Annotated in this window: 61 protein-coding genes, 1 pseudogene and 1 riboswitch (2 of these 63 cut by a window edge); of the genes and pseudogenes, 21 read left to right on the forward strand and 41 right to left on the reverse strand. The window is 62.8% G+C overall.

Annotated features, from left to right (window positions below; genetic code table 11):
* Window positions 1-221, reverse strand: a pseudogene (locus J3A71_RS22845) (sel1 repeat family protein) (its annotated part extends 118 nt beyond the left edge of the window); the annotation flags it as partial.
* Window positions 222-1,169: 948 nt separating this feature from the next.
* Between J3A71_RS22845 and J3A71_RS22850 the strand changes: the two are divergent.
* The 3 genes from J3A71_RS22850 to J3A71_RS22860 all read left to right on the forward strand — a co-directional run bounded on the left by J3A71_RS22850 (window position 1,170) and on the right by J3A71_RS22860 (window position 3,539).
* Complete coding sequence (locus tag J3A71_RS22850; protein ID WP_009686213.1) at window positions 1,170-1,394, forward strand: hypothetical protein; 225 nt, start codon at window positions 1,170-1,172, stop codon at window positions 1,392-1,394.
* A 249-nt stretch (window positions 1,395-1,643) separates the two neighbouring features.
* Complete coding sequence (locus J3A71_RS22855) at window positions 1,644-2,126, forward strand: hypothetical protein (RefSeq protein WP_016485293.1); 483 nt, start codon at window positions 1,644-1,646, stop codon at window positions 2,124-2,126.
* Window positions 2,127-2,273: 147 nt separating this feature from the next.
* Complete coding sequence (locus J3A71_RS22860; protein ID WP_023048965.1) at window positions 2,274-3,539, forward strand: outer membrane protein transport protein; 1,266 nt, start codon at window positions 2,274-2,276, stop codon at window positions 3,537-3,539.
* A gap of 42 nt (window positions 3,540-3,581) precedes the next feature.
* On the opposite strand, the gene J3A71_RS22865 is transcribed toward J3A71_RS22860, so the two are convergent.
* Window positions 3,582-4,511, reverse strand: coding sequence for a LysR family transcriptional regulator (locus J3A71_RS22865; protein WP_016485291.1), 930 nt, complete (start codon window positions 4,509-4,511; stop codon window positions 3,582-3,584).
* Window positions 4,512-4,626: 115 nt separating this feature from the next.
* On the opposite strand from J3A71_RS22865, the gene J3A71_RS22870 reads away from it, so the two are divergent.
* On the forward strand, window positions 4,627-4,887 hold the full coding sequence (locus J3A71_RS22870; protein WP_016485290.1) for a DUF2798 domain-containing protein: 261 nt from the start codon (window positions 4,627-4,629) through the stop codon (window positions 4,885-4,887).
* Here J3A71_RS22870 and J3A71_RS22875 read toward each other — a convergent pair.
* The 17 genes from J3A71_RS22875 to J3A71_RS31535 form a co-directional block, all read right to left on the reverse strand.
* Window positions 4,868-5,056 (reverse strand): hypothetical protein, encoded by a 189-nt coding sequence (locus J3A71_RS22875; RefSeq protein ID WP_172901727.1) that lies wholly within the window; start codon window positions 5,054-5,056, stop codon window positions 4,868-4,870. The genes J3A71_RS22870 and J3A71_RS22875 overlap by 20 nt on opposite strands.
* A gap of 612 nt (window positions 5,057-5,668) precedes the next feature.
* On the reverse strand, window positions 5,669-6,220 hold the full coding sequence (locus J3A71_RS22880) for a glutathione peroxidase (RefSeq protein ID WP_096425713.1): 552 nt from the start codon (window positions 6,218-6,220) through the stop codon (window positions 5,669-5,671).
* A gap of 46 nt (window positions 6,221-6,266) precedes the next feature.
* Window positions 6,267-6,389: a hypothetical protein gene (locus tag J3A71_RS31715; RefSeq protein WP_016485287.1), complete on the reverse strand. Its 123-nt coding sequence runs from the start codon at window positions 6,387-6,389 to the stop codon at window positions 6,267-6,269.
* Entirely contained in the window at window positions 6,386-7,579 is a 1,194-nt protein-coding gene (locus J3A71_RS22885; RefSeq protein WP_172901759.1) for an MFS transporter, read from the reverse strand. Before J3A71_RS22885 ends, J3A71_RS31715 begins: the two co-directional genes overlap by 4 nt.
* Window positions 7,580-7,652: 73 nt before the next feature.
* Complete coding sequence (locus J3A71_RS22890; protein WP_209953315.1) at window positions 7,653-8,057, reverse strand: MarR family winged helix-turn-helix transcriptional regulator; 405 nt, start codon at window positions 8,055-8,057, stop codon at window positions 7,653-7,655.
* Between the two features lie 61 nt (window positions 8,058-8,118).
* Window positions 8,119-9,234, reverse strand: coding sequence for a cellulase family glycosylhydrolase (locus J3A71_RS22895; protein WP_096426939.1), 1,116 nt, complete (start codon window positions 9,232-9,234; stop codon window positions 8,119-8,121).
* 277 nt (window positions 9,235-9,511) lie between these two features.
* On the reverse strand, window positions 9,512-10,234 hold the full coding sequence (locus J3A71_RS22900; RefSeq protein WP_060519921.1) for an adenosylcobinamide-GDP ribazoletransferase: 723 nt from the start codon (window positions 10,232-10,234) through the stop codon (window positions 9,512-9,514).
* Window position 10,235: 1 nt separating this feature from the next.
* Window positions 10,236-10,802, reverse strand: a complete 567-nt coding sequence (gene cobC / locus J3A71_RS22905; RefSeq protein ID WP_070087016.1) for an alpha-ribazole phosphatase family protein — start codon at window positions 10,800-10,802, stop codon at window positions 10,236-10,238.
* Window positions 10,799-11,854 (reverse strand): nicotinate-nucleotide--dimethylbenzimidazole phosphoribosyltransferase, encoded by a 1,056-nt coding sequence (gene cobT, locus J3A71_RS22910; protein WP_096425711.1) that lies wholly within the window; start codon window positions 11,852-11,854, stop codon window positions 10,799-10,801. The genes cobC and cobT overlap by 4 nt, the downstream gene beginning before the upstream one ends.
* A complete protein-coding gene (gene cobU / locus J3A71_RS22915) occupies window positions 11,851-12,372 on the reverse strand; it encodes a bifunctional adenosylcobinamide kinase/adenosylcobinamide-phosphate guanylyltransferase (protein ID WP_016485280.1) in 522 nt (173 codons plus the stop codon). The genes cobT and cobU overlap by 4 nt, the downstream gene beginning before the upstream one ends.
* A gap of 1 nt (window position 12,373) precedes the next feature.
* Window positions 12,374-13,828: a cobyric acid synthase gene (locus J3A71_RS22920; RefSeq protein ID WP_016485279.1), complete on the reverse strand. Its 1,455-nt coding sequence runs from the start codon at window positions 13,826-13,828 to the stop codon at window positions 12,374-12,376.
* Complete coding sequence (gene cobD / locus J3A71_RS22925) at window positions 13,825-14,817, reverse strand: threonine-phosphate decarboxylase CobD (protein WP_145913272.1); 993 nt, start codon at window positions 14,815-14,817, stop codon at window positions 13,825-13,827. The genes J3A71_RS22920 and cobD overlap by 4 nt, the downstream gene beginning before the upstream one ends.
* Window positions 14,810-15,718, reverse strand: coding sequence for an adenosylcobinamide-phosphate synthase CbiB (cbiB, locus tag J3A71_RS22930; protein ID WP_209953317.1), 909 nt, complete (start codon window positions 15,716-15,718; stop codon window positions 14,810-14,812). The genes cobD and cbiB overlap by 8 nt, the downstream gene beginning before the upstream one ends.
* Window positions 15,715-16,365, reverse strand: coding sequence for a 5,6-dimethylbenzimidazole synthase (bluB, locus tag J3A71_RS22935; protein ID WP_060519930.1), 651 nt, complete (start codon window positions 16,363-16,365; stop codon window positions 15,715-15,717). The genes cbiB and bluB overlap by 4 nt, the downstream gene beginning before the upstream one ends.
* A complete protein-coding gene (locus J3A71_RS22940; RefSeq protein ID WP_016485275.1) occupies window positions 16,362-17,657 on the reverse strand; it encodes a cobyrinate a,c-diamide synthase in 1,296 nt (431 codons plus the stop codon). Before J3A71_RS22940 ends, bluB begins: the two co-directional genes overlap by 4 nt.
* Window positions 17,654-18,265 (reverse strand): cob(I)yrinic acid a,c-diamide adenosyltransferase, encoded by a 612-nt coding sequence (gene cobO / locus J3A71_RS22945; protein ID WP_060519934.1) that lies wholly within the window; start codon window positions 18,263-18,265, stop codon window positions 17,654-17,656. The genes J3A71_RS22940 and cobO overlap by 4 nt, the downstream gene beginning before the upstream one ends.
* Window positions 18,266-18,383: 118 nt before the next feature.
* A riboswitch (cobalamin riboswitch) is annotated at window positions 18,384-18,605 on the reverse strand.
* 22 nt (window positions 18,606-18,627) lie between these two features.
* A complete protein-coding gene (locus J3A71_RS31535) occupies window positions 18,628-18,828 on the reverse strand; it encodes a hypothetical protein (RefSeq protein ID WP_245353444.1) in 201 nt (66 codons plus the stop codon).
* A gap of 691 nt (window positions 18,829-19,519) precedes the next feature.
* Between J3A71_RS31535 and J3A71_RS22955 the strand changes: the two genes are divergently transcribed.
* On the forward strand, window positions 19,520-20,827 hold the full coding sequence (locus J3A71_RS22955; RefSeq protein WP_191087341.1) for a sorbosone dehydrogenase family protein: 1,308 nt from the start codon (window positions 19,520-19,522) through the stop codon (window positions 20,825-20,827).
* A gap of 57 nt (window positions 20,828-20,884) precedes the next feature.
* On the opposite strand, the gene J3A71_RS22960 is transcribed toward J3A71_RS22955, so the two are convergent.
* The 5 genes from J3A71_RS22960 to J3A71_RS22980 all read right to left on the reverse strand — a co-directional run bounded on the left by J3A71_RS22960 (window position 20,885) and on the right by J3A71_RS22980 (window position 25,451).
* The gene (locus tag J3A71_RS22960; protein ID WP_209953319.1) at window positions 20,885-21,418 is read right to left on the reverse strand and encodes a C40 family peptidase; all 534 of its coding nucleotides are present in this window, start codon (window positions 21,416-21,418) and stop codon (window positions 20,885-20,887) included.
* A 139-nt stretch (window positions 21,419-21,557) separates the two neighbouring features.
* Window positions 21,558-22,211 (reverse strand): NlpC/P60 family protein, encoded by a 654-nt coding sequence (locus J3A71_RS22965; RefSeq protein ID WP_016485271.1) that lies wholly within the window; start codon window positions 22,209-22,211, stop codon window positions 21,558-21,560.
* A gap of 126 nt (window positions 22,212-22,337) precedes the next feature.
* The gene (gene hda, locus J3A71_RS22970; RefSeq protein ID WP_016485270.1) at window positions 22,338-23,045 is read right to left on the reverse strand and encodes a DnaA regulatory inactivator Hda; all 708 of its coding nucleotides are present in this window, start codon (window positions 23,043-23,045) and stop codon (window positions 22,338-22,340) included.
* Between the two features lie 252 nt (window positions 23,046-23,297).
* Window positions 23,298-24,371 carry an AI-2E family transporter gene (locus J3A71_RS22975; protein WP_016485269.1) on the reverse strand — a complete coding sequence of 358 codons (1,074 nt, stop codon included), beginning with the start codon at window positions 24,369-24,371 and terminating at the stop codon, window positions 23,298-23,300.
* A 12-nt stretch (window positions 24,372-24,383) separates the two neighbouring features.
* Window positions 24,384-25,451, reverse strand: coding sequence for a DUF2066 domain-containing protein (locus tag J3A71_RS22980; protein WP_209953320.1), 1,068 nt, complete (start codon window positions 25,449-25,451; stop codon window positions 24,384-24,386).
* Window positions 25,452-25,887: 436 nt separating this feature from the next.
* Between J3A71_RS22980 and purM the strand changes: the two genes are divergently transcribed.
* The 4 genes from purM (at window position 25,888) to J3A71_RS23000 (ending at window position 28,683) form a co-directional block, all read left to right on the forward strand.
* Complete coding sequence (purM, locus tag J3A71_RS22985; protein ID WP_016485267.1) at window positions 25,888-26,946, forward strand: phosphoribosylformylglycinamidine cyclo-ligase; 1,059 nt, start codon at window positions 25,888-25,890, stop codon at window positions 26,944-26,946.
* A complete protein-coding gene (gene purN, locus J3A71_RS22990) occupies window positions 26,946-27,599 on the forward strand; it encodes a phosphoribosylglycinamide formyltransferase (protein WP_209953321.1) in 654 nt (217 codons plus the stop codon). The genes purM and purN overlap by 1 nt, the downstream gene beginning before the upstream one ends.
* Before the next feature lie 8 nt (window positions 27,600-27,607).
* Window positions 27,608-28,318 carry a DUF3108 domain-containing protein gene (locus tag J3A71_RS22995; protein ID WP_016485265.1) on the forward strand — a complete coding sequence of 237 codons (711 nt, stop codon included), beginning with the start codon at window positions 27,608-27,610 and terminating at the stop codon, window positions 28,316-28,318.
* A 182-nt stretch (window positions 28,319-28,500) separates the two neighbouring features.
* Entirely contained in the window at window positions 28,501-28,683 is a 183-nt protein-coding gene (locus J3A71_RS23000) for a hypothetical protein (RefSeq protein WP_016485264.1), read from the forward strand.
* A gap of 45 nt (window positions 28,684-28,728) precedes the next feature.
* On the opposite strand, the gene J3A71_RS23005 is transcribed toward J3A71_RS23000, so the two are convergent.
* The 7 genes from J3A71_RS23005 to J3A71_RS23035 form a co-directional block, all read right to left on the reverse strand.
* Window positions 28,729-29,268 carry a DUF2058 domain-containing protein gene (locus J3A71_RS23005; RefSeq protein WP_016485263.1) on the reverse strand — a complete coding sequence of 180 codons (540 nt, stop codon included), beginning with the start codon at window positions 29,266-29,268 and terminating at the stop codon, window positions 28,729-28,731.
* Window positions 29,269-29,294: 26 nt separating this feature from the next.
* Window positions 29,295-30,128: a nucleoside triphosphate pyrophosphohydrolase gene (gene mazG / locus J3A71_RS23010; RefSeq protein WP_016485262.1), complete on the reverse strand. Its 834-nt coding sequence runs from the start codon at window positions 30,126-30,128 to the stop codon at window positions 29,295-29,297.
* Between the two features lie 62 nt (window positions 30,129-30,190).
* The gene (gene relA / locus J3A71_RS23015) at window positions 30,191-32,431 is read right to left on the reverse strand and encodes a GTP diphosphokinase (RefSeq protein WP_016485261.1); all 2,241 of its coding nucleotides are present in this window, start codon (window positions 32,429-32,431) and stop codon (window positions 30,191-30,193) included.
* 96 nt (window positions 32,432-32,527) lie between these two features.
* Complete coding sequence (rlmD, locus tag J3A71_RS23020; protein WP_016485260.1) at window positions 32,528-33,886, reverse strand: 23S rRNA (uracil(1939)-C(5))-methyltransferase RlmD; 1,359 nt, start codon at window positions 33,884-33,886, stop codon at window positions 32,528-32,530.
* Window positions 33,887-34,786: a cysteine synthase CysM gene (gene cysM / locus J3A71_RS23025; protein ID WP_024717686.1), complete on the reverse strand. Its 900-nt coding sequence runs from the start codon at window positions 34,784-34,786 to the stop codon at window positions 33,887-33,889.
* A 159-nt stretch (window positions 34,787-34,945) separates the two neighbouring features.
* A complete protein-coding gene (locus J3A71_RS23030; protein WP_102689726.1) occupies window positions 34,946-36,337 on the reverse strand; it encodes a sensor histidine kinase in 1,392 nt (463 codons plus the stop codon).
* A 6-nt stretch (window positions 36,338-36,343) separates the two neighbouring features.
* Entirely contained in the window at window positions 36,344-37,063 is a 720-nt protein-coding gene (locus J3A71_RS23035) for a response regulator transcription factor (RefSeq protein ID WP_016485257.1), read from the reverse strand.
* A 193-nt stretch (window positions 37,064-37,256) separates the two neighbouring features.
* Between J3A71_RS23035 and J3A71_RS23040 the strand changes: the two genes are divergently transcribed.
* From J3A71_RS23040 to J3A71_RS23055, 4 genes are read left to right on the forward strand one after another with little or no spacing between them, the layout of a single operon-like run.
* Complete coding sequence (locus J3A71_RS23040; protein ID WP_016485256.1) at window positions 37,257-40,040, forward strand: response regulator; 2,784 nt, start codon at window positions 37,257-37,259, stop codon at window positions 40,038-40,040.
* A 13-nt stretch (window positions 40,041-40,053) separates the two neighbouring features.
* Window positions 40,054-41,043 carry a 2-hydroxyacid dehydrogenase gene (locus tag J3A71_RS23045; protein WP_016485255.1) on the forward strand — a complete coding sequence of 330 codons (990 nt, stop codon included), beginning with the start codon at window positions 40,054-40,056 and terminating at the stop codon, window positions 41,041-41,043.
* A gap of 31 nt (window positions 41,044-41,074) precedes the next feature.
* On the forward strand, window positions 41,075-41,512 hold the full coding sequence (locus tag J3A71_RS23050) for a hypothetical protein (RefSeq protein WP_096425701.1): 438 nt from the start codon (window positions 41,075-41,077) through the stop codon (window positions 41,510-41,512).
* Complete coding sequence (locus tag J3A71_RS23055) at window positions 41,509-41,913, forward strand: META domain-containing protein (protein ID WP_209953322.1); 405 nt, start codon at window positions 41,509-41,511, stop codon at window positions 41,911-41,913. Before J3A71_RS23050 ends, J3A71_RS23055 begins: the two co-directional genes overlap by 4 nt.
* Window positions 41,914-41,947: 34 nt before the next feature.
* Here the strand turns inward: J3A71_RS23055 and J3A71_RS23060 are convergent, their stop codons facing one another.
* Window positions 41,948-42,412, reverse strand: coding sequence for a TlpA disulfide reductase family protein (locus J3A71_RS23060; protein WP_023047672.1), 465 nt, complete (start codon window positions 42,410-42,412; stop codon window positions 41,948-41,950).
* An 85-nt stretch (window positions 42,413-42,497) separates the two neighbouring features.
* Between J3A71_RS23060 and arsC the strand changes: the two genes are divergently transcribed.
* Genes arsC through J3A71_RS23075 form a run of 3 tightly spaced genes read left to right on the forward strand, consistent with a single transcriptional unit; the run spans window position 42,498 to window position 43,859 of the window.
* Window positions 42,498-42,851: an arsenate reductase (glutaredoxin) gene (gene arsC, locus J3A71_RS23065; RefSeq protein ID WP_060519594.1), complete on the forward strand. Its 354-nt coding sequence runs from the start codon at window positions 42,498-42,500 to the stop codon at window positions 42,849-42,851.
* Window positions 42,848-43,453, forward strand: coding sequence for an NAD(P)H:quinone oxidoreductase (wrbA, locus tag J3A71_RS23070; RefSeq protein WP_060519595.1), 606 nt, complete (start codon window positions 42,848-42,850; stop codon window positions 43,451-43,453). The genes arsC and wrbA overlap by 4 nt, the downstream gene beginning before the upstream one ends.
* The gene (locus J3A71_RS23075) at window positions 43,446-43,859 is read left to right on the forward strand and encodes a DUF2069 domain-containing protein (RefSeq protein ID WP_060519597.1); all 414 of its coding nucleotides are present in this window, start codon (window positions 43,446-43,448) and stop codon (window positions 43,857-43,859) included. Before wrbA ends, J3A71_RS23075 begins: the two co-directional genes overlap by 8 nt.
* A gap of 102 nt (window positions 43,860-43,961) precedes the next feature.
* Here the strand turns inward: J3A71_RS23075 and J3A71_RS23080 are convergent, their stop codons facing one another.
* Window positions 43,962-44,633, reverse strand: coding sequence for a DNA-3-methyladenine glycosylase I (locus J3A71_RS23080; RefSeq protein ID WP_016485248.1), 672 nt, complete (start codon window positions 44,631-44,633; stop codon window positions 43,962-43,964).
* Window positions 44,634-44,637: 4 nt separating this feature from the next.
* Window positions 44,638-45,462, reverse strand: coding sequence for a tRNA 2-thiocytidine(32) synthetase TtcA (gene ttcA / locus J3A71_RS23085; RefSeq protein WP_016485247.1), 825 nt, complete (start codon window positions 45,460-45,462; stop codon window positions 44,638-44,640).
* A 262-nt stretch (window positions 45,463-45,724) separates the two neighbouring features.
* On the opposite strand from ttcA, the gene J3A71_RS23090 reads away from it, so the two are divergent.
* Entirely contained in the window at window positions 45,725-46,324 is a 600-nt protein-coding gene (locus J3A71_RS23090) for a Yip1 family protein (protein ID WP_012270925.1), read from the forward strand.
* A gap of 131 nt (window positions 46,325-46,455) precedes the next feature.
* Entirely contained in the window at window positions 46,456-46,950 is a 495-nt protein-coding gene (locus J3A71_RS23095; protein ID WP_016485246.1) for a SprT family zinc-dependent metalloprotease, read from the forward strand.
* A 187-nt stretch (window positions 46,951-47,137) separates the two neighbouring features.
* Here the strand turns inward: J3A71_RS23095 and fpr are convergent, their stop codons facing one another.
* Entirely contained in the window at window positions 47,138-47,917 is a 780-nt protein-coding gene (gene fpr, locus J3A71_RS23100; protein ID WP_012270923.1) for a ferredoxin-NADP reductase, read from the reverse strand.
* Window positions 47,918-48,035: 118 nt separating this feature from the next.
* Between fpr and finR the strand changes: the two genes are divergently transcribed.
* Window positions 48,036-48,962: a LysR family transcriptional regulator FinR gene (gene finR / locus J3A71_RS23105; RefSeq protein WP_016485245.1), complete on the forward strand. Its 927-nt coding sequence runs from the start codon at window positions 48,036-48,038 to the stop codon at window positions 48,960-48,962.
* Here finR and J3A71_RS23110 read toward each other — a convergent pair.
* The 3 genes from J3A71_RS23110 to J3A71_RS23120 form a co-directional block, all read right to left on the reverse strand.
* Window positions 48,959-49,324, reverse strand: a complete 366-nt coding sequence (locus tag J3A71_RS23110) for a diacylglycerol kinase (RefSeq protein ID WP_016485244.1) — start codon at window positions 49,322-49,324, stop codon at window positions 48,959-48,961. The two genes, finR and J3A71_RS23110, sit on opposite strands and share 4 nt — an antisense overlap.
* A gap of 73 nt (window positions 49,325-49,397) precedes the next feature.
* A complete protein-coding gene (erdR, locus tag J3A71_RS23115) occupies window positions 49,398-50,048 on the reverse strand; it encodes a response regulator transcription factor ErdR (protein WP_016485243.1) in 651 nt (216 codons plus the stop codon).
* Window positions 50,049-50,226: 178 nt separating this feature from the next.
* On the reverse strand, window positions 50,227-50,937 hold the full coding sequence (locus tag J3A71_RS23120) for a tRNA-uridine aminocarboxypropyltransferase (protein WP_016485242.1): 711 nt from the start codon (window positions 50,935-50,937) through the stop codon (window positions 50,227-50,229).
* Window positions 50,938-51,197: 260 nt separating this feature from the next.
* Between J3A71_RS23120 and J3A71_RS23125 the strand changes: the two genes are divergently transcribed.
* Window positions 51,198-51,617, forward strand: coding sequence for a quorum-sensing-regulated virulence factor family protein (locus J3A71_RS23125; protein ID WP_016485241.1), 420 nt, complete (start codon window positions 51,198-51,200; stop codon window positions 51,615-51,617).
* 15 nt (window positions 51,618-51,632) lie between these two features.
* Here J3A71_RS23125 and J3A71_RS23130 read toward each other — a convergent pair whose 3' ends face one another.
* Window positions 51,633-51,842, reverse strand: coding sequence for a hypothetical protein (locus tag J3A71_RS23130; RefSeq protein ID WP_016485240.1), 210 nt, complete (start codon window positions 51,840-51,842; stop codon window positions 51,633-51,635).
* 160 nt (window positions 51,843-52,002) lie between these two features.
* On the opposite strand from J3A71_RS23130, the gene J3A71_RS23135 reads away from it, so the two are divergent.
* Entirely contained in the window at window positions 52,003-53,121 is a 1,119-nt protein-coding gene (locus J3A71_RS23135; protein ID WP_016485239.1) for an LOG family protein, read from the forward strand.
* Window positions 53,122-53,415: 294 nt separating this feature from the next.
* Here J3A71_RS23135 and recX read toward each other — a convergent pair whose 3' ends face one another.
* Together recX and recA are read right to left on the reverse strand one after the other, a co-directional pair.
* Window positions 53,416-53,886: a recombination regulator RecX gene (recX, locus tag J3A71_RS23140; RefSeq protein ID WP_016485238.1), complete on the reverse strand. Its 471-nt coding sequence runs from the start codon at window positions 53,884-53,886 to the stop codon at window positions 53,416-53,418.
* Between the two features lie 20 nt (window positions 53,887-53,906).
* On the reverse strand, window positions 53,907-54,009 hold the end of the coding sequence (recA, locus tag J3A71_RS23145; RefSeq protein ID WP_016485237.1) for a recombinase RecA. The gene runs 965 nt beyond the window's last position; the window shows 103 of its 1,068 coding nt (coding positions 966-1,068); its start codon lies beyond the right edge, outside the window — the gene reads right to left on this strand; its stop codon occupies window positions 53,907-53,909.

Consider the following 54,009-nt stretch of genomic DNA (forward strand, 5'->3'; position numbering starts at 1 on the left):
TTGCCGCAATCGCGGCACAGCATCTGCCCCAAACGGCTCTGTGCCACCACCACGCCCTGACGCGCCGGCTGTTTCAGCAGCCGCCCGGCCAAGTGTTTGACCTGCCGCTTGTCGCCCAGGCGCGGGCTGTCGAGCAGCCACAAGGCAACTTTCAAGGAAAAGCGTTCGGGAAGAGGCGTCGATGCAGCGGGGCTGGTGAGGTGTTTACCGCGAAACTTCATGAGCAACAGGCTTGGTAACTCGAAAAGCGCGCCACTCTACTCTTTTTTTTCCGCCATGACCTGTCGATTTCTGAAGGATTGAAAAAAAATTTCAATGATCTTTTCTTGACGTTTTCCAGTCGATGACCAACTGGTCTGTCGGGGCATGTCGATTGTCGGACAGTTGATTGCAATGCTGGCACGCCCGTTCTAGAGCAAGCGCCCGGGACAATCCACAGTTCCTGTGGATAACTCGGTGGACAACCCCCTTGCACACCCCGCAAAGCCCCGTAAATTGGGGCTTTGTCTCAAACTGACGATTTTTTCACCAGCTAAAAATAGTGTTTTTTTTCATTGACTTAACCGCCCAGTCAAGGCATTGGCGAGGCTGTTGAGGCGTGTTGCCGGCTTGTTACAACCGCTGACCCGAATGTGAACAAGTGCACCATTAATCGTCATTGTCGTGCACGAAATGGGCACATCAGCCTGGATACGGGCCGTTTGCCCCTCTTCACAGCAATGCGATTACGCGCCATACTGCGCGGCTCACCTGAACAAACGTAGGGCTTGCCAAGCGCCAATCTTTCCAGTAAGGTGCCCCTCGTTAGTACCAAGCTGAAAGTCAATTCGGGCCACATCGTCCTTGCAGACCCACTCCCCCCAAGAGTGCGCTGCTGAAACCAGGACGGCCCATTCGATGATTCACTTCGCCAGCCTCAGGCTGCTCAAGCACGAATCACGTGACAGATTGATCAGGATTCCACCCGACGGCCTAGAACCTTGGCCCCGGAGTGCTGCCTGCCTTCCGAAGTACCTACCAGTCAGCCCAAGCGCCCACATTTGATTGCGCTCCCTCTGGCTGCCCTGTTCCAGTCAGGTTCGTTCGTCCCTTAATAATGGCGTCACTGGAACGTTTCTATCATGCACGGATCATATCCCCCGTGTTTAAAGCAGGAACCTCCAACAATTATGCAAACTCATCATCAGATTCAGGCTGCCATTGGCACCCTCTCCCAGGCCTTCTCGCCGTTGAAGTGCCTTATCGTTGCCCCACGCAAGGGCAGCTTCAGCTTTACCCTGGTAGACGAACACGGCGTCGCCTGCCACACCGAGCGCCTGTACCCTGAACAGTACAGCCGGAACGAACCGCTGCAGGCGGTCATCGCCCGGACTCGTCAATCGCTCACCGCGTGAGCGGCGAATACCGTGGTATTCAAGCGCTGAATCGGCCTGTTGTAAGCCTGCCTGAACGTTCTTGGCGTAATTGCCTCAGGGCATATAGCCCGGGACGTCAGGCAGCAATCGATTTAAAAACAGCTCTTTACACCACGATTATCACACTACACTTCAACTCGAGCGGTGCTTACCGCTTCCGGCGGGCCTGATCTTTCACCAGCTGCCAAGCTCCAGCGCCCGTCCGGCCCTTAATTGCTCGAGGGCATCATGGGTATTGCGGCGAATGAATTGTGTCAGTATGTGATCCGACCCACCCTGGTCTACCTGAACCGTCACTGCGCCAGCGCCGAAGCCTTGTTGCTGGGCATAGCCGCCAGCCAGTCGGCACTCGGGTCAGCTTTGCATGACCGGCGCGGGCACGGCCTTTACCGCATTGGCGAACACCGTCACCGGGCACTCTGGGACGAATATCTGGCCCGCGACCCCGACCTGGCCAGCCTTGTACGCGGCCTGGCCAGCCAGCACGCCTTCCTGGGCGGCCCGCATCTGGAACTCACCGTCAACCTGCGCTATTCCACTGCAATTGCCTGGATGCTGGTCGAAGAGCAGGGCACGCCACTGCCCGCAGCTGACGACCTGTTAGCGCTGGCGCGGATCTGGCGGCAGATTTTCCATCCCCAAGGTCGCTTGCGCGACTTCACCCATGCCTGGCACACCTGCATAGATCAGAAATTGCCACAAGCATCTTAAGAAGCGTCCTACAACATTACCGGAAAAAAGGGAATTTTGGTCGGATTGTCCTACAAAAGCGCTCTATCTTCAGCGATTGCCGCTATAGCGCAGCGCGTGATTTGTTGGTAGCTTTTCGCCCCGGAGATCCCAAGGAGTTTTCTAATAATGAAAAAAGTAATGCTCAAAACCTCCCTCGGCGTAGCGGTTGCAATTGCTTCCAGCCAACTGCTCGCCAGCGGCTTCGCGCTCAACGAACAGAGCATCAGCAGCATGGGGACAGGTTTCGCGGGACGTTCTTCTTCTGCCGATGATGCCAGCACCGTGTTTGGCAACCCGGCCGGCATGTCCCGCCTCAAACGCGAACAGGCTACCGTGGGCGCCGCCGCCGTTATCGCCAAGTCCGATATCTCGGGCCGTGGCAGCAACCTCGGGGGGGAAACCGATGGTGACATGGTGCCTTTCGTTGGCGTACCCATGGGTTACTACGTCAAGCCGATCGATGACCACTGGAGCGTCGGCTTCGGTGTCTACGTACCGTTCGGCCTGGTAACCGACTATGGCAGCGATGATGCCGCGCGCTACTGGGGCAAAAAGAGCCACGTACAGGTTGTCACGTTCCAGCCGACGGTCAGCTATGCCTTCAACGACAAGGTCTCGATCGGTTTTGGCCCGACCATCAACCGCATCGAAGGGGAACTGGGCTCGAGCCTGATCAACCCGTTCACGCCGGGCCGTAATGACGGCGAAGTGAAAATCAAGGGTGACGATACCGCCGTTGGCTACAACATCGGCATCCTGGTGCAGGCCACCGACCGTACCCGCGTCGGCCTCACCTATCACTCGATGGTCGACTACAAGCTCGAGGGCAAGACCCGCGTCAGCACCCCGCTGATCGGGCCGTTCAACGGCAGCAAGTTCGACGCAACGCTGAAGATCAAGACGCCGGAATCGGTCGACCTCTCGGTGACCCATGAACTGGACGATCAGTGGACCCTGTATGCAGGCAGCACCTGGACCCGCTGGAGCCGCCTGAAAGACATCACCGTGCAGAACGATGTCCCGGCGCCACTGGCAGGTTCGGCGTTCCAGACCATCACCGAAGAACAGAACTGGCATGACACCTGGGCCCACGCCATTGGTGCGTCGTACAAGGTCAACAAGGAGTGGGTGCTGCGCACTGGCTTCACCGTCGACCAATCGCCGACCAACAACCACGACCGTTCGCCACGTATCCCGACTGGCGACCGCAAGGTGTTCAGCCTGGGTGCCGGCTGGAGCCCGAACGACGACATGACCATCGACGTGGCCTATTCCTACCTGTGGGAGGAAGACACCAAGGTCAATCAGGTGAGCGCAACCAAAGGCAGCTACCAGGCCAAGTACGAGAACAGCGCCCACGGTATCGGTGCCTCCCTCACCTACCGCTTCTGATCCGTACGTACCCTCTGAAAAACCGCCCTCGTGGCGGTTTTTTCATGCCTGTACCTGCCAACTGTCCCCCAGGCACTCGCGCAGATAATCCGTGAACACACGCACTTTCGCGGTCATGGCAAAACGGTCGGCCAGGCACAGGTAGATATCCATCGGTTCGGTCTGGGCGTAGGCTTGGCCACTGTCGCTGTACTCGAACAACGGTACCAGTGCACCGCTGGCCAGATGCGGTCGCACAATGAACTCAGCCAGGCGGGTGATGCCGCCATCGTGCAGCGCCATCTGAGTCAGTGCGTCGATGTCGTCGCTGATCAGCACGCTGCCGAACTCCGCTTCAAAACGCAGCCCGTCGCGCATAAAGCCCCAGCGTAAAAACCGCCCATCCACCGGGTAGCGGAACACAAGGCAGCGGTGATCGCGCAATGCCTCGGGCGAACCCGGCACCCCAGCGCTTTGCAAATAACCGGGCGAGGCGCAGCAAATGAACGGGATACGGGCTATGTGCCGAGCCAACAGCTGGTCTTCCAGTTGCGGGGCAATGCGCAGGCTCACATCGACGTCTTCACGGGCGTGGTTTACCCGCCGATCAGTCGTTACCAACTCTATCGAAAGCAGTGGATAGCGGCGACTGAATGCGGGGATGAGTGGCGCCAGCACGTGGCGGCCAAAAGCGGACGTCGAGGCAATGCAAAGACGCCCTTGGGGTTCACTGTCTGGCGTAGTGACGGCCTGCTCGGCCAGAGCCAGGTCACGTTCGATATGCCTGACACGCTCGTAATACTGCGTACCCGCCGGCGTTAGTGCCATGCTGCGGGTGGTACGACTGAGCAGGCGCACCTGCAGATGGCCCTCCAGGCGTGCCAGGTTCTGGCTGACCGCTGCCGGGCTAAGGCCCAGGCTACGGGCGCCGCCGGCGATGCTGCCGGCCTCCACCACTTTGATGAAGCTGCGGATGGCGTTGAGCAGGTCCATGCGTGAGCTCTCGGATTCGTAAGAATCTCTTTATAAAGAACTCAGTAAAGCTGGTCTACAGCTGCGGCCGGGCGGGTTGCTAACCTGCGGCTCCACTCACCTTTCAGGAGTTCACATGAGCAACCTGTCCCAGTCGCGCAGCCGACGCAAATTGCACCCGGGTGCTACGCCTTACGTTTTTGCCTTTTTCATGTCGTCGATCATGGCGCTACTGATGTGCTTCGTGATCACTGCGGCGAATGCCGGGGTTACTGCGCAGTACCTGAGCAATGTGCTGAAGGCCTATCAACTGGCGATGCCTGTGGCGTTCGTTTGTGTGCTGATGGTCAGGCCGGTGGTTGTGCGGTTGGTGGCGATTACGGTGCATGCAAAGTGAAGTAACCCAAAGCCGAGCCCCGGCTCTTGCTCTTGCTCTTGCTCTTGCTCTTGCTCTTGCTCTTGCTCTTGATCTTGATCTTGATCTTGATCTTGATCTTGATCTTGATCTTGATCTTCGCGACTTCAGGAGGCCGAACGCAGGCCTTGCGGAGGGAGGTGACGGGCATGGATGCCCGTCAAGCGCTGGGCCCCAGGATGGGGCCTGCAGCGCGGTCCTCCCGGGAGCGAGGCCGCAGTGAGGGAACCCCGGAGCGCAGCGTAGGGGCCGGATGATGGGAGCGCAGCGTTTTTTGGTTACTTTTTGTCGCGCCTGACAAAAAGTGACTCGCCGTAAGGGCGAAAAGGTGAGTTAGTGTCGCCATCGCAAATGGCCTATGCGCGAGCTAAAAACCAGCACTGTTTCGCTGTTCGCTGTTCGCTGTTCGCGTTCGCGTTCAGGTGTGGGCATCAACAATGAGTCAACATTCATTTTCAAAGGTGGCGCCAAATCACCTTTCCGCCCTTACGGCGGGTCACTTTTTGTCAAACGCGACAAAAAGTAACCAAAAAACGCTGGCTCCCATCATCCGGCCCCTGCGCTGCGCTCCGGGGTCCCCTCGCTCCGGGCTTGCTCCCGGGAGGACCGCGCTGCAGGCCCCATCCTGGGGCCCAGCGCTTGACGGGCATCCATGCCCGTCACCTCCCTCCGCAAGCCCTGCGCTCGGCCTCCTGAAGTCGCAATCTGCGTTGCCTGAACTACCGCGCACTTAGAAGCCAAAGCAAGAGCAAGAGCAGCGAGATTACTGCTGTGAGGAAATGGCCTTCTCGATGGCTGCGCGGAATTCGGGATCATCCGGTTTGGTCAGGCTGGAGAAGTTACCGATCACCTTGCCCTTACGATCGACAACGTACTTGTAGAAATTCCACTTCGGCGCACTGCTCTGGCTCGCCAACTCAGCGAACAGCGGTATCGCATCCTTGCCGCGCACCGCCTGCGTCTTGGTCATGGTGAAGGTAACGCCATAGTTGGCATAGCAAACCTTGGCAGTCTTCTCGCTATCGGTATCTTCCTGCTTGAAATCATTGGATGGCACGCCAAGCATTTCCAGACCTTGCTCGTGATATTCCTTGTAAGTCGACTGAAGCCCCTCGAACTGCGGTGCAAAACCACAATAGCTGGCCGTATTAACCACCACCAAAGGCTTCCCGCCAAAGCGCTGGCACAAGTCGATCTGCCCCTTGCCACGCAATTCCGGCAGGCTGCCTTGCAACAACGCCGGGCAATCGGCAGCCCAACTCGATGTGCTGGCAAGCACGGCCAACAACGGCACTGTCAACCAATGAGCACGCATGATTCGTTTCTCCTGCTAGACAACCCTTGAGCTTGCAGGGTAGCGCCTAACAAACACTCATGCCCAGTTGCATCAACGCCATCCCGCCCCTGTGCCAGCCCCACCACGCCAACACCAGCAGCGCCAGCGCGCCAAAGGCCAGCAACCCCCGGCCCAGGTAGCGCTTCATACAGCCTGGGCCTGCAGGCGCGCCACCGGCCGTTCGCGCACGGGCCAGTTCAGGGCAGCGGCCAGCAAACTGAGCAGGATGGAAATCTGCCAGACCAGGTCATAGCTACCGGTGCGGTCATACACCACCCCGCCCAACCAGCCACCCAGGAACGCACCCAGCTGGTGGAAAAGGAAAACGATACCGCCGAGCATGGACAAGTTACGCACCCCGAACACCGTAGCCACGGTGCCATTGGTCAGCGGGACCGTGGACAACCACAACAGGCCCATGGCAATGCCGAACAGATAGGCACTGAAAGCACTCACCGGCGCCCAGAGGAACAGCACGATCACCACTGCACGCAGCAGGTACAGCCCGGTCAGCAGGCGCGGCTTGGACATGCGCCCGCCCAGCCAGCCAGCGGTGAAAGTACCCACGATATTGAACAGGCCGACCAGCGCCAGCACCGTGGTACCGGTGGTCGCGGCCAGGTGTTGGTCAACCAGGTAGGCCGGCAGATGCACGCCAATGAACACCACCTGGAAACCACACACGAAGAAACCCAGCGCCAGCAACCAGAAGCCCGAATGCGAGCACGCTTCGCGCAGCGCCTGGCCCAGGGTCTGTTCGGTGCCATGGCTGGGCAGCGGGCGGTCGCGCAACAGGCCAACAAAGGGCACGATGAACGCCACCATCAGGCCCAGCACCAGCAACGCTGCGGACCACCCCAGCCACTGGATCAGGCCGAGAGTGCCCGGCAGCATGGCGAACTGGCCAAAGGAACCGGCCGCGCTGGCAATGCCCATGGCCATGCTGCGCTTCTCGGCCGGCACCGCACGCCCGACCACGCCGAGGATGACCGAGAACGATGTGCCGGACAGGCCGATGCCGATCAGCAAACCGGCACTGAGCGACAACGACCAGGCAGAGTCTGCCATGCCCATGAGGATCAAACCGACGGCGTACAGAATGCCGCCGATGATCACTACCCGTGCGGCCCCCATACGGTCGGCCAAGGCACCGGCAAACGGTTGCGCCAGCCCCCAGATCAGGTTCTGCAGGGCAATGGCAAAGGCGAATACCCCACGCCCCCAGCCAAAATCGGCGCTCATCGGCCCCAGAAACAGGCCAAAGCCATGCCGTACCCCCAGAGACAGCGCCAGAATCAAAGCCGCCCCCACCAGTACCCACCCGCTGGTTCGCCACACCGAAGTCATTGTCGTTATCTCCAGCACATCGCAAGGTTTTTACGGGTATATACCCGCTTATGGTCGTATCAATTCAGGCCAATTGGTCCAGCAAACGCACCAGTTCATCCCGCTGCCCGGCGCCCAACCGCTCCACCAGTTCGATCTGGGCTTGTTCCCAGGCTGGGTGCGCGGCATGCAGCAGCTGCGCCCCGGCCGCAGTCAGCACCACCACGCGGTTGCGCTGGTCCTCGCCTTCGGCCAGGGCCACCAGCCCTTCCGCCTCCAGTACCCGCAGGTTACGCCCCAGGGTACTGCGCTCCAGGCCCATGGCTTCGGCCAAGGTGGTGATGCTGGGGCGGTCGAGCCGCTGCAGGTGCCTTAGCAGGGAAAACTGCGCGACATTGACCCCGAAGCCGGCAAGGGCCTCGTCATAATGCCGGCTCACCCCGCGGGCGGCGCGACGCAGATGGGTACAGATGCATTCACTGGTCAGCATGGATACGTGTATATACCCGCGTCATGACTGTTGCAAGAGATTTCACAATGGGTGATGAGTGTCAGTCCGGGTTCAAGCGCTTTCGTATAGGCTCGAACTCAACCGTTGCTGTGCGCGGCAATGGGTCTGGCGTACCTTGCTCGATCGCCTGCCAGTAGCGCCACGGCACCTTCGCCGAACCCAGTTCGTAGTCCATGCCGTCCCAGTTGTCTTCACGGAAGCTATAGAAAGCCCAATGCAACTGATTGCGATCCAGCACGGTGAGTACGTCTTCAAGGTATTGCCGGCAACCCGATAGCCTGCGCATGCAGCCAAACTCGCCTACCACCAGGCGCGACCGCGGCAGGCCCATGGCTTCGGCCCATGCCAACGGCTGGCGCAAGTAGCGTTCAACTCGCGCCCCATCCCATTGCTGGGTTTGCCCGGCAAACGGTGCGGCGCCCGGATAGGCGATGGGGTGCTTGCGCGTCATGTTGGGCGCACTGGTAGCGGCATAGGGCTCGTACATGTGCACGCTGTACAACACTCGCGGGTCTTCCAGGGGAGCAGGCCAGTAGTCGAAGGCGTCTGCGGCAGCAAACCAACCTGCATCGACCATGACCGGTGTGTCAGTGTCCTGCTCGCGAATGGCCGCTATCAGTTGCCGGTACAGCAACGGCAGATCGCGCGCGGTGCCCTGCGCTCGCACATACCACTGCTGCATTTGCCCCGGTTCAGCGTGTTCGGCCAAGCCGCCCAGTTTTTCCGGGGCGGGCTCATTGATCAGGTTGTAGGCGCCAATGGCCGGGTGGCCTTTCAGTTCACGTGCCATGTCTCGCCAGAAGGCCATGGCCTGGGACCAGTAGCGCTTGTCTTGCCACAATCGATCATCGAATTGGCCCTGGTTGTTTTGCGACCAGCGCATACCGGGTAGCGAGAGTGGGGCAATGACCACCTTGAGCCCCGCCTGATGAGCACGGTCAAGGGTGGCGCGCAGCGTAGCCAGGTCGGCGGCGGGCAGGCCTGCATAAGCGTCGGCATTGCCGAGCAGGAAATCACGTTGTACCGGTTGCCATTTGTCGTACGACAGCCGCACCCATGTGGCGCCATACCCCTTCAGGGCATCGAAATAGGCTTGATCGGGTGGCAGCCGGTTGAAGCTGTTACCGCCGTGGCGAGGGGCATCCCAGAACGCCATGAGGTCTGCGGCGGTGGCTGGGAGGTTGGGCAGCATCAACAGAATGGCAAAGATCCAGTTTCGCACGGGAGGCCTACCGGGTCGTATGGGGGGAGGCAGAGGATACGCTGGCAGAGAAGCTGCAGGACTTACCGAACCGTTGCCGGAAGTTACTGCACCCACCCCACAGACAAAGGCACCGATGGCACGGGCTTTGCCCGTGTTCGCAGGCAAGCCAGCTTCCACAGCAGGCCAGTGGCCTTCACAACGCGCCCAGGCTTTTAGATTTCGACCGACTTCAAAGGCCTAGCGCCAATCCAAGCACGACAACCAGTTCGAGCAACTCCAGCATCGCGCCAGCTGTATCCCCGGTAGTTCCACCCAGGCGTCGGCAAATGAGGTGCCGCAACCAGGCAAACATGGCCAGCGCCAGCACTGCCACCCAGCCGCCCAAGACCAGGCAGAACAGCGCACTGCCCAGCAGCACCCACCCGGCTATACGTCGGGGCAAGTGCTCGGCCAACGCCTGGCCCAACCCGCCAGGCCGCACATAGGGTGTACAGAGGAACAGGCCCAACATCGCCGCCCGGCCGATCAAGGGAGCCAGCAGCAACTGCGCCCCGATGCCCTGCTCAACCAACACCCACAAGGCGCAAAACTTCAGCAACAGCACCAGCACCAGGGTGACCACGGCAATCGGCCCGCTACGGGGGTCTTTCATGATCTGCAAGGTGCGCTCACGGTCGCCGAAACCACCCAGCCAGGCGTCGGCACTGTCAGCCAGACCATCCAGGTGCAAGGCGCCACTGAGCAATACCCACAACGTCAGCAGCAATGCCGCATGCAGCGGCGCTGGCGTACCCTGCAGCAGAAGGCTGGCCAGCCACAGCAGCAGCCCGAACAACAGCCCGACCAGCGGGTAGAACAGCAGCGAACGCCCCAGCTCACGCGGTTCCGGCATGCCCGGCAGGCTCACGGGCAAGCTGCTGAGAAACTGCAAGGCGATCCAGAACGGCAACATCTCAGTGTTCCTCGGCCAGTTGACCGTCGCCACCCATCACCAGCCGCACCAGCGCCCCGTGCCCGACTTCAACCTGCAACAACTGCTCCTTCGGCAGGCCTCGCGCCCGGGCCAGCAATAACCGCATCACCCCGCCATGGGTGACCAGCAGCACCCGCTTACCCGCATGCTGGCGGCTCAAACGCTCGACAGCGGCCAGCACCCGCTCGGCGAATGCCTGCACCGGTTCGCCGTTGGGCGGGGTGCAGGCGTAGGGGTCTGCCCAAAAGCGCCCCAGGGCATCCGCCTGGTCTTCCATGATCTGCGCTGCACTACGGCCTTCCCAGTCACCAAAATGCAGCTCTTGCAAACCTGCTTCGCGTTGCACGGTCAAATCCAGCCGCCGACCCAGTTCATCGGCAAAACGCGCACAGCGCTGCAGCGGCGAACTGACCAGCACCTGCCACGGGCCCGCTTCGGCCACGGCGCTGCGCATCTGCGCCCAGCCCTTGTCAGTGAGGGCATCGTCCAGGCTACCGCGCAAGCCGCCCTGTTCCGTTTCGCCGTGGCGCAGCAGGTCGAGGATCATGCCGGGCGGTCCGCCACGGCGGCCTCGGCAAAGGTCGCCATCTGCCCGTGCAGCGCACAGGCCAGGCGCAACAACGGCACGGCCAACGCAGCACCACTGCCCTCGCCCAGGCGCAGGCCCAATGCCAATAGCGGTTCGGCCTGCAACGCATCCAGCAAAGCCTTGTGCCCAGGCTCCGCGCCCTGATGGGCAAACAGCAACCACGCCCGGCACTGCGGGTTGAGGCGCACCGCCACCAGGGCGGCAACGCTACAAATGAAACCGTCCACCAGCACGGCGATGCCCGCCTGCGCGCAGCCGATATAAGCCCCGGCCAATGCCGCGATCTCGAAACCGCCGACACAACCCAGTGCCTGCAATGGATCTGCGGCCTGCAGGCCATGCAGGTTCAGCGCCCGCTCGATGACCTCGGCCTTGTGCCGCACGCCAGCGTTGTCCAGGCCGGTGCCCGGGCCGCTGAGTTCAGCAGGCGGGCAGCCTAGCAGGACGCTGGCCAAGGCCGCAGCGGCCGTGGTGTTGCCAATCCCCATCTCGCCGCCAATGAACAGCTGCGCCCCCTGTTCAGCGGCACGCAGGGCGCTGTCGCGGCCTGCCTGCAAGGCTGCGTGCAACTGCCCCTCGGTCATCGCTGGCTGGCGGGCGAAGTTGGCCGTGCCGGCCCCCAGGCGCAGGTGGCGCACACCGGGCAGTTCCAGATGAGGATCGATGGTGCCAAGGTCGACCACCTCAAGGCTGGCCTGCAGCTGGCGCGCCAGTACGCTGATCGCCGCACCACCGCCGACGAAGTTGCGCAGCATCTGACCGGTCACCGCCTGCGGGTAGGCCGAGATACCTTCTTCGACCACGCCGTGGTCACCCGCGAAAATGCTGATGGCGGCCTGATCCAGGGCTGGCCGTTCACGCCCTTGCAGGCCCGCCAGCTGAACGGCCAGGCCTTCCAGTTGCCCGAGTGAGCCAGCAGGTTTGGTCAGCTGTTGCTGACGGGCACGAGCCTGATCCATGGCGGCGTTGTCGAGAGAATGGCAGGCGTCACGCCACCAGGCTTGAGTCATAGTGCAGCTCCTTTGAGCATTAGGGGCAGGCCGGCTACGGTCAGCACCACGCGCTGGCAGCGTTCGGCCACGGCCTGGTGCAGCCAGCCGGCCAGGTCGACATAGCGCCGGGTCAGCTCGCCCATGGGCACGACGCCCAGGCCAGTTTCGTTGCTGACCAGAATGAGGGTGCCAGGCAACTGCTCCAGGCAGGCCAGCAGGGCGTCACGCTCCTCGGCCAGGCGCTGGTCGTCTTCCAGCATCAGCAGGTTGGTCAGCCACAGGGTCAGGCAGTCCACCAGCAGGCAGCGCCCTTCGGCCGCTTCGGTACGCAGTACTGCCGCCAGGGCCAACGGCTCTTCGATCAGCCCCCAATCGGCGGGGCGGCGCTGACGGTGCAGCGACACGCGCTCACTCATTTCACCATCCAGCGGCTGGCTGGTGGCGATGTAGGTTACCGGCAGGCCACTTGCACTGGCCAGCTGTTCGGCCAGGCGACTCTTCCCGGAACGGGCCCCGCCGAGAATAAGGTTGCGCATGTCAGGCTACCCCACACAGTTGGCGCAAATGCGCCGTGTCCAGGTGTTTTTCCACCAGGTCGGCCAGGCGCTCTATGTCGCGTTCACGCAAGGCTTCGTAATCGATGCTTTGCACCTCCTCCAGGCCAGCCCAACGCAGCAGCGCAGCACACGACTGGCTGCCTTCGAACAGGCCGTGCAGGTAGGTGGCGAGGATCTGGCCATCGGCGCTCACAGCACCCTCGCAGCGGCCATCGGCGAGCTGTACCGCTGGCTGTTCGAGGGCCGGCCCGGTGGTGACGCCAGCGTGAATTTCATAGCCGGCCACCGGCACTGCTTCAAGCTTCAGCGTACCGGCAACGTTGCGCAGTTGCTTCTGGGCCTCCAGCACCGTGGCGTAATCGAGCAGGCCAAGCCCAGCGCTTGAGCCGGGAGCCCCTTCCAGACCCAGCGGGTCATGCACTTCGCGGCCCAGCATCTGCAGGCCGCCGCAGATCCCGATCAGCTTGCCACCGTAACGCAGGTGCCGCTCGATAGCTTTACCCCACCCACGCTCGCGCAGCTGTGCCAGGTCACTGCGTACGCTCTTGGAGCCCGGCAGGATGATCAGGTCTGCAGCCGGGATCGGTTGGCCCGGGCCAATGAACTGCAGGTCCACCTGCGGATGCAGGCGCAACGGGTCGAAGTCGGTATGGTTACTGATGCGCGGCAATACCGGCACAATCACCTTGAGCACGCGCTCGCTTTTGGCGCCTTGGCGCACATCGATGCCGTCTTCGGCCTCCAGGTGCAGGTCGGTGACATAAGGCAGCACCCCCAGCACTGGCTTGCCGGTGCGTTGCTCCAGCCAGTCCAGCCCCGGCTGCAATAAAGCGATATCGCCACGGAAGCGGTTGATGACAAAGCCTTTGACCCGCGCCTGCTCACTGGGCGACAGCAATTCCAGCGTGCCCACCAGGTGGGCGAACACCCCGCCGCGGTTGATGTCGGCAACCAGGATCACCGGGCAGTCCACCGCTTCGGCAAACCCCATGTTGGCGATGTCTCCGGCACGCAGGTTGATCTCCGCTGGCGACCCCGCGCCTTCGACCATGACCACCGGCCAGGCGGCACTCAGGCGCTGGTGCGAAGCCAGCACCGCCTGCATGGCGATGGCTTTGTAGTCGTGGTAAGCCACCGCGTTCATGCTGGTGACCGCACGGCCGTGGATGATCACCTGAGCGCCGGTATCGCTGTTGGGTTTGAGCAACACGGGGTTCATGTCGGTATGGGGTGCCAGCCGGCAAGCCTGCGCCTGCACCGCCTGGGCGCGGCCAATTTCACCGCCGTCGGCAGTTACCGCGCTGTTCAGTGCCATGTTCTGTGGCTTGAACGGCACCACGCCAACGCCTTGGCGCAACAGCCAGCGGCACAGGGCAGTTACCAGCGTGCTCTTGCCAGCGTCGGAGGTGGTGCCTTGCACCATGAGGGTGGTCATGCCGATTCCTTTTGAAAGTCCGCCAGGGCCTGGGCGAGGCGCTGTTCGTCCGCCGCACATTCAGGCAGCCCCAGGCGCACGGCCGGTGGGTGTTCGAACAAGCGCACCAGGATGCCGCGGCGGGCAAGAAAGTCATGCAACTGCACGGCGCGCTCGCTGCGCACGTACTGGAACAGGTCACAGCCGCCGCTGGGGGCAAGGCCGGTGCTGGACAGCATTGTTGCCAAGCGCTGGCTGGCGGCAGCGCAACGTTCAATCTGCACGCGCTGGGCAGGCTTGTCGGCCAGGCTTGCCTGGGCCAGCACCCGGGTTGGCCCGTTGACCGTCCACGGGCCAAGCAGCTCGGCCAGGCGCAGCAACAGGCTGCGCTCGGCGGCGACGAAGCCCAGGCGTACCCCGGCCAGCCCAAAGAACTTGCCGAATGATCGCAGCACGATCAGCCCCGGGAGGTCGGCGCAATCGACCACGCCATCCGCCGGGGTGTTGTCCATGAACGCTTCGTCGACCAACAGCCAGCCACCGCGTGCAGCCAGGCGCGCGTGCCAGCCCAGCAGGCGCTCACGCGGTACCCGCTGCCCGGTCGGGTTATTGGGGTTGACCAGCACCAGCACGTCGAGGCTGTCGAGCATCGCCTCGACCTGCGTTTCATCCAGCTCGACCAGATGATGGCCCGCCCGATGCCAGGCATACGGGTGTTCGGCATAGCACGGCGACAGCACCCCTACCCGGCCAGCCGCACGCAGCAGCGGCAAAGCCTGGATCGCCGCCTGGGAACCCGCCACCGGCAGCAGCTCGCGGGCGCCGTAATACCCGCGTGCCGCCGCCTCCAGGCCGTCTTCGGTCTCAGGCAGGCGAGCCCAGGCATCTGTAGGTATCGGCGGGATCGGGAACGGCCAGGGCGCGATGCCGCTGGACAGGTCGAGCCACTGCTCGCGAGGGATACCGTAATGTTGCACCGCACGCAGCAGGCGGCCACCGTGTTCAAGCATTGATGTAAGCCCCCAGGCAGATCAACAACAGCCACAGCCACACGCCGCGCTGCACCAGGCTCCAGCCACGCTCGATGGCATCGGCGTCAGCCATCGGCCCTTCGCCCAGGCGTGGCCGCTCATGCAGTTCGCCGTGGTAAACAGCCGGGCCGCCCAGCGCTACACCGAGTGCTCCGGCACCGGCGGCCATCACCGGTCCGGCGTTGGGGCTGTCCCACAGCGGGCCCTGCTTGCGCCAGCAAGCCAGCGCCAGGCGGGTCTTGCCCAGCAGTGCGTAAGTCAGCGCCACCAGCCTTGCGGGAATATAGTTGAGCACATCATCAATGCGCGCCGCGCACCAGCCGAAGCGCTCGAAGCGTTCGTTGCGATACCCCCACATGGCATCCAGGGTGTTGCTCAGGCGGTACAGCACCACGCCCGGCGCGCCGGCCACCACAAACCAGAACAGCGCGGCGAACACCGCGTCACTGCCGTTTTCCAGTACCGACTCGGTGGCTGCGCGGGCCACGGCGGGCTCGTCCAGCTCCCGGGCTTCGCGGCTGACCAGGTAGCCGACGCGGCGCCGGGCTTCCTCCAGGTCGCCCTGGCGCAAGGCGTTGGCCACCGGCAGCACATGTTCGCCCAAACTGCGCAGGCCCAGGGCGCAGTACAGCGCCAGCACATCCACCAGCCAGCCGATGTACGGCAGCCAGGACAGGATCAGCGCCACCAGGGTCAGCGGCACCACCGCCAGAAACCACGCACTCACGCCGTGGCTGCGCCAGCCGCGGCCACCTGCATTCAGGCGGCGCTCCAGGTTACCGGCCATATTGCCGAAGGCCACCAGCGGGTGGCGCCGCTGCGGTTCGCCCAGCAAGGCATCCAGGGCCACCCCGGCCATGGTCAGCAAGGCCACGCTCATTGGCGCTCTCCCCATTGGTTTTCGTACAACATGTCACTCAAAGGCCGTTCTTCGGCCCAGTTTTCCAGCACCAGCATGGGTGCAGGGTAAAATTCGGTCACGGGTCCCAGGCACAGCACCGCCACCGGTTTGGCCCCTTCCGGCATACCCAGCAGTGCTGCCAGCGCCAGAGGGTCGAACAGCGACACCCAGCCCATGCCCAGCCCTTCGCCACGGGCCGCCAGCCACAGGTTCTGAATGGCGCAGGCCAGCGAGGCCAGGTCCATCTCCGGCAGGGTGCGACGGCCGAAGATGTGCGGCTCGCGGTTGTCCATCAAGGCCGCTACCAGCAGCTCGGCACAGTCATTGATGCCTTCTACCTTCAGCTTCATGAAGTCATCAGCCCGCTCGCCCAATGCCTCGGCAGTGCGCAGACGCTCCGCCTCCACCAAGGCCTGGATGCGGGTACGCAGGTCGCGCTGGGTGATGCGAATGAAACGCCAGGGCTGCATCAAACCGACGCTAGGCGCCTGGTGTGCGGCGGCCAGCAAGCGGCCCAGCAGTGCTGGCGCAACCTGGCCACCGGCAAAATGGCGCATGTCGCGACGCTCACCGATAGCCCGATAGATCGCAGCGCGTTCGGCGGCGCTGTAGGCGTGTTCGCTCATGGTCGCAACAGCGCCGCCGCCGCATCAGGGTTGGAGGGGAAGTAGAAGTGCACGTAAGAGGCCGTCAGCCGACCCAGGCGATACACCGCTTCGTTGCCCCGCCCGCCGTTGGGGCTGAGGCCTCGGGCGATCGGCTCCAGCGGCGTGCTGGTTAGCGAGTGGTGATAGGTATGGCCGCGCAGGGTACCTTCCGGCAGCTCCACCGCCTGCAAGGCCAGGGCCGCCAGGCGCTTTTGCATGGTCGCCTCGCCTGGTAGCAGGCCGAGCAGTTCGGCACGCTCGCCGGCGACGTCAGTCAGGGCATCGAGCAGGTACAGCATGCCGCCACATTCAGCCAGCAACGGCTTGCCCTGAGCATGATGGGCGCGGATTGCCTCGCTCATAGGCGCATTGGCAGCCAGGGCGTGGTGATGCAGTTCGGGATAGCCACCCGGGAGGTACAGGCTGTCCACCACTGGCAGTTCACGGTCGTGCAGCGGCGAGAAGAATTCCAGCTGCGCGCCCAGGCTGCGCAGCAGCTCAAGGTTGGCACCATAGGTGAACGCGAACGCTTCGTCTCGCGCCACACCAATGCGCACACCGTCCAGCGAGGCAGCACGCACCTGCGGCTCGGGGCCGACAAAGGTCACCGGCGGAGGCATGGCGGCGTCGCAGCTGGCGGCAAGCGCCTCGGCGGCGGCATCTAGGCGGGTATCCAGGTCGTTCAGCTCGCTGGCCTGAACCAGCCCAAGATGACGGCTGGGCAATTCAATGCCGCGCTCACGGGACAAGCCGCCATACCAGCGCAGGCCCTCGGTCAGGCTACCTTCGAGCAGCTGCGCGTGGCGCAGGCTGCCCACGCGGTTGGCCAGTACGCCGGCGAACGGCAGGTCGGCCTGGTAACGCGCCAGGCCCAGGGCCAGGGCGCCGAAGGTCTGGGCCATGGCCGTACCGTCGATCACAGCCAGCACCGGCACGCCGAAGTGGCGCGCCAGGTCAGCACTGGACGGGGTGCCGTCGAACAATCCCATGACCCCTTCGATCAGGATCAGGTCGGCCTCGCCGGCGGCTTCCCACAGCAGGCGGCGGCTTTCCTCGGCTCCGATCATCCACAAATCCAGCTGGTACACCGGCGCGCCACTGGCCCGCTCGAGAATCATCGGGTCCAGAAAGTCGGGGCCACACTTGAACACCCTCACCTTGCGCCCGAGGTTGCGGTGCAGGCGGGCCAAAGCAGCAGTGACGGTGGTCTTGCCCTGGCCAGAGGCCGGTGCCGCGATCAACACCGCGGGGCAGTGGCGCGATTGACTCACAGCTCGACGCCCTTCTGTGCACGGATACCGGCCTGGAAGGCGTGCTTGAGCATGCCCATCTCGGTCACGGTATCGGCCAATTCGATCATCTCGGGCTTTGCAGCGCGGCCAGTCACGATCACGTGCTGCATGGGCGGACGGGCCTGGATGTCGGACAGGACCTGGTCCAGGTCGAGGTAGCCATGCTTGAGGGCGATATTCAGCTCATCCAGCACTACGAACTGCACACTTGGATCCTGCAGCAACTGCCGCGACACCGCCCAGGCGGCTTCGGCGGCAGCGATGTCACGCTGGCGGTCCTGGGTTTCCCAGGTAAAGCCCTCACCCATCACGTGATAGCGAACCTGCTCGGGGAAGCGGCGGAAAAACAGCTCTTCGCCGGTGCTGTTACGGCCTTTGATGAACTGCACCACTCCACACTGCATGCCATGGCCCAGGGCGCGGGCGAGCATGCCGAAGGCAGAGCTGCTCTTGCCTTTGCCATTGCCGGTCAGCACCAGCAGCAAGCCGCATTCGTTGGGGGAATTGGCGATGCGTTCGTCGATGACCGCCTTCTTGCGCTGCATGCGCGCCAGGTGACGTTCGTCGCGTTCGGTGGCTTCGCTCATCAGGGTTCTCCGCAGGCTGGCACCACGGCACGCGTGGCGACAGGGAATAGGCAGGCAGACGGAGAGCGCGCAGGGGCCATGGCAGGGCGCCACGGTGCACCGCGCATCACCCTCCGTGATGCCGTTGACAGTTTCAGGCCGGTCTCCGGGCTTGTGAGCGGGCCTTGGCCCAAACCTGCGCGCCTTCCCGGATGCTGGCATCCAGTGGCCCTGCGCGGCCTTCTACTCACCTACCGTTGCGGGGGCAGCGCCGGAATCGCGCCATGCTGGCGCCCACCGGCTTCCCAGTTTCACCCTGCCCAGTCGGGGCTGGCAGGGCACCTGAAACACGCCGCGAAGGTTAGAGGGTTGCACCGGGAGCGTCAATCGAAGTGGTTGCTGCAGCAACGTAAGCTTTTGATCTTGATCTTGATCTTGATCTTGCTCTTGCTCTTGCTCTTGCTCTTGCTCTTGCTCTTGCTCTTGCTCTTGCTCTTGCTCTTGCTCTTGATCTTGATCTTGATCTTGATCTTCGCGACTTCAGGAGGCCGAACGCAGGCCTTGCGGAGGGAGGTGACGGGCATGGATGCCCGTCAAGCGCTGGGCCCCAGGATGGGGCCTACAGCGCGGTCCTCCCGGGAGCGAGGCCGGAGTGAGGGAACCCCGGAGCGCAGCGTAGGGGCCGGATGATGGGAGCGCAGCGTTTTTTGGTTACTTTTTGTCGCGTCTGACAAAAAGTGACTCGCCGTAAGGGCGAAAAGGTGAGTTAGTGTCGCTATCGCAAATGGCCTATGCGCGAGCTAAAAACCAGCACTGTTTCGCTGTTCGGTCTTGCTGTTCGCTGTTCGCTGTTCGCGTTCAGGTGTGAGCATCAACAATGAGTCAACATTCATTTTCAAAGGTGGCGCCAAATCACCTTTCCGCCCTTACGGCGGGTCACTTTTTGTCAAACGCGACAAAAAGTAACCAAAAAACGCTGGCTCCCATCATCCGGCCCCTGCGCTGCGCTCCGGGGTCCCCTCGCTCCGGGCTTGCTCCCGGGAGGACCGCGCTGCAGGCCCCATCCTGGGGCCCAGCGCTTGACGGGCATCCATGCCCGTCACCTCCCTACGCAAGCCCTGCGCTCGGCCTCCTGAAGTCGCAATCTGCGTTGCCTGAGCTACCGCGCGCTTAGAAGCCAAAGCAAGAGCAAGAGCAAGAGCAAGCAAACCAAGGGGAACCTGCCGAACCCAGCCGGCCTCTCAATTCAACAGGCTTCTTTAGAGGACGCCGCACATGAAATGCCTGATGCCTTGGTTAATCGCAGCCAGCCTGGCAGGCTGCGGCGAAACAGCCCTGTTGAGCGTAAACGACGGCAGCGGGCCAAACCCCCGCCTCCCCACCCCCGTCACAACACTGATCCCCACCGTAAATATCGCCCCTGCAGTGGGCTGGCCAAAGGGCAGCAAGCCGACCTCGGCACCAGGCACCCAGGTCAAAGCCTTCGCCAGCGGCCTCGACCACCCGCGCTGGCTCTACTTGCTGCCCAACGGCGATGTACTGGTGGCAGAGACCAACGCGCCACCCAAGCCCGAAGATGGCAAGGGCATTCGCGGCTGGGCCATGGACAAGGCGATGAAACGCGCCGGCGCGACCGTACCCAGCGCCAACCGTATAACCCTGCTGCGCGATGCCGACCATGACGGGGTGGCAGAAACTCGCACCCCTTTCATCGAAGGGCTCAACTCACCCTTCGGCATGACCCTGGTGGGCAAGGACTTGTACGTGGCCGACACCGACAGGCTGCTGCGCTTTCACTATGAACCGGGCGCCATGCAGATAACCGATAAAGGCCACCCGGTGACCGCGCTGCCCGGCGGGCCGCTGAACCATCACTGGACCAAGAACGTGATCGCAAGCCCCGATGGCAAGAAGCTTTATGTGACGGTTGGCTCGAACAGCAACATCGGGGAAAACGGTATGCAGAAGGAGCAAGGCCGCGCCGCTATCTGGGAAGTGGACCCCGCAAGCGGCAAGCACCGGCTGTTCGCCACCGGCCTGCGCAACCCCAACGGCCTGGCCTGGGAGCCACACAGCAACGTCTTGTGGACAGCAGTCAATGAACGTGACGAAATCGGCAGCGACCTGGTGCCTGATTACATCACCTCGGTAAAAGACGGCGGCTTCTATGGCTGGCCATACAGCTACTACGGGCAGCATGTAGATCACCGGGTACATCCACAGGCCCCGCAAAAGGTGGCCCAGGCCCTGGCGCCAGACTATGCGGTCGGCCCGCATACCGCATCCCTGGGGCTGGCATTCACCGAGCCTGGTGTACTGCCGCCGCCTTTCGATCAGGGGGCATTGGTCGGCCAGCACGGGTCGTGGAACCGTAAACCACACAGCGGCTACAAAGTGCTGTTCGTACCCTTCGACCGCTCAGGCAAACCTGCCGGCCGCCCCATCGACCTGCTCACGGGGTTTCTCGACCAAGAGGGCAAGGCGATGGGGCGTCCGGTGGGCGTGATCAACGATGGGCAACGCGGTGTATTGGTGGCCGACGATGTCGGCAATGTGATCTGGCGGGTGAGCAAAGCACCTTGAAACCGGGCGGCCTGTATCAGCCCCGTTGAACGGGGCCGCTGCTACAGGCGTTGATCATCAGGGGTTCTGCGCCAGATGCCCTTGCGGAATCACACGCTTGGCTTGAAGGTAAGCCTTGGCCCAATAGCTGTTGGACAGATAGTCCAGGCGCACCGTGCCACCCGTGGAAGGCGCATGCACAAAACGCCCTTCCCCTACATAAATGCCAGCATGACTGACTTGCGAACCGCCACTGGTGGCAAAGAACACCAGGTCGCCGGATTGCAGTGCCTTGGCATCCACCGTAGGTGCACGCATGACGATCATCTCCCGCGTTGAACGCGGCAAGCTGATACCGGCCGCGTCACGGTAGACGTATTTGATCAAACCACTGCAGTCGAAGCCGGAGTCCGGGGTGTTGCCGCCCCAGCGATAGGGCGTGCCCACCAGGCCAATGGCGCGGATCAATACGTCATCGGCAATCGGCGAAGGGCTTGGCTGGCTGTAAGTAACCTGCGGCGTAACCACAGGGGCCGGCGCAGGCGCACGGCTGGAGCAGGCAGCAAGCAATGCTGCCAGGGAGAAAAATGCAAAGCGCGCCATCTTTATCATGGCCAGAACATCCTGTCTGAGACCGCTGCGCTGCAGCCGAAAAGAGTTGAGAATTTAGATTAGACGCTTTCTGTAAATGCGCACGGCGGCGAGCTTTTTTCAAAGCATCGCCGCCGCAGCAGGATATATCATTTTGCTATCAGTTGCGCGCGATGTTGGTCGGCGCCATGGCCAAGGCACGCTTGGCTTCAATGAAGGTCTTGCTCCAGTAGCGGTCACCGAGGCTGTCGATGCGAACGCCACCGCTGCGGCGGCTGCTGGAGTGGATGAACTGGTTGTCACCCAGGTAGATCCCGGCATGGCTCACACGACCGCGGCCGTTGGTGCTGAAGAACAGCAGGTCACCTGGCTTGAGCTTGTTGCGGGCCACTTTCGGGGCATCGACGTTGATCATTTCACGCGTGGAACGCGGCAGGGTCATGCCCGCTTCTTCGCGGAACAGATAGCCGATGAAACCGCTGCAGTCGAAACCGGACTTTTCCGAGGTACCACCGAAGCGGTAGCGGGTGCCGATCAACGACATGCCGCGCTCGAGAATGCTGTCCGCCAGTACCGGCAACTGGTAAGGCTTGCTGTTGCTGGAGAAAGCCTCCAGGTCATCTTCAGTGGCCAGCTCTTCCGGTTCGCCGAATACCGACGAAGGCGAGGCCTTGGCCTTGATTGCCGATTGTGCGGCGATCGGGGTGTGATCCTGGGGCTGCAGCGCTGAATGAGAAGCTGGGCCTTGGGCCGCGCAGCCAAAAAGCAGGGTCACGAGTGCGAGTGGCACGAGGGGTGCGAAGCGCTTTAGCATGGGCACGACCGTGTCTGTAATCCTTTAGAGGGGGAAACTATGCCCTCTATCATGGCCATTTGCAAATTTTATCGAAAAAGATGTGACTTTTCTGTTTTGCCGCTCTGGCCCAGCGTTTTCAGGGGGTTACCAGCCCAGGGTTTCCTTGAGAAACGGGATGGTCAGCTTGCGTTGTGCCTGCAGCGAGGCCTGGTCGAGGCGTTCGAGCAGGTCGAACAGCGCACTCATGCTGCGCGCACCGCGGGTGAGAATGAAGTGGCCGACTTCGTCGGTAAGGTGCAGGCCGCGGCGCGAAGCACGCAACTGCAGCGCACGCAGCTTGTCTTCATCGGACAAGCCACGCATCTGAAACACCAGCGCCAGGGTCAGCCGCGACTTTAGGTCCGGCAGCTTGATCGGCAGCTCCCGTGGCGATGCCGAGGCGGCCAGCAACAGGCGACGGCCACTGTCGCGCAGGCGGTTGAACAGGTGGAACATGGCCTCTTCCCAGTCTGCCTTGCCGGCGATCACATGCAGGTCGTCGATGCACACGAGCTCGTACTGGGCCAGGTAGTCGAGCACCTCCACACCCCGATCGAGCAGTTGCGCCAATGGCAGGTAGACAGCGGGCTCGCCGCGTTGCTGGAAACGGTGGGTGGCGGCCTGCAACAGGTGGCTACGGCCAACACCCTGCTTGCCCCACAGATAGATAAGGCTCTCGGTCCAGCCGGCGTCGGCTTCGCATAGCCGCTCGACGTAACCCAATGCCGCAGCATTGGCGCCCGGATAGTAGTTGATGAAGGTGGCGTCATCGCGCAGGCGCACACCCAGGGGCAACTGGATCGGTGGTTTCATGCTCGCGGGCGGTCGGCAGGACCGCAGGGGGCCTTTGGTGAACAATCTGCAAAGTCTATACCCGCAACGCGGGGCGCACAATCACGGCAATGGATAGCACAAGCAAAATCAACAAGTTGCGCTATTTTGCCGCTGACATCGATCCCTGTGGGAGCGGGCGCGTGCGCGAACACCGGCAAAGCCGGTGCCATGCACCGTGTCACATGCTTGGCGGGCATGCCCGCTCCCACAGGTTTGGCACAGACCTGTCCCTCACAGCTCCGGGTCAATGTCCCCGGCGTACATGTCCGATTCTTTGTACAGGTCATGGGCATGGCGCAGCAGCACCATGATCACCGCCGCCACCGGCAGGGCCAGCAGCACCCCGGTAAAGCCGAACAGCTCACCACCGGCAAGAATGGCAAAGATCACCGCCACCGGGTGCAGCCCGATACGATCGCCTACCAGCAGCGGGGTCAGCACCATGCCTTCCAGCGCCTGCCCGACCATGAACACCGCAACGATACCCAGCATCGGGTACAGATCACCACCAAACTGGAACAGGCCGGCCACCAGCGCGGCACCAATGCCGATGATGAAGCCCATGTAAGGCACGATGGCCGCAAGGCCCGCAAGCATGCCGATCAGCAGGCCGAGTTCAAGCCCCACCAGCATGAGCCCGGCTGAATAGATGATGCCCAAAGCCACCATCACCATGAGTTGCCCGCGCACGAATGCCCCCAGCACTTCATGGCATTCGCCAGCCAGGCCCACTACTTGCGGTTCACGCTGGCGCGGTAGCAGGCCGCGCAGCTTGCCCATCATCAGGTCCCAATCGCGCAACAGATAAAAACCCACCACAGGGATCAGCACCATGTTCGCCAGCCAGGCCATCAATGCCAGGCTCGAGGCAGTGGCCTGAGACAACAGCATGCCAACGATATCGGTGGTCTGCCCCATGTGCGCGCCGATGGCGGCCTTGATCTTGTCGAACTTCCAGAAACCATCGGCCAGGCCCAGGCGACCCTGCACCCAAGGCAGCGCCACCTGTTCGAGCCAATCGAGCATCTGCGGCGCCAGTTCGTACAGGCGCACCAGCTGCTTGGCAAGCATCGGCACCAGCACCAACAACAGGGCGAGCATCAGCAGGGTGAACAGGCTGAACACCACCACAACGCCCCAGGTGCGCGACAGGCCCAAGCGCTCGAGGCGGTCAACCAGCGGGTCGGCCAGGTAGGCCAGCAGGATGCCTACCAGGAACGGCGTAAGGATATTGTGCAAGCTATAAAGCAGCACAGCGATCAGCAGAGCAACACCCAGCCAGATCCAGCGACGAACATCGGTCACGGTATGCTCCTCTTACCAGCGAAAACGCAGGCCGTCGAACGGCTTGGGCGCAGGTGTGGCCGGCGCGGGTTGCTCACCCGTTGCACTCGCAGACGGGGCTGGTGCGGGGGGCATTGCGGGCGCCTGGTCGGCAGGCAGTTCCTGCAACTTGGCCAGGCCAAGCTGGGCACGCAATTGCTCGCGGTTGCCGGTCACGCCATAGGTCAGGGTGGTGCCTTCGGCCATCTGCAGGCGCGGGCCGTAAGGCTCAAGCACACGGGCAAGCTCGGCATAACGCTGCAGGCTCATCCCCTGCACTTGCACCTGCATCTGGCTGCTGGCGCCCGGACGGGCGACATAACGTGGCGCCAGACGGCTGCTTACCGCCAACATCACCGCATCGGCCAGGGCTGCCGGGTCGGCCCCCTCGGCCGTGCCCTGCTCACGCTGGTCGCCCAGCCACAACTGCCACTTGCCCTGCCACTTTCCGTCGGCTTCCTGGGCATGTACCGCCAGCAAGGCGTCGGCGCCGTAGCGTTCAGAGGCCTCGCGCAGTGGGGCCGGGTCGCTGCCTTCGATCTGCTTGGCATTGGCCACCAGTTGCTCCTGCAGGTCGGCCAGTGGCAGGCGCAGCGGCAGACCACGGTGCTGGGCGGCACGACGCAAAGGCTGGGCGCTGGCCTGACCATCACCGACCAGGCTACTGCCTTCGACGCTGTCATTCAGCCACCAGCCGAGAATCGATGGCCGATTGCTACCCCACAGCGCGAGGCCGGCCTTGCGCAGGGTGCGCTCGGTACTACCCGGGTCGAACTCGACCAGCACAGACTCGGGCGGGCCGGCTTCGCTGCCGACCTGGTTGATGATTTGCTGCGGATCCTTGCGCAGGCCGGCCAACGCCGGGCTCTGCGCTGCCTTTGGGTCGCCGGTCAGGCGCAGCACCAGCGTGTCGAGGGCTTTTGCGGTGGCAGCGGTACGGGCTTCGGCGCCCTGCCCGGTGACCGGCTCGCGCACCTGATAAAGGCCGGAAACATTTTCAGCCAAGGCAGTGGCCGAGATCAGGGCCAGGCAACCGGTTGCCAGAATATTGAACAAACGCATGGAGGATTCCTGTCCAGTTACCGCAATGTCTATACCTTATACACGGGGGCGCAAGGTAACCAGTCGTGAGAGGGTGAAAGATTGGTTGCGGGGTGTTGTCGGGAGCGTGCGCCGGGTCGGACAGGTGTTCGCCACGACAGGTTCAGTGCCTGGGCGAGCGAGCGCCGCCCGCTCGACACATCGCAAGCGAAGTTCGCGCCTGGATCTGTTTCGGGCCAATGTCGCTTGTGCCTGAGCGCTCAACCGCCCTGTTTGTCCGGCAAGATAGCCATTTTCATGCCCTGCCCGTCGGCCTGAGGATGGCCGCTGCCCGGCAACCCTGATAAAATCGCGCGCCTTCACAGACCACTGACGTTTCAGGCAGCCGCCGCTTACCCGCCGGTCTTGGCCGTCATGGTCGTTTTTAAGAATCCCTCCCTCCTAAAGGCCTGGATCAATGAGCAAGCAACCCTCCCTGAGCTACAAGGACGCCGGTGTAGACATCGACGCCGGCGAAGCACTGGTCGAACGCATCAAGGGCGTGGCAAAACGCACCGCACGCCCTGAAGTCATGGGTGGCCTGGGCGGCTTCGGCGCCCTCTGCGAGATCCCGGCCGGCTATAAGCAGCCAGTACTGGTCTCCGGCACCGACGGCGTCGGCACCAAGCTGCGCCTGGCGCTGAACCTGAACAAGCACGACAGCATCGGCCAGGACCTGGTCGCCATGTGCGTCAACGACCTGGTGGTGTGCGGTGCCGAGCCGCTGTTCTTCCTCGACTACTACGCCACCGGCAAACTGAATGTTGACGTGGCTGCCACCGTGGTTACCGGCATTGGCGCCGGTTGCGAACTGGCTGGTTGCTCGCTGGTGGGTGGTGAAACCGCCGAAATGCCTGGTATGTACGAAGGCGAAGACTACGACCTGGCCGGCTTCTGCGTCGGCGTGGTGGAAAAGGCCGAGATCATCGACGGCTCCAAGGTTGCCACTGGCGACGCGCTGATCGCCCTGCCGTCTTCGGGCCCGCACTCCAACGGCTACTCGCTGATCCGCAAGATCCTCGAAGTGTCCGCCACCGACATCGAGAACACCCAGCTGGACGGCAAACCGCTGACCGACCTGCTGATGGCGCCTACCCGCATCTACGTCAAGCCGCTGCTGCAGCTGATCAAGAACACCGGTGCCGTGAAGGCCATGGCCCACATCACCGGTGGCGGCCTGCTGGACAACATCCCGCGCGTACTGCCGAAAAACGCACAGGCCGTGGTTGACGTAGCCAGCTGGCAGCGCCCGGTGGTGTTCGACTTCCTGCAGGAAAAAGGCAACGTCGACGAGCATGAGATGCACCGTGTGCTGAACTGCGGCGTGGGCATGGTCATTTGCGTAGCCCAGGATCAGGTCGAAGCTGCCCTGAACGAACTGCGCGCCGCCGGTGAGCAGCCATGGGTGATCGGCCACATCGCCGAAGCCGCCGAAGGCGCCGCCCAGGTCGAGCTGCAAAACCTCAAGGCACACTGATGCCAAGCAAGACCTGCAATGTAGTGGTGTTGCTGTCGGGCTCCGGCAGCAACCTGCAAGCCCTGATTGACAGCTGCCAAGGCCAGGACAGCCCGGTGCGCATCCGTGCGGTGGTTTCCAACCGCACCGATGCCTACGGCCTGCAACGCGCAGCGGCGGCCGGCATCGACACCGTCGTGCTCGACCACACCCAGTTCGACGGCCGTGAGGCCTTCGATGCCGCGCTGATGGCGCGCATCGACGGCTTCGCTCCCGACCTGGTGGTGCTGGCCGGTTTCATGCGCATCCTCAGTGGCGGCTTTGTGCGCCACTATCAAGGCCGCCTGCTCAACATTCACCCGTCGTTGCTGCCCAAATACAAGGGCCTGCATACCCATCGCCGGGCGCTTGAGGCAGGCGACGCCGAACATGGCTGCAGCGTACACTTCGTGACGGAGGAACTCGATGGCGGCCCACTGGTCGTACAGGCTGTGGTACCGGTTGCGTCTGACGACACCGTCGAAAGCCTGGCCCAGCGGGTACACCATCAGGAACACCTGATCTATCCGCTGGCAGTGCGCTGGTTCGCTGAAGGGCGCTTGCGCCTTGGCGAACAGGGTGCATTACTGGATGGCCAGCCGCTGGCGGCCAGCGGCCACTTGATTCGATCCTAGGAGAATTTATGCGTCGCGCCCTGCTCTTGGCTCTTGCCGTGCTTGCCCTGCCCCTCCAGGCAGCTGACCTCAAGCCTTTCTCGGCCAGCTACACCGCCGACTGGAAGCAGCTGCCCATGAGTGGCACCGCCGAGCGCAGCCTGGTCAAGAATGCCAACGGTACCTGGGACCTTAACTTCAAGGCTTCCATGATGATCGCCAGCCTGACCGAGCAAAGCACCCTGCGCCTGGAAAACGACACCCTGCTGCCGCAGAAGTACCATTTCGAGCGCGGCGGCCTGGGCAAAGCCAAGAAGGTCGACCTGAACTTCGACTGGACCGGCAAGAAGGTCACCGGCAGCGACCGTGGCGATGCCATCAACCTGCCACTGATCCGCGGCGTGCTGGACAAGTCGTCCTACCAGCTGGCGCTGCAGCATGACGTGGCGGCCGGCAAGAAGAGCATGACCTACCAGGTGGTCGACGGTGACGAGATCGACACCTACGACTTCCGTGTACTGGGTACCGAAAAGGTCACCACCAAGACCGGCCAGGTCGATGCCGTGAAGGTCGAGCGCGTGCGCGACCCAAGCCAGAGTAAACGCATCACCGAGCTGTGGTTCGCCAAGAGTTGGGACTACCTGCTGGTGCAACTGCGCCAAGTCGAGACTGATGGCAAGGAGTATGTGATCGTGCTGCAGGATGGCACGGTCGATGGCAAGCCGGTGAAGGGCAACTGACCCCGCACTGCCAGCAGCACCCGAAGCCCCGCTCAGTGCGGGGCTTTTTGTGCCTGCCCTGCACCGCCATCGCTTCATGAAACTTGTTTCATGCCCGTTTTATTTACTTAGCCTGCTAACAAACTCTATAAAGAGGGTGTGCGACACACTGTCGCAGCCAACTGAAGAAGTGGAGTTTACCGATGACAGTCCAAGTAACCGAACGCGACGAATCGAAAATGTCCCACGAAGGCCTGGCCGCTGGCGTGCGGATCTGGGATGTGCACCAACAAGGCCAACTGGTGGGCATGTTCCACAATGAACACGAAGCACACCAGTACCGCGCAGAGCTGGAAGACCTGGAAAGCCAGCGCACCACGCAGTAAGCCCTCTTCAAATAAAAAACCCCGCCAAGGCGGGGTTTTTGGTTTTTACCACATCAGATCGTCCGGGATCTTGTAGGCCGCGTACGGGTCATCCTCGTCCGCTTCCTCGACATGGGTGTTGAGCAGCAGAATGCGGTTGGGGTCGCGCTCCTGGATCTTGACCGCTGCCTCACGAGGAATGACCTCGTAGCCGCCGGCATGGGCCACGACCGCCAGTGCGCCGTTACTCAACTTGGTCCGCATCAGGGCATTGACAGCAATGCGCTTGACCTTCTTGTCGTCGACAAAGTTGTAGTAGTCCTCGGTGTTCAGCTTGGGCAGGCGCGTGGCTTCGATCAATTGCTTGACCTGCGCGGCACGGGCCTTTTGCTCAGCCTTTTCCTGCTGCTGGCGATTCAGCTCCTGGTCGCGCTTGACCTTTTCGGCCATGGCTTCCTTGGCAATGCGCTGTTGGCTGTCGTCGACTTCGACCTGGCCTTTGTGCTCCATGCGCTTCTGTTTCTTTTCAGCTTTGTTGGTCTGCGAGACCTGTTTCTGGTTGACCAGACCGGCTTTGAGCAATTGGTCGCGAAGGGAAAGGCTCATGAATGTTCACTCACTTATGCAACAGCTCAGCCGCAGCTGGGCAGGTTCTTTTCCTGACGCTTGGCTTCACCCCAAAGGGCGTCCAGTTCGTCAAGGTCACAATCTTCAATGGGGCGGCCACTGTCGCGCAACGCCTGTTCGATAAAACGGAAACGTCGCTCGAACTTGCGGTTGGCGCGGCGCAGGGCGTTTTCCGGGTCTTGCTTGAGGTGGCGGGCCAGGTTGACGGCGGCAAACAGCAGGTCGCCCACCTCGTCTTCAAGCGCATCGGCATCACCATCGGCCATGGCCTGAAGCACTTCATCCAGCTCTTCGCGCACCTTGTCCAGCACCGGCAATGCAGCAGGCCAGTCGAAACCGACCGTGGCGGCACGCTTTTGCAGTTTGGCTGCCCGCGACAGGGCCGGCAAGGCTGACGGTACATCGTCGAGCAACGACAGTTGCTCGGGTGTGCTTTTCTCGGCCCGCTCCTGGGCCTTGATCTCTTCCCAGCGTGACTTGACCTGGGCCTCGTTCAGGCTGGGCGTATCCAGCGGCGCATACAGCTCGCCGGTAGGGAATACATGTGGGTGGCGGCGGATCAGCTTGCGGGTGATGCTGTCGACCACGCCATCGAACTCGAAACGGCCCTCTTCCCGGGCCAGTTGGCTGTAGTAGACCACCTGGAACAGCAAGTCGCCCAGCTCACCCTGCAGGTGCTCGAAATCGCCGCGCTCGATGGTGTCGGCGACTTCGTAGGCTTCTTCGATGGTGTGCGCAACGATACTCGCGTAGTTCTGCTGAAGATCCCACGGGCAGCCATATTGCGGGTCGCGCAGGCGGGCCATGAGGTGCAGCAGGTCTTCGAGGGTGTAGGTCATCTAGACAAGTCCTTCGGCAGTGCCTTCTTCGCGGGCTTGCCCGCGAAGAAGGCCACGCAATCTCAAGGGGTTCTATTACGCCGCGTCTCGATGATGTTCGGCAACTGCGAAATCCGCCCCAGCAGGCGCCCCAGCGCATCCAGGCCTGGAATCTCGATGGTCAGCGACATCAACGCAGTGTTGTCTTCCTTGTTCGATCGGGTGTTCACCGCCAGCACGTTGATCTTCTCGTTCAGCAGCACCTGCGACACGTCGCGCAGCAACCCCGGGCGGTCGTAGGCACGGATAACGATGTCGACCGGATAGGTCTGCACCGGGATCGGCCCCCAGCTCACCTGGATCATGCGCTCCGGCTCCTTGCCCGCCAGCTGCAGCACCGAGGCGCAATCCTGGCGGTGGATACTCACGCCACGGCCCTGGGTGATATAACCGACGATGGCGTCGCCCGGCAGCGGCTGGCAGCAGCCGGCCATCTGCGTCAGCAGGTTGCCGACCCCCTGAATCTGGATGTCGCCACGCTTGCCGCTGCGCGGCCCGGTAGGTTTGCGCGGGACCAGTTCGATCTGCTCGATACGCTCGGGCTCCAGCAATTGCTGGGCGGCGTTGACCAGGTGGGCCAGGCGCAGGTCGCCCGCGCCAAGCGAGGCGAACATGTCCTCGGCAGTCTTGACGTTGGTCTTCTCTGCCAGGCGCTCGAAGTCCACCTGCGGCAAACCCAGGCGGCTGAGCTCGCGTTCGAGCAGGGTTTTGCCGGCGGCTACGTTCTGGTCGCGCGCCTGCAGCTTGAACCAGTGCACGATCTTTGCCCGCGCCCGCGAGGTGGTGACGTAGCCCAGGTTGGAGTTCAACCAGTCACGGCTGGGGTTGCCGTGCTTGCTGGTGATGATCTCCACCTGCTCACCGGTCTGCAGGCTGTAGTTCAGCGGCACGATACGGCCGTTGATCTTGGCACCCCGGCAGTTGTGGCCGATCTCGGTGTGCACACGGTAGGCGAAGTCCAGCGGGGTCGCGCCCTTGGGCAAGTCGATGGCGTGGCCGTCAGGGGTGAACACATAGACCCGGTCCGGCTCGATGTCGACCCGCAACTGATCGACCAGGCCACCGATGTCGCCCAGCTCTTCGTGCCATTCCAGCACCTGGCGCAGCCAGGAGATCTTCTCTTCGTAATGGTTGGAGCTGGGCTTGACGTCGGTGCCCTTGTAGCGCCAGTGGGCGCAAACCCCCAGCTCGGCCTCTTCATGCATGCCGTGGGTGCGGATCTGCACCTCCAGCACCTTGCCCTCGGGGCCGATCACTGCGGTGTGCAGCGAGCGGTAGCCGTTTTCCTTGGGGTTGGCGATGTAGTCGTCGAACTCTTTGGGGATGTGCCGCCACAGCGTGTGCACGATACCCAGCGCGGTGTAGCAGTCGCGAATTTCCGGCACCAGCACACGCACTGCACGCACGTCGTAGATCTGGCTGAATTCCAGGCCTTTGCGCTGCATCTTGCGCCAGATCGAATAGATATGCTTCGCCCGGCCGCTGATGTCGGCATTGACGCCCGTGGCCAGCAGCTCGTTCTGCAACTGGTTCATCACGTCGCTGATGAAGCGTTCGCGGTCCAGCCGGCGTTCGTGCAGCAGTTTGGCGATCTGCTTGTACTGGTCGGGTTCGAGGTAGCGGAAAGACAGGTCTTCCAGCTCCCACTTGATGTGGCCGATACCCAGGCGGTGCGCCAGCGGCGCATAGATGTCGAACACCTCACGCGCGACACGCAGGCGTTTCTCGTCGTCGGCGGCCTTGACCGCACGGATTGCACAGGTACGCTCGGCCAGCTTGATCAGTGCCACACGCACATCGTCGACCATGGCCACGAGCATCTTGCGCAGGTTCTCGACCTGCGCCTGCGAACCCAGCACCAACGACTGCCGCGGGCTGAGACTGGCGCTGATGGCCGCCATGCGCAACACGCCGTCGATCAGCTTGGACACCACCGGCCCGAACCGCTGGCTGACCTCGGCCAGGGTCACTTTGCCTTCGCGTACCGAACGGTAGATAACCGCTGCCACCAGGGAGTCCTGGTCAAGCTTGAGGTCTGCCAGAATTTCGGCAATTTCCAGGCCTGCCTGGAAACTGGACGTACCGTCCGCCCAGGAATGCTTGGCCGGGTTGCCCTTCTTCTCGATCTCATGGGCAAACTCGCAGGCTTCTTTGAGCGCTGCGCGATCCAGTGCCGAATCGACGCTTACCACATGGTCCAACCATCCTTCGAGATTGATACTGCCGTCGGTGTTGACCGGCTGGTGCACTCTCACCTGTACCATCTTTGTTTTACCTTTCCATACAGCGCGCCACGCGGGAGCGCTGGAGATCACCGTGCGGCAACCATTCCATGGAAGCCGCACCAAGGGGCCACTCTGCTAGCCCGCTTCGAATAACGCCATGGCCTCGACATGCGCCGTTTGAGGAAACATGTCGAGAATCCCGGCCCTTTTTAACCGGTACCCCTGGCCGACCAGCACCTGCGCGTCTCGCGCCAGCGTGGCCGGGTTGCACGATACGTAGACCAGCCGTTTGGCCTTGAGGCGTGCGATGCCTTGCACCACCTCGAACGCACCGTCGCGCGGTGGATCCAAGAGTACCGCAGAAAAGCCTTCGGCGGCCCATCCGGTGCCTGCCAAAGGCTGCGATAAATCGGCCTGAAAAAACCGTGCGTTATGCACATTGTTGTTCCGGGCATTGGCCGCGGCCCGATCGACCATGGCCTGAACACCTTCTACCGCCACTACCTCGCGCGCCTTGCGGGCCAGCGGCAGGGCAAAGTTGCCCAAGCCGCAGAACAGGTCAAGCACCCGCTCGTCGGCTTGCGGTGCCAGCCAGGCCAGGGCCTGCTCAATCATCGCGGTGTTGACCTGGGCATTCACCTGCACGAAGTCACCAGGGCGCCAGGCCAGTTCCAGCTGCCACGGCGCCAGGGCAAAGCCCAGTTGTGCGGCAGGGTCCACCGGCGCCGGCTCATCTTCACCCTGCAGCCACAGCTGGGCATTGGCCTGTTCGCAGAACGCCTGCAGCTTTGCCAGGTCGTCTGCCGGCAGCGGCGCGACGTGGCGCACCAACACCGCCTCGGCGGTACCGCTGAACAGTTCCACATGGCCCACCGCCTGCGGTTTGCTCAACGAGCGCAGCACCGTCGGCAAGTGACGCAAAATCGATTGCAAGGGCTGTACCAGCACCGCGCAATCGTCGATGGCAATAATGTCCTGGCTGGCTTCGGCACGGAAGCCCACCTCCAGCTGACGCGCCTTGACGTCCCAGCGCACGGCCACACGGGCCCGGCGCCGGTAGCCGAATTCCGGCCCGCTCAGGGGCGCGGCCCATTCCTCGGGTTGCACGCCGGCCACCCGCTGCAGTTGCTCGGCAAGGGTGCGCTGCTTGAGTGCCAGCTGCGCTTCATGGGGCAGGTGCTGCAGGTTGCAGCCACCACAGCGCGCATAATGGCGGCACGGCGCCTCACGGCGCTCGGGGCTGGCCTGCAGCAGCCGCTCCAGGCGGGCCTCGACCACTTTGCCACGGGCGTTGAGCACCCGCGCCTCCACGGCCTCACCGGCAAGGGCACCACTGACGAACCAGGTGCGCCCGTCAAGGAAGGCGATGCCACGGCCGTCACCGGCCAGGCGCTCGATGTCCAGGCGCTGCTTCTTGCCCACGGGGACCTGGGGGGTGCGGTTGCCGCCGGCCGGCTGGAAGCGCAGGCCGCTGTTGCTTTTTTTCTTGGACATTTAGCTCGGATCAAACAGGCCGGTGGACAGGTAACGGTCGCCGCGGTCGCAGATGATGGCAACCATCACGGCATTTTCCACCTCGCGGGAGAGGCGCAGCATGGCTGCAACCGCACCACCAGAGGACACGCCGCAGAAAATGCCCTCTTCACGGGCAAGGCGGCGGGTGGTGTCTTCTGCTTCCTGCTGCGACATGTCGACCACACGGTCGACACGGGTGGCGTCGAAGATTTTCGGCAGGTATTCCTCGGGCCAGCGGCGAATGCCCGGGATAGCCGAGCCTTCCATCGGTTGCAGGCCGATGATCTGCACCGCCGGGTTCTGCTCCTTGAGGTATTGCGAGCAACCCATGATGGTGCCGGTAGTGCCCATGGAACTGACAAAATGGGTGATGCTGCCCTGTGTCTGCTGCCAGATCTCAGGGCCGGTGCTGTTGTAGTGGGCAATCGGATTGTCGCCGTTGGCGAACTGGTCAAGCACCAGGCCGCGGCCTTCGGCTTGCAGTTTCTCGGCCAGGTCGCGGGCGCCTTCCATACCCTCCTCCTTGGTCACCAGGATCAGCTCGGCGCCGTAGGCGGTCATGGCGGCCTTGCGCTCGGCGGTGGAGTTGTCGGGCATGATCAAGATCATCTTGTAGCCCTTGATCGCCGCCGCCATTGCCAGGGCAATACCGGTATTGCCGGACGTGGCTTCGATCAGGGTGTCGCCGGGCTTGATCTGGCCACGCAATTCGGCGCGGGTGATCATCGACAGCGCCGGGCGGTCCTTCACCGAGCCGGCAGGATTGTTACCTTCGAGCTTGAGCAGGAGGGTGTTGCTGGTTTCACCAGCAATGCGCTGCAGGCGAACCAGGGGCGTATTGCCGACGCAATCGGCGATGGTTGGGTACTGCAAGGTCATGGTGTATTTCACAATCCGGACGGCAGGGGCGCCTATCATACCGGCAAACCCTTCGCGGCCATATCACGCAATCTGTGGTGTATATAGCTACAAGCTATAACGCGAACCTGTGCGGGCTTCTTCGCGGCTAAACCCGCTCCCACAGGTACTCCACTGGCCTCAAGCGTAGTGGTGACCCTGTGGGAGCGGGTTTACCCGCGAAGGGGCCGGCGCATGTAACGGCAACCTCATCCACAGCCGCAGCCCACGCTTGCCATTCTGCGCCCACAAAGTGCCGCCTTGGCGCTGAATGGCACTGCGGGCGATGCTCAAGCCCAGGCCGAACCCCCCATCCCCCGGCCGAGAACCGTCCAGCCGCGAGAACGGGGCGAAGATCCGCTCCAGGTCTTCTTCAGCCACACCGCCGCCCTCATCCTCCAGCCACAGCCGCCAATAACTGCCTTCGGGCTGACCACCCAGCCGCACCACCCCCTCGGCCGGCGAGTGACGAATGGCGTTGCGCAAGATGTTTTCCAGTGCCTGGGCCAAGTGGTTGAGGTTGCCCTGCACCCAACAGTCGGCCGGTACTTCGCAGCGCAGGCGCGCGGGAGACCAGCCGCTTTCGTAGCTGGCATTCTCTGCCAGCAGTTCCCAAAGCGCGTGGACTTCGATGGGCTCCAGGTTCATCGGCGCACGTTCGGCGTCCTGCCAGGCCAACTGCAGGGTGTCCTCCACCAACTGCTGCATGCAGTCCACTTCACGGGTCAGGCGTTCGCGCAGGCGCTGCAGGTCGGTTTCGCCGTCGCATGCCACCCGCAAGCGGCTCAGCGGTGTGCGCATTTCGTGGGACAGGTCGCGCAGCAACTGCTGCTGCATGGCCACCGTGCCCTGCAGGCGCTCGGCCATCTGGTCAAAGGCGCGGGCCAGTTCGCCCAGCTCGTCATGGCGTGCGATAGTGCGCGAGTCGAGGCGAGCCGATAACTGATCGGCGCGCCAGGCATTGGCCTGCTCGCGAAGCTGATTCAGCGGCACGATCAACATGCGGTACAGGCCCACGCACAACAGCAAGGTGAACAGGCCAGGGATGACGCCGTTGGTGACGATGCGCCACAGCAACCGGTACTGGTCCGGATTGAACCGCTGTGGCAGTTCGATCACCACCATGCCCTGCTCAGGCGCCCCCGGGAACGGTATACGTACCCACGGCTGGTCGACGCTGCGCCGGCTCATCGGCCAGTCGACACCCCGCAGGCGCGTCAGCCGCTGCATGATCTGCGGGTCGAGGGTGGCGCTGTCGAGCGGCCTCAGGTTGATATCGAGCACGCCAACCCAGCCCCGTTCGCGCTGGTGCATCGTCGCCACCCACTGGTCAAGCCCTGCCCGGCCGCCGCTGCGCCAGGCCTGTTCAGCCTCGCCGGCATAGCCACGCAACACCTGCCGCGCCGGCTCCGAGAGGAAGGCATTCTGGATTTCCATGTGCCGGCCCCAGGTGTAACTGAGGCCGATCATCAGCAGGCAGAAGCCCACCAGCAGGATGGCCAGTTTCCAGAACAGCGAATGGCGGTCAAGCATGGGGGATCACTCCGCCTCGCTGGCGCTGAGGACATAACCCTTGCCCCACACGGTTCGGATCTGCCGTTCGTGATAGCCAATGCCCTTGAGCTTGCGGCGGATCTGGCTGACGTGCATGTCCAGGCTGCGGTCATGCCGCGAATAGCCACGCTGCAACACCTGCTGGTACAGGAATGGCTTGCTCAGGACATCATCGAAGTTGCGGTTCAGGATGTCGAACAGGCGGTATTCACTGGGGGTCAGGCCCGCCAGGCGACCGTCCAGGCGTACGTCACACAAGCCCTCGTCAAACTGCAGCTCGCCGCAGGCGGCATGCTCCAGCGGGGCTTGGTGACGGCGCTCCAGCGCCACCCGGCGCAAGATTGCCTCGATGCGCACCTGCAGCTCGGCCATGCTGAACGGCTTGGGTAGGTAATCGTCGGCCCCGCGCTGGAAGCCGCTGATGCGGTCAGCCTCGGCACCTAGCGCCGACATCAGGATCACCGGCGTCGCGCTGCGCTTGCGCAATTGCGCCAAGGCATCCAGGCCGTTCAACCCGGGCAGCAAAATATCCATGAGCACCACATCGAAAACCTGGCGACCCGCCGTTTCCAGCCCCTCCAGCCCATTTCGGCACCAGGTTACCTGGAAGCCGCCGCGTTGCAGCTCTTCGTGGAGATAGGCACCCAGAACCGGGTCGTCCTCGATGGCGAGGATGTTGGAGTTGTAAATAGCTACAGGATTCATTGGCAACTGCCATGCATTCTCAATTGCGCGATTATTGAGCATCCAATACCCGCCAGGCAACCGCCCTGTGACCAATGCCCCGGCAATGGTGCAAAACAGCGACTAAAGAGGTGCAATAGCGCTGCAGGCGGAGTAACTTCCCGGCTTGGCCGTCATCGCTTGACGGCGTCCAGGCACATGACAGGAGGCGAGTGTGCTCGATCGTTTGGGAATCCGCAGCCGGGTCCTGCTGCTGGCCCTGCTGCCGGCCGCTCTGATGGCCCTGGTGCTCGGCAGTTACTTTACCTGGCTGCAACAGAACGACCTGCGTACCCAGTTGCTGCAACGCGGCAAGATGATCGCCGAGCAGCTGGCGCCGTTGGCTGCACCCGCCATGGCCCGGCTTGCGCCCGCACAGCTGGAGCGCATCGCCGCGCAGACCCTGGAACAGGCCGATGTGCGCGCAGTCGCATTCCTGGCCCCGGACCGCACGCGCCTGGCCCACGCGGGCCCGAGCATGCTCAACCAGCCGCCCAGCGGAGGCACTGGCACGCAACTGCTGCAACGCAGCGGCAATGACGCCACCCGCTACCTGATGCCCGTGTTCGGCCACCACCGCGACCTCGCCACCGATGCCGTGCCGGCCGAAGCCGAGCGCCTGCTAGGCTGGGTCGAGATCGAGCTGTCGCACGACGGCACCCTGCTGCGCGGCTACCGCAACCTGTTCACCAGCCTGCTGCTGATCCTCGCCTGCCTGGTACTCAGCGGCCTGCTGGCGCTGCGCATGAGCCGCACCATCAACGACCCCATCGAGCGCATCAAACACGCGGTCAACCAACTCAAGGACGGCCACCTCGAAGAACGCCTGCCGACCATGGGCAGCCACGAGCTGGACGAGCTGGCCCGTGGCATCAACCGCATGGCCGAAACCCTGCAAAACGCTCACGAAGAACTGCAGCACAGCATCGATCAGGCCACTGAAGACGTGCGCCAGAACCTGGAAACCATCGAAATCCAGAACATCGAACTGGACATGGCGCGCAAAGAGGCCCTTGAGGCCAGCCGCATCAAGTCGGAGTTCCTGGCCAACATGAGCCACGAAATCCGCACGCCGCTCAACGGCATCCTGGGCTTTACCCATCTGCTGCAGAAAAGCGAGCTGACGCCACGCCAGCTGGACTACCTGAACACCATCGAGAAGTCAGCCGACAACCTGCTGGGGATCATCAACGAAATCCTCGATTTCTCCAAGATCGAGGCCGGCAAGCTGGTGCTCGACAGCATTCCTTTCAACCTGCGCGACCTGATCCAGGACACCTTGACCATCCTCGCCCCGGCCGCCCACGCCAAGCAGCTGGAATTGCTCAGCCTGATCTACCGCGACACCCCTTCTTCGCTGATCGGCGACCCCTTGCGGCTCAAGCAGATCCTCACCAACCTCGTCAGCAACGCCATCAAGTTCACCCGCGAAGGCACCATCGTCGTGCGCGCCATGCTCGAAGACGAGCACGAGGACAGCGCGCAGCTGCGCATCAGCGTGCAGGACACGGGTATCGGTTTGTCACCGCAGGAAGTGCGCACGCTGTTCCAGGCCTTCAGCCAGGCGGACAACTCGCTGGCCCGCCAACCCGGTGGCACGGGGCTGGGGCTGGTAATTTCCAAGCGCCTGATCGAGCAGATGGGTGGCGAAATCGGTGTCGACAGTACCCCGGGCGAGGGGTCGCAGTTCTGGATCAGCCTCAACCTGCCAAAAGCCCACGACGACCTCGAGGAGCAGCCGTTGCAGCCGCTGCTGGGCCGCCGCGCAGCCATCGTCGACGGCCACGAGCTGGCGCGCCAGGCCTTGGAACACCAGCTGGAGGACTGCGGCCTCAGCGTCAGCCTGTTCGCCTCCTACGAGCAGTTGCTGCAGGCGGTACAGGCCGCCAGCCAGGCCGGCCTGCCGTTCGAGTTCGCCGTGCTCGGGGCGAACATGGGCAACCTGTCGCCCGAACAACTGGGCCACTATCACCAGCAACTTGAGCGTTACCATTGCCAGTGCGTGGTGCTGTGCCCCACCACCGAGCAGGCGCTTTATCACCCCTACCTGCCCAACGGCCATGGCCAGTTGCTGTCCAAGCCCACCTGCACCCGCAAACTGCGCCGTCTGCTGATGGAACTGGTGCAACCGCGCCGTCCACAGAGCGAGGCGCACAACATCAATGGCCAGCGCCAGCCGAAGGTTCTCTGCGTCGACGACAACGCCGCCAACCTGCTGCTTGTGCAAACCCTGCTCGAGGACCTGGGCGCCCAGGTGCTGGCCGTGGACAACGGCTATGCAGCGGTGGAGGCCGTGCAGGACGAGCCGTTCGATCTGGTGCTGATGGACGTGCAGATGCCCGGCATGGATGGCCGCGCCTGCACCGAGCAGATCCGCCTTTGGGAAAACACCCAAAGTAGTAACCCTTTGCCAATCGTCGCCCTCACCGCCCATGCCATGGCCAACGAAAAGCGCGCACTGCTGCACGCTGGCATGGACGACTACCTGACCAAGCCGATCAGCGAGCGGCAACTGGCGCAAGTGGTGATGAAGTGGACTGGTTTGAGCCTGGGCGTGCCGCAACAGGCGCAGACAGAGCCATTGGCCAGCAGTGATGACCTGAAGGTGCTCGACCCCGAAGAAGGCCTTCGCCTGGCGGCAGGCAAGGCGGACCTGGCGGCCGACATGCTGAGCATGCTGCTGTCCTCGCTGGACGCCGACCGCGATGCCATACGCGCCGCCCGCGAGGCAGACGACCGCAATGCCCTGATAGAACAGGTACACCGCCTTAACGGTGCCTCGCGCTATTGTGGTGTGCCACAGCTGCGCGCAGCCTGTCAGCGCAGCGAAACCCTGCTCAAGCAGGACCACCCACAGGCACAGCAAGCGCTGGATGAGCTGGACGGTGCGATCAGCCGGCTAGCGGCGCAGGCCAGATTGAGTGCATGGCCGTTGCTGTGGCCTACGCAGCATTTGTAGGAGGAGCCTGACCATGCGCGTCCTGTTGTTCAGTAGCCAGCATTACGACCAGGAAAGTTTCACCCGGGCCGCCAGCGGCAGCGCGCTGGAGCTGCATTTCCAGCCCGCCCGCCTGACCCTCGACACCGCTGCCCTGGCTAGCGGCTACGAAGCCGTTTGCGCCTTCATCAATGATGAACTCGACGCCTCGGTGCTCCAGCGCCTGGCCGAAGGCGGCACACGCCTGATCGCCCTGCGTTCGGCCGGCTACAACCATGTCGACCTGGCCGCTGCCCAGCGCCTGGGCCTTGCCGTGGTGCGCGTGCCGGCCTACTCGCCGCACGCTGTGGCCGAACACGCCGTGGCACTGATCCTGGCCCTCAACCGGCGCCTGCACCGGGCCTACAACCGCACCCGCGAAGGCGACTTCACCCTGCACGGGCTGACCGGTTTCGACCTGCACGGCAAAACCGTCGGTGTGGTCGGCACCGGCCAGATCGGTGCCGCCTTCGCCCGTATCATGGCTGGCTTCGGCTGCCAGCTGCTGGCCTACGACCCCTACCCCAACCCAGAGCTGCTGGCCCTCGGCGCGCGCTACCTGACCTTGCCCGAGCTGTTGCGCGAAGCCCGTATCATCAGCCTGCACTGCCCGCTGACCGAGCACACCCGGCATTTGATCAATGCACAAAGCCTGGCGCAACTGCAGCACGGCGCCATGCTGATCAACACGGGGCGTGGCGCACTGGTCGATACCCCGGCACTGATCGACGCGCTGAAAAGCGGCCAGCTTGGCTACCTGGGCCTGGACGTCTACGAAGAAGAAGCCCAGCTGTTCTTCGAGGACCGCTCCGACCTGCCCCTGCAGGACGATGTACTGGCCCGCCTGCTGACCTTCCCCAACGTGATCATCACTGCCCATCAGGCCTTCCTTACCCGCGAAGCGCTGGACGCCATTGCCGCCACCACGCTGGACAACATCAACCGCTGGGCGGCAGGCAATCCACAGAATCTGGTCATGGGTTAGTGCTAGGATACGCGGCATTTCTGGAGGACCCATGGTCGAGCACGATTTCCGCTACACCCTTTTCAACCCGCAACACACCCTGATCGAGTGCCGTGCACTGGTGCCGGGCCGCTATCAGGTCACCGGCAACGGCGGTTCGATGCACAAAGGCGACACCCTGCTGGTGACCCTCAAGGGCAGCAAGGACTTGTCCATGCGACTGACCGTGGACAGCGTGCGCCACCTGATCAACCCGCGCGGCCAGTGGGTTGCCGTGGCCAGCGGGCCCGTGTTCAACGAACTGGAAATCCTCACCTGGCAGGTCGAGTGCGACAGCTGCGACGCCGTGCTGGATTTCGAATTTGCCGTGGACGCCAAGCTGGGCAAGAAAGCCCGCCAGCCCGCCGCCAACGCACGTATCGCCGAACTGGGCTGGGCCAGCCGTGGCGAAAAACACCTGTGCCCGCGTTGCCAGGAGAGCGCCGAGTGAAAAATCTGCTGACCGGCGTGCTGATTACCACCAGCCTGCTCGGCTGCGCCGCACAACCTTCAAAACTGCAACAGGAGCGCAGCTACGTGCTGGAGTGGATTGGCGAACGCCCGCTGATCGACTACAGCCACCTGACCCTGACCCTGGCCAGCGACGGCCGCGCCTATGGCAATGCCGGCTGCAACCACTGGTTTGCGCCGTATACGCTGGAGGGTGAGCGCCTGAGCTTCGGCAAGGTCGGCAAGACCCGCAAGCTGTGCGTACCGGCGTTGATGGAGCAGGAAAAGCGCTTTTTGCAGGCGCTGGAAACGGTAGAGCGCTGGGATGTGTCGCCGGTGGAGCAGATGCGCTTCTGGCCCGCCGAAGGCAAGCCACTGCGGTTCTGGCCTGAGGAAGGCTGAGGATTGCCGGGGCCGCTTTGCGGCCCCAACTGCATCAGGCGCCTTTCAGGGCCTTGATCTTGGCCTGCAGCCCTTCCAGGGTCTGCTCGCCCATCAACTGCTCACGCACCTTGCCCTTGTCATCGATGATGTAGGTCACCGGCAGCGCCTCGCTGCGGGGCAGGTCATAACGCTCGGCCGGGTCCTGGGCCAGTACGGTAAAACCGATGCCCAGGGTTTCAGCGGCCTGTTTCAGGTCCTGCCCTTGCAAGCCATCGAAGTTCACCCCCACCACCTTGATGCCATCGGCCGCCCACTGCTTGGCCGCCGCGTTCAATTCCGGGATTTCGGTACGGCACGGCCCGCACCATTCGGCCCAATAGTTGAGCACCAGCCAGTGCCCTTCGATCTGTTCGGCCTTAACCGTATTACCGTGTTGGTCCACGCCATAATCGGCACCGCAACCACCGAGCAACAGGCTCGCGGTGATGGCCAGTACTGCTGCCAGACGCCTTGCCATGGGTCAATCCTTCTCGAGTTTTAAAGCAAATTGGTCAGTCGCTGCGGTTAGAATAGCCGCCACACCCAGCTGGATGCGACCCGACATGACTGACCTCACGCTTTATCATAACCCGCGCTGCTCGAAATCCCGCGGCGCGCTGGAACTGCTCGAAGCCCGCGGGCTGGCACCGACCATCGTGCGCTATCTGGAAACCCCGCCCGACGTGGCCACCCTCAAGGCACTGCTCGACAAGCTGGGCATCGCCCCACGCCAATTGCTGCGTACTGGCGAGGACGAATACAAAGCGCTGAACCTGGCCGACCCGGCAATGACCGACGCGCAGCTGATCGAGGCCATGGCCCAGCACCCCAAACTGATCGAACGGCCGATTCTGGTTGCCGGCGACAAGGCCGTGGTAGGCCGCCCACCGGAAAAAGTGCTGGAGATCCTGCCGTGAGCGCCCCCTACATCCTGGTGCTGTATTACAGCCGCCATGGGTCGACCAGTGAAATGGCCCGGCATATTGCCCGCGGCATCGAACTGGCCGGCATGGAGGCGCGCCTGCGCACAGTGCCCGCTATTTCTACCGAATGTGAAGCGGTGGCCCCGGACATCCCGGCCAGCGGGGCGCTGTACGCCACCCTGGACGACCTGCGCCACTGCGCCGGCCTGGTACTGGGCAGCCCGACCCGCTTCGGCAACATGGCGGCGCCGCTGAAGTACTTCCTGGATGGCACCAGCAGCCTGTGGCTGGGTGGTGAACTGGTCGGCAAGCCGGCGGGTGTGTTCACCTCTACCGCCAGCCTGCACGGCGGTCAGGAAACTACCCTGCTGTCGATGATGCTGCCATTGATGCACCACGGCATGCTGGTGATGGGCCTGCCGTACAGCGAGTCGGCCTTGCTGGAAACCCGCGGCGGCGGCACGCCTTACGGCGCCAGCCACCATGCAGGTGCAGATGGCAAACGCGAACTTGACCAGCACGAGACCGCCCTGTGTCGTGCCTTGGGCCAACGCCTGGCCACCACAGCCAAAGCCCTGGAGGCCGCGCGTGGCTAAAAAGCCCAAGGTGTTGCCGCCGCTGGAATGGCTGGCACCGCGCCTGCGCCTGACACGGGCCTTGAGCCTGGCGTTCTTCTTCGGCCTCATCGCCCTGCTGGTGGTGAACAACCTGTGGTTTGCCAACCTGCATGGGGCACGGGTCGGGGTGATTCTGGCGATCGAGCTGGTGCCGCTACTGCTGCTGTTGCCGGGCATGCTGACAGGCAGCGCCCGGGCACATGCCTGGGCCTGTTTCGTGGTGAATATCTATTTCATCAAGGGCGTGCTGGCGGCATTTGACCCGACGCGGGCGATTTTTGGCTGGCTTGAAGTGTTGCTGAGCCTGGGGTTGTTCATTGCCGGGCTGCTGTATGTGCGCTGGAAGTTCCAGCATGAGCGGCGCATGGCGGGCGAAGGGAGTTGAATTTTTCGCGGGCTCGCCCGCTCCCACAGGGATCGCGCCACACTTGAGGCCTGCGCTGGACCTGTGGGAGCGGGCATGCCCGCGAAAAGGCCAACACAAATCTCAATGGTTGACGGTATGCGCCAGCATCACCGACAACTGGCACAGCGGCCGCCCACTCTCTGCATGCCACTGGTTGAACGCCTGTTGCACCAAGGCCAGGTCGCGTTGACTGGTCGGCTGCTTGTCGATCACCTTCTGTGCAATCAACGCCGCCGCCATGTCATCGGTGGGGATAAAGGTGTCCTTGCCAACCATACGCAGGAAACGCGGCGCCGACAGCCCACCCAGCTGGTTGCCGTGCTTGGCCAGGTACTTCCACAAGCCGACAATGTCGGTCACCGGCCAGTCGGCGATGAAGGCGCCAAAGCTGCCCTTCTCCTTCGTCACGTCGAGGATCATCTGCGCATTGCGCGGCACGCTCTTGAGCTTGCCCAGGTGGCGAATGATGCGCTCGTCTTGCATCAGCCGCTCCAGGTGCTCGGCGCCCATCAGCACCACCTTCTCCGGGTCGAAACCGAAAAACACCTGCTCGAACACTGGCCACTTGGCATCCACCAGGCTGTGCTTGAGCCCGGCGCGGAACACGCGCAGCGCCAGGGTCGACAGGTAGCGGTCGTCGCTGATGCCGCGCAGCTGCGCCGACGTGCGCGGCTGCGGCAGAAAGGCCTCCAGCGCCTGGGCCGAGCCAAAGCGGTTCAGGCAGTACTCATGCAACCACTGATAGTCGCGCATCGGCTCAGATGTTCAGCACGTCGAGGAAACGCGGCGTGGCGTTCTCGTCGATTTTCAGGCTGGTGAAGTCGAACAGGTTGCGGTCGGCCAGTTGCGACGGCGCCACGTTCTGCAGGGCACGGAAGATGCTTTCGGTACGGCCCGGGTGCTTGCGCTCCCACTCCACCAGCATGTCCTTGACCACCTGGCGCTGCAGGTTTTCCTGCGAGCCGCACAGGTTGCACGGGATGATCGGGAATTGCTTCATGTCCGAGTAGGCCTGGATGTCCTTCTCGCTGCAGTAGGCCAGCGGGCGGATCACCACGTTGCGGCCATCGTCGGCGCGCAGCTTCGGCGGCATGCCCTTGAGCGCGCCATTGAAGAACATGTTGAGGAAGAAGGTTTCGACGATGTCGTCGCGGTGGTGCCCCAGCGCCATCTTGGTTGCGCCGATTTCGTCGGCAAAGGTATACAAGGTGCCACGGCGCAGGCGCGAGCACAGCGAGCACGTGGTCTTGCCCTCGGGCACCAGTTCCTTGACCACCGAATAGGTGTCTTTCTCGACGATGTGGTATTCGACGCCCAGCTCTTTGAGGTAAGCCGGCAGCACGTGCTCTGGAAAGCCCGGCTGTTTCTGGTCCATGTTCACCGCGACGATCTCGAACGTGATCGGTGCCACCTTCTGCAGGTGCAACAGAACGTCGAGCATGGTGTAGCTGTCCTTGCCGCCGGACAGGCAGACCATGACCTTGTCGCCATCCTCGATCATGTTGAAGTCGGTGATGGCTTCGCCGGCGAGACGACGCAGGCGTTTTTGCAGTTTGTTCTGGTTGACCGAGAGGGTGCCCATAGCGCTTGGATCCGCGAGGTGTGACAAAAGCCGGCTATTTTACGCACAAACGCAGCATCGCTGTAGGCATTCCGATAAAGACTTCGATGTAATCAACAGCCCCACTGACAGCGCAATTTGCTCTAAAAAGCACGGTTCGTGCCGGTAACCGCTTCCTATACTGCGACATAAGGCCACATTACCGCTTGCATCGGTGTTCGGGCCTCGGGCCGCTTGCGCTCCATTTGGGGGGCGTTTGGCAACATTGAGAGGAGTGATCGGCATGATTCATCACGTTGTGGGGCTGTTTACCCATCCCGATCAGGAATGGCGGGAAATTCGTGGCGAAGAAGAAACCATCAGCCACATGTACCTGACGCACACCCTGATCCTGGCAGCCATCCCTGCCATTTCGGCCTTCATCGGCACTACCCAGGTGGGCTGGGTCATCGGTGACCGGCCGGCGGTGATGCTGACCATGGAAAGTGCCATCTGGATGAGCATCATGTCGTACCTGGCCATGCTCGCCGGGGTGGCGGTAATGGGCGCATTCATCCACTGGATGGCCCGCACCTACGATGCCAACCCGTCCATGGCGCAGTGCATCGCCTTTGCCACCTACACCGCCACACCGCTGTTCATCGGTGGCCTGGCGGCGCTGTACCCGCACCTGTGGCTGGGGATGCTGATCGGCACTGCCGCCATCTGCTACACGGTGTACCTGCTGTATGTCGGCCTGCCGACGTTCATGAATATTCCGTCCGACGAAGGCTTCCTGTTCTCCAGCTCCGTGCTGGCGGTGGGCCTTGTGGTGCTGGTGGCGATCATGGCTGCCACGGTCATCATCTGGGGACTGGGCGTGGGGCCCGTCTACACCAACTAGAACAGACTCAACCAACACTGGGGCATCAACCAGGGGCCGCCGCAAGGCGGCCCCTGGCTGTGCGCTGACCGGTGGCTCGGCAGCCCGCCAGTGCTTGCGGCATAATGCCCGGTCAGGAGAACCGCCCCACCATGCCCGAGCTGCTCAGACAACGCGTCGAAACCTGTTACCAGCAAGCCGAAACCTTTTTCAAACGCCCCTTCTCGCGCCCGGAAGTCAGCTTCAAGCTGCGCGGGCAAAAAGCCGGCGTCGCCCACCTGCACGAGAACCTGCTGCGCTTCAACCTGCAGCTCTACCGGGAAAACCAGGAAGACTTCCTGCGCCAGACCGTTGCCCACGAAGTGGCGCACCTGGTGGCCCACCAGTTGTTTGGCGACCGCATCCAGGCCCATGGCGAAGAATGGCAGTTGATCATGCGCGGGGTGTATGAACTGCCACCCAACCGTTGCCACAACTATGAAGTGCAACGGCGTGTGGTAACCCGCTACATCTACCGCTGCCCGTGCCCACAGGGTGATTTCCCGTTTACCGCCCAGCGGCACAAGCTGGTGCGCCAGGGGCGGCGGTACCTGTGCAAACGCTGCCGGGAGATTCTGGTGTATAGCGGTGAAACTCGCGTCGAATAGATTGTGCACGGCCTGTGCGGGCCTCTTCGCGGGGCAAGCCCGCGCCAACAGGGTCACCATTCGCACAGCCCCAGTAGCATCCCTGGGGGAGCGGGCTTGCCCCGCGAAAGGGCCGGTGCAGCCCATATACAACTTTCAGGCATAAGAAAGGCGACCCGGGGGTCGCCTTCCTGTACCAGCCTGCGCCTTACTTCTCGACGAAGGCACGCTCGATCAGGTAGTCACCCGGCTCACGCATGCGGGCGGAGACTTTCAGGCCGAAGCTGTCCAGCACTTCACTGGTCTCGTCGAGCATGCTCGGGCTGCCGCAGATCATCGCACGGTCGTCCTGCGGATTGATCGGTGGCAGACCGATGTCGCTGAACAGCTTGCCGCTGCGCATCAGGTCGGTCAGACGGCCCTGGTTCTCGAACGGCTCGCGGGTCACAGTCGGGTAGTAGATCAGCTTTTCGCGAACCGACTCACCGAAGAACTCGTTCTGCGGCAGGTGCTCGGTAATGAACTCGCGGTAGGCCACTTCGTTCACGTAACGCACACCATGCACCAGGATCACTTTTTCGAAGCGCTCATAGGTTTCCGGGTCCTGGATCACGCTCATGAACGGCGCCAGGCCAGTGCCGGTGCTCAGCAGGTACAGGTGCTTGCCCGGGTTCAGGTCGTCCAGCACCAGGGTACCGGTAGGCTTCTTGCTGATGATGATCTCATCGCCTTCCTTCAGGTGCTGCAGCTGCGAAGTCAGCGGGCCATCCGGCACCTTGATGCTGAAGAACTCCAGGTGCTCTTCCCAGTTCGGCGAAGCGATGGAATAGGCACGCATGAGCGGACGGCCGCTTTCCTGTTGAAGGCCGATCATCACGAACTGACCGTTCTCGAAGCGCAGCCCCGGGTCGCGGGTGCACTTGAAGCTGAACAGGGTGTCGTTCCAGTGGTGCACACTGAGGACACGTTCGTGGTTCATGTTGCTCATCGATGGGGCTCCTGAAGAAAAACGCGGCGCGCAAAACGCGCAGTTGCGCGATAGTTTAGGGGCAGCGACAATATCTGTTAACTGAATTATCAAGATATGTGTTATCGGTTATATAGATATGCGATTCACACTTCGTCAACTGCAGGTCTTCGTCGCCGTCGCACAGCATCAAAGCGTCTCTCGGGCCGCTAGCCTGCTGGCGTTGTCGCAGTCGGCCGCCAGCACTTCCATCACCGAGCTGGAGCGGCAATCGAGCTGCCAGTTGTTCGACCGTGCCGGCAAGCGCCTGGCCCTGAACGCCTTGGGACATCAACTGCTGCCACAAGCCGTGGCCCTGCTCGACCAGGCCAAGGAAATCGAAGACCTGCTAAACGGCAAGTCCGGCTTCGGTTCGCTGGCGGTCGGCGCCACACTGACCATCGGCAACTACCTGGCCACCCTGCTGATCGGCAGCTTCATGCAGACCCACCCGGAAAGCCAGGTCAAACTGCATGTCCAGAACACTGTGCACATCGTGCAACAGGTCGCGCACTACGAAATTGATCTGGGTCTGATCGAAGGCGACTGCAACCACCCGGACCTGGAAGTGCAGCCGTGGGTCGAGGACGAGCTGGTGGTGTTCTGCGCACCGCAGCATCCGCTGGCCAAGCTGGGCCGTGCCGATATCGAAAGTTTGTCGCAAGAGGCGTGGATTTTACGTGAGCAAGGCTCCGGGACGCGCCTGACCTTCGACCAAGCCATGCGCCATCACCGCGCCAACCTCAACATCCGCCTGGAGCTGGAACACACCGAAGCGATCAAGCGCGCGGTGGAATCGGGCCTGGGCATTGGCTGTATTTCGCGCCTGGCGCTGCGTGACGCCTTCCGCCGAGGCAGCCTGGTACCGGTAGAAACGCCGGAACTGGACCTGATGCGCCAGTTCTACTTCATCTGGCACAAACAGAAGTACCAGACCTCTGCAATGCGCGAGTTTCTGGAACTGTGCCGCAACTTCACTGCGGGCTATACCCGCAGTGACGAAATCGTGCTGCCGCCGATCGCTTAAAGCAGGATCACGCCCCACACCAGCGCCACCATGGTCATTGCCACCAGTTGCGCGGCGCTGCCCATGTCCTTGGCGTTTTTCGACAGCGGGTGGCGCTCCAGCGAGATACGGTCGATGGCCGCCTCCACCGCGGAGTTGAACAACTCGACAATCAGCCCCAACAAGCACACCGCGATCATGATCGCCCGCTCCGCACGGCTGACCGGCAACCAGAAGGCGATCGGGATCAGCAGCACGTTGAGCAGCACCAGCTGGCGGAATGCGGCCTCACCCTTGAAGGCGGCGCGCAGGCCGTCCAGCGAGTAGCCGGCGGCGTTGAAGATGCGTTTCAGGCCGGTCTGGCCCTTGAATGGCGATGTCATGTGAGTCACTTCACAACAGAAAGGCCAGCAGACTAGACCGGCACGGGTCAAAAAAGCGTGAAGCCACGCGCAGTCAGTTGCTGGCAACCGATTCAAGTTGTTGCAGCAGCAGCGCGGCCTGGGTGCGGGTACGTACGCCCAGCTTGCGGAAAATCGCAGTCACATGCGCCTTGATAGTGGCTTCGGAGACACTCAGTTCATAGGCAATCTGCTTGTTCAGCAGGCCCTCGCAGACCATCGTCAGTACGCGGAACTGCTGCGGCGTGAGGCTGGCGAGGCCTTCACTGGCGGCCTTGGCCTCGGCAGAGACATCGACCTTTTCGAACGCCTGCGGCGGCCACCAGACCTCGCCATCGAGCACCTTGCGCACGGCCTCCTGGATCACTTCCAGGGTGCTGGACTTGGGAATGAAGCCACTGGCGCCAAACTCGCGGGACTTGACCACCACGGCGGCCTCTTCCTGCGCCGACACCATCACCACGGGGATCTGCGGGTATTGCCCGCGCAGCAGCACCAGCCCGGAAAAACCATAAGCACCCGGCATGTTCAAGTCCAGCAGCACCAGGTCCCAGTCGGCTTTTTCGCTCAGGCGGGTTTCCAGTTCGGCAATGCTCGCGACTTCGACCAGGCGCACATCCGGGCCCAGGCCAAGGGTAACGGCCTGGCGCAGGGCGCCACGGAACAGCGGGTGGTCATCGGCAATCAGGATTTCGTAAGTGGCCATCGATCTAAGGATCCTGTTCTATGCCAGGCACTCGGGGGTATGAGAAGCGCCCGGCGGGGAATCGGCGCCAAGGATGCCGAGCACGGTCCAGAGCGGTCAAGCCATTGCTCTGCCGTCTCGCCCACCCTGGCTGCCAGCCCCGTCATTATGAACCAAAGCAGGGGTTGTGCCCCTTGGACTATAGGAAGGTATGCAAACGCTGGTGGGTATCGTCCTGATCATCCAGCGGCAGGCGCCGCTTGCCGCTCAGGTAGTGCAGGCTGAATACATCCAGGTAGGCATCCAGCGCCTGGGAGGCCTGGCTGTCGCCGGCCAGGTCCAGGCACATGGCTGCGACCTCTGCCGTGCAGAAGTGATCGTCGCGCTTGGAGCGCCGCAGCCGGTAGCGCGACATCTGCTCGGCCTGCAGGCTCAAAACCGGGAAGCGGTCAAGGTACGGGCTTTTGCGGAACATCTTGCGGGCTTCGGTCCAGGTGGCATCCAGCAGGATGAACAGCGGGCGCTTGCCCGGCTCACGCGCCACCTCGCTGACCACCCGCTGCTCGGCCACGAACTCACCGGGGAAGACGATATAGGGCTGCCAGGTCGGGTCGTCCAGCAAAGCCAGCAAGCGTTCGTCGACCGAGGTGCGCAGCCAGCCAAAGGCCCAGGTGTCTTCGATCAGGTCGGCAATCAGCCAGCCGGTGTTGGTGGGTTTCAACGGCTCGGTGTCGTGCATCAGCAGGCACACGCCCGACTCGGCCTGCACCCTGGGCTTCCAGGCACACAGGCAATGGGTGGCGATGACCCGGCAATCCGGGCAGCGTTCGGCACGCGAGCCACGGGCAATGAAGGGCTTGTTGCTGCGGGCCAGGCGTTCGGCGCGCAGGCGCGCTACCGCGTGGCTCATGCCGACAGGCCTTTGGACAGGTTGGAAATGGGCACAAGGATGGCTCGGAAAAAACAAGGCGGCCAGTTTACCAGAACAGGGGGCATTTGCTGTGCAGCTGGCAAGGCGCGCCTTATAATCGATGCTTGCCGTGCACCTGCGGGAGCCGGCTTGCCCGCGATGGGACTTTGCACGGCCCCAATTGCAGCCACAGTATCGTTTTATGGAACACTGCAGACCTGCGCATGTCAAAGCGCCAGTCATCGAACCAGGAGAGATTCATGCTGCGCCTTATCGTCCCCGCCCTGAGCCTGCTACTCGCTCTGCCACTGGCAGCCCAGGCAGCCTCCAAGCAGGATTACGACCTGAACAGGACATTGCAGAAGGTCGCCAAAGAGAGCAGCGTCGGTACCCCACGCGCCATCAACGAGGACATCCTCGACCAAGGCTACACGGTGGAAGGCAAGGCGCTGGTCAACCACCTGAGCGTACGCGAGAGCCACGCCGAGCGCATGCGGGCCAATCCCGCTCAGGTACGCAGCCAGCTGGGCGACAGCGTCTGTCGCAACAGCGGCTTCCGCAACCTGATGTCCAAGGGCGCGGTGATGGTCTACCGCTTCACGGTGTACAAGACCAACCAGCCGATCATGGACCAGGCCTTCGACAATGCCAGCTGCGTGGCCGGTAACAAGAAGAAATAACCACAGCTGTTCAAGCTACACCTTCTCGTCCTCGCGGGCGCGCCAATGCCCTTCGGCGGCATCGGCGCGCATCTCGGCCAATAACGCCTGCAAGTAGCGCGATTGGCACTCCAACCCCGCCAACCTGCGACAGCACTCGTCCTCAAGGCTCAAGTGATGCACCTGAGCCGCATCCTCCAGCTGCTGGTAGAGCTGCCGGTCCACCTCGATGATCAAGCGATGCATACCGCCACCTCCTGCATCGATACGTTTCGCTTCACCAGTTAACCAAACCCCTGCTGCCGGTGGCCACATACCGACGGGCGGCTGCACCAAACAGCCCGGCACGAACCGGCCCGAGGGTCTAGATTGAGGTCAGAGGTATTGGTGCAGAAGGAGACGTTGCATGCCTTACCAAGCGAATGACCTGCTGTTCAGCCACTTCCGCGACAACAATATCGACCTGAGCAACATCGACGCACAACTGCAACTGGTAGCCCCCGACAGCCCCAACCTGCCGCTGTATCGCGACATGATGCTGACCATCCTGCGCATGGCTCATGACGACAGCGACCGCTGGAGCGCCAAGATCACCCTGCAGGCCCTGCGTGAACTGGACCAGTCATTCCGCACGCTGCAGCGCTACAAGGGCCGGCGCAAGGTGACCGTGTTCGGCTCGGCGCGCACCCCGCTGGAGCACCCGATGTACGCCCTGGCCCGCGAGCTGGGCGCCACCCTGGCGCGCGCCGACCTGATGGTCATTACCGGCGCGGGCGGCGGCATCATGGCCGCCGCTCACGAGGGCGCTGGCAGCGACCACAGCCTGGGTTTCAACATCACTTTGCCCTTCGAGCAACACGCGAACCCGACCGTGGATGGCACCGACAAGTTGCTGCCCTTCCATTTCTTTTTTATCCGCAAGCTGTTCTTCGTCAAAGAGGCTGACGGCCTGGTGCTATGCCCGGGCGGTTTCGGCACACTGGATGAAGCGCTCGAAGTACTGACGCTGATCCAGACCGGCAAGAGCCCCTTGGTGCCAGTGGTGCTGCTGGACTCGCCCGGCGGCAGTTTCTGGCGCGACTGTTTGGACTTCATCAGCCGCCAACTGGAAGAAAACCGCTATATCCTGCCCAGCGACCTGAAGCTCTTGCGCCTGGTGCACAGTGCCGATGAGGCCGTGGAGGAAATCAACCAGTTCTATAGCAACTACCACTCCAGCCGCTGGCTAAAGAACCAGTTTGTGATCCGCATGCACCACCCGCTCAGCGAAGCAGCGCTGTTTGATATCCAGGAAGGCTTTGCAGACTTGCGCCTGAGTGGCAAGTTTCACCAGCAAGCGGACAGCAGTGCGGAACATGAAGTGGGCAACTTCAACCACCTGACCCGGCTGTCGTTTGCCTTCACTGGCCGGGACCAGGGCCGGCTGCGCGAGCTGGTGGATTTCATCAACTTGTCGGAGAACTGGGCCAAACCGCAACCCATGCATACCACGCAGCGAGCTAGGGAGGCGTTGAAGGTGAGCTGATGCGGGGCGTTGAAGCGTTCGCCACGACAGTTTTATCGCCTGCGCGACCGAGCGCCGCCCACGCGGCGCATCGCGAGCTGCGCTCGCTCCTACGTTTGTTTCGGGCCAGTTATTTCTGTGGGATTTGTGCGCGGACGCCTCGGTGCATGGCGCGATATCGTGTCGTACAAACAAGGCGGTCGCGCGCGCCTGTCACAGGCATGACTCGCCCCAAACAAACGTAGGAGCGAGCGCAGCTCGCGATGCGCCGCGCGGGCGGCGCTCGATCTCACAGGCACTAAACAATCAGAGTGGTCAGTAATCGTCGAGCTCACGCCCGCTGAGCAGGCGGCCGATCATGTCCATGGGGAAACCCCGGTAAGCCAGAAACCGGGTTTGCTGGGCGCGGCTGCGCGGATCCTGTGGGCGCTGCCCGGCAAACTTGCGCTGCCAGACATCACGCATGCGCTCGCGCCAATCCACCTCGCTCTCGCGCAACGCCTGCTCGATATCAGCACGCGCCAGACCCCGCTGCCCCAGCTCCTCGCGAATTCGCAAAGGGCCATAGCCAGCGCTGGAACGGTACCTGATGAAGCTTTCGAGGTAGCGGGCTTCACAAAGCAGCCCTTCTTCGGCAAGCCGGTCGAGTTCAGGCTCGATCAGCTCATCCGAAGCACCGCGCTGACGCAACTTGCGCGTCAGCTCGACGCGACCGTGCTCGCGTCGGGCGAGCAGGTCCATGGCTGTCCGCCGAATGGCGACGGGGGTGTCGAGTACGGCGGACATGTTGGCTATCTACCGCGCAATCAATAACCGGCTTCGGCGTCAGCCACATCGTCAGCACTGGCATCAGCGGCGGCAGCCTTGCTGGCTTCAGCACCCGCACCGGCTTTCAGCAGCTTTTCACGG

Origin of the sequence: Pseudomonas sp. PvP089, from assembly GCF_017875165.1 — a bacterium.
GTDB classification, from domain to species: Bacteria; Pseudomonadota; Gammaproteobacteria; order Pseudomonadales; family Pseudomonadaceae; genus Aquipseudomonas; species Aquipseudomonas fortuita.

What these genes read in the sequence shown, in the direction of transcription:
- finR (WP_016485245.1), top strand. Translation starts at nt 48,036, where the DNA reads ATGCGATTCACACTTCGTCAACTGCAGGTCTTCGTCGCCGTCGCACAG.
- J3A71_RS22955 (WP_191087341.1), top strand. Translation starts at nt 19,520, where the DNA reads ATGAAATGCCTGATGCCTTGGTTAATCGCAGCCAGCCTGGCAGGCTGC.
- J3A71_RS23110 (WP_016485244.1), bottom strand. Translation starts at nt 49,324, where the DNA reads ATGACATCGCCATTCAAGGGCCAGACCGGCCTGAAACGCATCTTCAAC.
- mazG (WP_016485262.1), bottom strand. Translation starts at nt 30,128, where the DNA reads ATGACCTACACCCTCGAAGACCTGCTGCACCTCATGGCCCGCCTGCGC.
- J3A71_RS31535 (WP_245353444.1), bottom strand. Translation starts at nt 18,828, where the DNA reads ATGCCCGTCACCTCCCTCCGCAAGGCCTGCGTTCGGCCTCCTGAAGTC.
- purN (WP_209953321.1), top strand. Translation starts at nt 26,946, where the DNA reads ATGCCAAGCAAGACCTGCAATGTAGTGGTGTTGCTGTCGGGCTCCGGC.
- J3A71_RS22960 (WP_209953319.1), bottom strand. Translation starts at nt 21,418, where the DNA reads ATGATAAAGATGGCGCGCTTTGCATTTTTCTCCCTGGCAGCATTGCTT.
- J3A71_RS22875 (WP_172901727.1), bottom strand. Translation starts at nt 5,056, where the DNA reads ATGCCCGTCACCTCCCTCCGCAAGGCCTGCGTTCGGCCTCCTGAAGTC.
- J3A71_RS23130 (WP_016485240.1), bottom strand. Translation starts at nt 51,842, where the DNA reads ATGCATCGCTTGATCATCGAGGTGGACCGGCAGCTCTACCAGCAGCTG.
- J3A71_RS22890 (WP_209953315.1), bottom strand. Translation starts at nt 8,057, where the DNA reads ATGCTGACCAGTGAATGCATCTGTACCCATCTGCGTCGCGCCGCCCGC.
- J3A71_RS23090 (WP_012270925.1), top strand. Translation starts at nt 45,725, where the DNA reads ATGATTCATCACGTTGTGGGGCTGTTTACCCATCCCGATCAGGAATGG.
- J3A71_RS22895 (WP_096426939.1), bottom strand. Translation starts at nt 9,234, where the DNA reads ATGGCGTTCTGGGATGCCCCTCGCCACGGCGGTAACAGCTTCAACCGG.
- J3A71_RS23135 (WP_016485239.1), top strand. Translation starts at nt 52,003, where the DNA reads ATGCCTTACCAAGCGAATGACCTGCTGTTCAGCCACTTCCGCGACAAC.
- ttcA (WP_016485247.1), bottom strand. Translation starts at nt 45,462, where the DNA reads ATGGGCACCCTCTCGGTCAACCAGAACAAACTGCAAAAACGCCTGCGT.
- cobT (WP_096425711.1), bottom strand. Translation starts at nt 11,854, where the DNA reads ATGACTCAAGCCTGGTGGCGTGACGCCTGCCATTCTCTCGACAACGCC.
- bluB (WP_060519930.1), bottom strand. Translation starts at nt 16,365, where the DNA reads ATGAGCGAACACGCCTACAGCGCCGCCGAACGCGCTGCGATCTATCGG.
- cobD (WP_145913272.1), bottom strand. Translation starts at nt 14,817, where the DNA reads ATGCTTGAACACGGTGGCCGCCTGCTGCGTGCGGTGCAACATTACGGT.
- cobU (WP_016485280.1), bottom strand. Translation starts at nt 12,372, where the DNA reads ATGCGCAACCTTATTCTCGGCGGGGCCCGTTCCGGGAAGAGTCGCCTG.
- J3A71_RS22995 (WP_016485265.1), top strand. Translation starts at nt 27,608, where the DNA reads ATGCGTCGCGCCCTGCTCTTGGCTCTTGCCGTGCTTGCCCTGCCCCTC.
- cysM (WP_024717686.1), bottom strand. Translation starts at nt 34,786, where the DNA reads ATGACCTTGCAGTACCCAACCATCGCCGATTGCGTCGGCAATACGCCC.
- cbiB (WP_209953317.1), bottom strand. Translation starts at nt 15,718, where the DNA reads ATGAGCGTGGCCTTGCTGACCATGGCCGGGGTGGCCCTGGATGCCTTG.
- J3A71_RS22880 (WP_096425713.1), bottom strand. Translation starts at nt 6,220, where the DNA reads ATGCGTGCTCATTGGTTGACAGTGCCGTTGTTGGCCGTGCTTGCCAGC.
- J3A71_RS31715 (WP_016485287.1), bottom strand. Translation starts at nt 6,389, where the DNA reads ATGAAGCGCTACCTGGGCCGGGGGTTGCTGGCCTTTGGCGCGCTGGCG.
- J3A71_RS22870 (WP_016485290.1), top strand. Translation starts at nt 4,627, where the DNA reads ATGAGCAACCTGTCCCAGTCGCGCAGCCGACGCAAATTGCACCCGGGT.
- J3A71_RS23005 (WP_016485263.1), bottom strand. Translation starts at nt 29,268, where the DNA reads ATGAGCCTTTCCCTTCGCGACCAATTGCTCAAAGCCGGTCTGGTCAAC.
- recX (WP_016485238.1), bottom strand. Translation starts at nt 53,886, where the DNA reads ATGTCCGCCGTACTCGACACCCCCGTCGCCATTCGGCGGACAGCCATG.
- J3A71_RS23000 (WP_016485264.1), top strand. Translation starts at nt 28,501, where the DNA reads ATGACAGTCCAAGTAACCGAACGCGACGAATCGAAAATGTCCCACGAA.
- J3A71_RS22850 (WP_009686213.1), top strand. Translation starts at nt 1,170, where the DNA reads ATGCAAACTCATCATCAGATTCAGGCTGCCATTGGCACCCTCTCCCAG.
- J3A71_RS23035 (WP_016485257.1), bottom strand. Translation starts at nt 37,063, where the DNA reads ATGAATCCTGTAGCTATTTACAACTCCAACATCCTCGCCATCGAGGAC.
- J3A71_RS22920 (WP_016485279.1), bottom strand. Translation starts at nt 13,828, where the DNA reads ATGACCACCCTCATGGTGCAAGGCACCACCTCCGACGCTGGCAAGAGC.
- relA (WP_016485261.1), bottom strand. Translation starts at nt 32,431, where the DNA reads ATGGTACAGGTGAGAGTGCACCAGCCGGTCAACACCGACGGCAGTATC.
- J3A71_RS22900 (WP_060519921.1), bottom strand. Translation starts at nt 10,234, where the DNA reads ATGTTGCCGTTCTGGATCGCCTTGCAGTTTCTCAGCAGCTTGCCCGTG.
- J3A71_RS23095 (WP_016485246.1), top strand. Translation starts at nt 46,456, where the DNA reads ATGCCCGAGCTGCTCAGACAACGCGTCGAAACCTGTTACCAGCAAGCC.
- J3A71_RS23030 (WP_102689726.1), bottom strand. Translation starts at nt 36,337, where the DNA reads ATGCTTGACCGCCATTCGCTGTTCTGGAAACTGGCCATCCTGCTGGTG.
- arsC (WP_060519594.1), top strand. Translation starts at nt 42,498, where the DNA reads ATGACTGACCTCACGCTTTATCATAACCCGCGCTGCTCGAAATCCCGC.
- J3A71_RS22965 (WP_016485271.1), bottom strand. Translation starts at nt 22,211, where the DNA reads ATGCTAAAGCGCTTCGCACCCCTCGTGCCACTCGCACTCGTGACCCTG.
- cobO (WP_060519934.1), bottom strand. Translation starts at nt 18,265, where the DNA reads ATGAGCGAAGCCACCGAACGCGACGAACGTCACCTGGCGCGCATGCAG.
- J3A71_RS23080 (WP_016485248.1), bottom strand. Translation starts at nt 44,633, where the DNA reads ATGCGCGACTATCAGTGGTTGCATGAGTACTGCCTGAACCGCTTTGGC.
- purM (WP_016485267.1), top strand. Translation starts at nt 25,888, where the DNA reads ATGAGCAAGCAACCCTCCCTGAGCTACAAGGACGCCGGTGTAGACATC.
- hda (WP_016485270.1), bottom strand. Translation starts at nt 23,045, where the DNA reads ATGAAACCACCGATCCAGTTGCCCCTGGGTGTGCGCCTGCGCGATGAC.
- fpr (WP_012270923.1), bottom strand. Translation starts at nt 47,917, where the DNA reads ATGAGCAACATGAACCACGAACGTGTCCTCAGTGTGCACCACTGGAAC.
- J3A71_RS23125 (WP_016485241.1), top strand. Translation starts at nt 51,198, where the DNA reads ATGCTGCGCCTTATCGTCCCCGCCCTGAGCCTGCTACTCGCTCTGCCA.
- J3A71_RS22855 (WP_016485293.1), top strand. Translation starts at nt 1,644, where the DNA reads ATGGGTATTGCGGCGAATGAATTGTGTCAGTATGTGATCCGACCCACC.
- J3A71_RS23050 (WP_096425701.1), top strand. Translation starts at nt 41,075, where the DNA reads ATGGTCGAGCACGATTTCCGCTACACCCTTTTCAACCCGCAACACACC.
- J3A71_RS23060 (WP_023047672.1), bottom strand. Translation starts at nt 42,412, where the DNA reads ATGGCAAGGCGTCTGGCAGCAGTACTGGCCATCACCGCGAGCCTGTTG.
- J3A71_RS22865 (WP_016485291.1), bottom strand. Translation starts at nt 4,511, where the DNA reads ATGGACCTGCTCAACGCCATCCGCAGCTTCATCAAAGTGGTGGAGGCC.
- J3A71_RS23045 (WP_016485255.1), top strand. Translation starts at nt 40,054, where the DNA reads ATGCGCGTCCTGTTGTTCAGTAGCCAGCATTACGACCAGGAAAGTTTC.
- cobC (WP_070087016.1), bottom strand. Translation starts at nt 10,802, where the DNA reads ATGATCCTCGACCTGCTGCGCCACGGCGAAACGGAACAGGGCGGCTTG.
- erdR (WP_016485243.1), bottom strand. Translation starts at nt 50,048, where the DNA reads ATGGCCACTTACGAAATCCTGATTGCCGATGACCACCCGCTGTTCCGT.
- J3A71_RS22980 (WP_209953320.1), bottom strand. Translation starts at nt 25,451, where the DNA reads ATGCGTTTGTTCAATATTCTGGCAACCGGTTGCCTGGCCCTGATCTCG.
- J3A71_RS22860 (WP_023048965.1), top strand. Translation starts at nt 2,274, where the DNA reads ATGAAAAAAGTAATGCTCAAAACCTCCCTCGGCGTAGCGGTTGCAATT.
- J3A71_RS23120 (WP_016485242.1), bottom strand. Translation starts at nt 50,937, where the DNA reads ATGAGCCACGCGGTAGCGCGCCTGCGCGCCGAACGCCTGGCCCGCAGC.
- rlmD (WP_016485260.1), bottom strand. Translation starts at nt 33,886, where the DNA reads ATGTCCAAGAAAAAAAGCAACAGCGGCCTGCGCTTCCAGCCGGCCGGC.